The 54,167-nt window shown below is 60.8% G+C and carries 58 protein-coding genes and 3 pseudogenes (1 of these 61 running past the window's edge); 26 read left to right on the top strand and 35 right to left on the bottom strand.

Annotated elements, in window-relative coordinates:
• From ASG68_RS06935 to ASG68_RS06925, 3 genes are all read left to right on the top strand, one after another.
• Positions 1–34, top strand: the 3' portion of a protein-coding gene (locus ASG68_RS06935; RefSeq protein WP_062578632.1) for a hypothetical protein. 290 nt of this gene lie to the left of the window's left edge; 34 of the gene's 324 nt are visible here — the last part of the coding sequence; the start codon falls outside the window, past its left edge; its stop codon occupies positions 32–34.
• A 72-nt stretch (positions 35–106) separates the two neighbouring features.
• Positions 107–430, top strand: coding sequence for a hypothetical protein (locus ASG68_RS06930; protein ID WP_062578527.1), 324 nt, complete (start codon positions 107–109; stop codon positions 428–430).
• A gap of 5 nt (positions 431–435) precedes the next feature.
• Complete coding sequence (locus ASG68_RS06925; RefSeq protein WP_062578529.1) at positions 436–615, top strand: hypothetical protein; 180 nt, start codon at positions 436–438, stop codon at positions 613–615.
• Between the two features lie 157 nt (positions 616–772).
• Here the strand turns inward: ASG68_RS06925 and ASG68_RS31160 are convergent, their stop codons facing one another.
• The 3 genes from ASG68_RS31160 to ASG68_RS06915 all read right to left on the bottom strand — a co-directional run bounded on the left by ASG68_RS31160 (position 773) and on the right by ASG68_RS06915 (position 2,372).
• Entirely contained in the window at positions 773–943 is a 171-nt protein-coding gene (locus ASG68_RS31160) for a hypothetical protein (protein ID WP_156373696.1), read from the bottom strand.
• 138 nt (positions 944–1,081) lie between these two features.
• Positions 1,082–1,309 (bottom strand): hypothetical protein, encoded by a 228-nt coding sequence (locus ASG68_RS06920; RefSeq protein ID WP_062578530.1) that lies wholly within the window; start codon positions 1,307–1,309, stop codon positions 1,082–1,084.
• A gap of 127 nt (positions 1,310–1,436) precedes the next feature.
• Positions 1,437–2,372, bottom strand: a complete 936-nt coding sequence (locus ASG68_RS06915; RefSeq protein ID WP_062609175.1) for an AraC family transcriptional regulator — start codon at positions 2,370–2,372, stop codon at positions 1,437–1,439.
• 220 nt (positions 2,373–2,592) lie between these two features.
• Here ASG68_RS06915 and ASG68_RS06910 point away from each other — a divergent pair, with 220 nt between their 5' ends.
• The gene (locus ASG68_RS06910) at positions 2,593–3,633 is read left to right on the top strand and encodes an NAD(P)-dependent alcohol dehydrogenase (protein WP_062578534.1); all 1,041 of its coding nucleotides are present in this window, start codon (positions 2,593–2,595) and stop codon (positions 3,631–3,633) included.
• Between the two features lie 83 nt (positions 3,634–3,716).
• On the opposite strand, the gene ASG68_RS06905 is transcribed toward ASG68_RS06910, so the two are convergent.
• The 3 genes from ASG68_RS06905 to ASG68_RS06895 all read right to left on the bottom strand — a co-directional run bounded on the left by ASG68_RS06905 (position 3,717) and on the right by ASG68_RS06895 (position 5,862).
• Positions 3,717–4,079, bottom strand: coding sequence for a hypothetical protein (locus ASG68_RS06905; RefSeq protein ID WP_062602415.1), 363 nt, complete (start codon positions 4,077–4,079; stop codon positions 3,717–3,719).
• 119 nt (positions 4,080–4,198) lie between these two features.
• Positions 4,199–4,663 carry an Lrp/AsnC ligand binding domain-containing protein gene (locus ASG68_RS06900; RefSeq protein WP_062578537.1) on the bottom strand — a complete coding sequence of 155 codons (465 nt, stop codon included), beginning with the start codon at positions 4,661–4,663 and terminating at the stop codon, positions 4,199–4,201.
• Positions 4,664–4,698: 35 nt separating this feature from the next.
• Positions 4,699–5,862 carry a M20 aminoacylase family protein gene (locus ASG68_RS06895; protein WP_062609173.1) on the bottom strand — a complete coding sequence of 388 codons (1,164 nt, stop codon included), beginning with the start codon at positions 5,860–5,862 and terminating at the stop codon, positions 4,699–4,701.
• A gap of 164 nt (positions 5,863–6,026) precedes the next feature.
• Here ASG68_RS06895 and ASG68_RS06890 point away from each other — a divergent pair, with 164 nt between their 5' ends.
• From ASG68_RS06890 to ASG68_RS32175, 3 genes are read left to right on the top strand one after another with little or no spacing between them, the layout of a single operon-like run.
• Complete coding sequence (locus ASG68_RS06890; protein WP_062578541.1) at positions 6,027–7,118, top strand: D-alanyl-D-alanine carboxypeptidase family protein; 1,092 nt, start codon at positions 6,027–6,029, stop codon at positions 7,116–7,118.
• Positions 7,119–7,147: 29 nt separating this feature from the next.
• Complete coding sequence (locus ASG68_RS06885) at positions 7,148–8,329, top strand: CobW family GTP-binding protein (RefSeq protein WP_062578543.1); 1,182 nt, start codon at positions 7,148–7,150, stop codon at positions 8,327–8,329.
• Between the two features lie 21 nt (positions 8,330–8,350).
• Positions 8,351–9,085, top strand: a complete 735-nt coding sequence (locus ASG68_RS32175; protein ID WP_244484126.1) for a DUF930 domain-containing protein — start codon at positions 8,351–8,353, stop codon at positions 9,083–9,085.
• A 5-nt stretch (positions 9,086–9,090) separates the two neighbouring features.
• On the opposite strand, the gene ASG68_RS06875 is transcribed toward ASG68_RS32175, so the two are convergent.
• The 5 genes and pseudogenes from ASG68_RS06875 to ASG68_RS31835 form a co-directional block, all read right to left on the bottom strand.
• Positions 9,091–9,327, bottom strand: coding sequence for a sulfurtransferase TusA family protein (locus ASG68_RS06875; protein WP_062578545.1), 237 nt, complete (start codon positions 9,325–9,327; stop codon positions 9,091–9,093).
• A gap of 275 nt (positions 9,328–9,602) precedes the next feature.
• Positions 9,603–11,036: pseudogene (locus tag ASG68_RS32170) on the bottom strand (L,D-transpeptidase family protein); the annotation flags it as partial.
• Positions 11,037–11,237: 201 nt separating this feature from the next.
• Positions 11,238–12,191 (bottom strand): acetyl-CoA carboxylase carboxyltransferase subunit alpha, encoded by a 954-nt coding sequence (locus ASG68_RS06865; RefSeq protein WP_062578550.1) that lies wholly within the window; start codon positions 12,189–12,191, stop codon positions 11,238–11,240.
• Between the two features lie 77 nt (positions 12,192–12,268).
• Positions 12,269–13,225, bottom strand: a complete 957-nt coding sequence (xerD, locus tag ASG68_RS06860) for a site-specific tyrosine recombinase XerD (RefSeq protein WP_062578553.1) — start codon at positions 13,223–13,225, stop codon at positions 12,269–12,271.
• Positions 13,222–13,371 (bottom strand): hypothetical protein, encoded by a 150-nt coding sequence (locus ASG68_RS31835; RefSeq protein WP_112408269.1) that lies wholly within the window; start codon positions 13,369–13,371, stop codon positions 13,222–13,224. The genes xerD and ASG68_RS31835 overlap by 4 nt, the downstream gene beginning before the upstream one ends.
• Positions 13,372–13,528: 157 nt before the next feature.
• Between ASG68_RS31835 and ASG68_RS06855 the strand changes: the two genes are divergently transcribed.
• The 3 genes from ASG68_RS06855 to ASG68_RS06845 are packed head-to-tail and all read left to right on the top strand — an operon-like array spanning position 13,529 to position 16,573.
• A complete protein-coding gene (locus ASG68_RS06855; protein WP_062578555.1) occupies positions 13,529–14,107 on the top strand; it encodes a shikimate kinase in 579 nt (192 codons plus the stop codon).
• A 4-nt stretch (positions 14,108–14,111) separates the two neighbouring features.
• Positions 14,112–15,245: a 3-dehydroquinate synthase gene (gene aroB / locus ASG68_RS06850; protein WP_062578557.1), complete on the top strand. Its 1,134-nt coding sequence runs from the start codon at positions 14,112–14,114 to the stop codon at positions 15,243–15,245.
• Entirely contained in the window at positions 15,242–16,573 is a 1,332-nt protein-coding gene (locus tag ASG68_RS06845) for an HlyC/CorC family transporter (RefSeq protein WP_062578559.1), read from the top strand. The genes aroB and ASG68_RS06845 overlap by 4 nt, the downstream gene beginning before the upstream one ends.
• 18 nt (positions 16,574–16,591) lie before the next feature.
• Here ASG68_RS06845 and ASG68_RS06840 read toward each other — a convergent pair whose 3' ends face one another.
• On the bottom strand, positions 16,592–18,184 hold the full coding sequence (locus ASG68_RS06840; protein ID WP_062609224.1) for a caspase family protein: 1,593 nt from the start codon (positions 18,182–18,184) through the stop codon (positions 16,592–16,594).
• Positions 18,185–18,401: 217 nt separating this feature from the next.
• Positions 18,402–18,683: a BolA family protein gene (locus ASG68_RS06835; protein WP_062578638.1), complete on the bottom strand. Its 282-nt coding sequence runs from the start codon at positions 18,681–18,683 to the stop codon at positions 18,402–18,404.
• A gap of 151 nt (positions 18,684–18,834) precedes the next feature.
• Between ASG68_RS06835 and ASG68_RS06830 the strand changes: the two genes are divergently transcribed.
• From ASG68_RS06830 to ASG68_RS06815, 4 genes are all read left to right on the top strand, one after another.
• Complete coding sequence (locus ASG68_RS06830; RefSeq protein ID WP_112408409.1) at positions 18,835–19,470, top strand: J domain-containing protein; 636 nt, start codon at positions 18,835–18,837, stop codon at positions 19,468–19,470.
• An 89-nt stretch (positions 19,471–19,559) separates the two neighbouring features.
• Positions 19,560–20,555, top strand: coding sequence for a cobaltochelatase subunit CobS (gene cobS / locus ASG68_RS06825; protein WP_062578563.1), 996 nt, complete (start codon positions 19,560–19,562; stop codon positions 20,553–20,555).
• 3 nt (positions 20,556–20,558) lie between these two features.
• A complete protein-coding gene (cobT, locus tag ASG68_RS06820) occupies positions 20,559–22,457 on the top strand; it encodes a cobaltochelatase subunit CobT (RefSeq protein ID WP_062578565.1) in 1,899 nt (632 codons plus the stop codon).
• A 176-nt stretch (positions 22,458–22,633) separates the two neighbouring features.
• The gene (locus ASG68_RS06815; protein ID WP_062609222.1) at positions 22,634–23,578 is read left to right on the top strand and encodes an esterase-like activity of phytase family protein; all 945 of its coding nucleotides are present in this window, start codon (positions 22,634–22,636) and stop codon (positions 23,576–23,578) included.
• Positions 23,579–23,661: 83 nt separating this feature from the next.
• On the opposite strand, the gene ASG68_RS06810 is transcribed toward ASG68_RS06815, so the two are convergent.
• Together ASG68_RS06810 and rpmB are read right to left on the bottom strand one after the other, a co-directional pair.
• Positions 23,662–24,300 carry a VUT family protein gene (locus ASG68_RS06810; RefSeq protein WP_062578567.1) on the bottom strand — a complete coding sequence of 213 codons (639 nt, stop codon included), beginning with the start codon at positions 24,298–24,300 and terminating at the stop codon, positions 23,662–23,664.
• Between the two features lie 140 nt (positions 24,301–24,440).
• A complete protein-coding gene (rpmB, locus tag ASG68_RS06805; RefSeq protein ID WP_062578570.1) occupies positions 24,441–24,740 on the bottom strand; it encodes a 50S ribosomal protein L28 in 300 nt (99 codons plus the stop codon).
• Positions 24,741–25,094: 354 nt separating this feature from the next.
• On the opposite strand from rpmB, the gene ASG68_RS06800 reads away from it, so the two are divergent.
• Complete coding sequence (locus ASG68_RS06800; protein ID WP_062578572.1) at positions 25,095–25,871, top strand: DUF3108 domain-containing protein; 777 nt, start codon at positions 25,095–25,097, stop codon at positions 25,869–25,871.
• A gap of 27 nt (positions 25,872–25,898) precedes the next feature.
• Positions 25,899–26,789, top strand: a complete 891-nt coding sequence (locus ASG68_RS06795; RefSeq protein WP_062578574.1) for a DMT family transporter — start codon at positions 25,899–25,901, stop codon at positions 26,787–26,789.
• Here the strand turns inward: ASG68_RS06795 and ASG68_RS06790 are convergent.
• Positions 26,774–27,235: a cupin domain-containing protein gene (locus tag ASG68_RS06790; protein ID WP_062578576.1), complete on the bottom strand. Its 462-nt coding sequence runs from the start codon at positions 27,233–27,235 to the stop codon at positions 26,774–26,776. The two genes, ASG68_RS06795 and ASG68_RS06790, sit on opposite strands and share 16 nt — an antisense overlap.
• Positions 27,235–28,005, bottom strand: a complete 771-nt coding sequence (gloB, locus tag ASG68_RS06785; RefSeq protein WP_062578577.1) for a hydroxyacylglutathione hydrolase — start codon at positions 28,003–28,005, stop codon at positions 27,235–27,237. Before gloB ends, ASG68_RS06790 begins: the two co-directional genes overlap by 1 nt.
• A gap of 77 nt (positions 28,006–28,082) precedes the next feature.
• Between gloB and ASG68_RS06780 the strand changes: the two genes are divergently transcribed.
• The 3 genes from ASG68_RS06780 (at position 28,083) to ASG68_RS06770 (ending at position 30,970) form a co-directional block, all read left to right on the top strand.
• The gene (locus ASG68_RS06780) at positions 28,083–28,862 is read left to right on the top strand and encodes a class I SAM-dependent methyltransferase (RefSeq protein ID WP_156373695.1); all 780 of its coding nucleotides are present in this window, start codon (positions 28,083–28,085) and stop codon (positions 28,860–28,862) included.
• Between the two features lie 78 nt (positions 28,863–28,940).
• On the top strand, positions 28,941–30,047 hold the full coding sequence (hisC, locus tag ASG68_RS06775; protein ID WP_062578578.1) for a histidinol-phosphate transaminase: 1,107 nt from the start codon (positions 28,941–28,943) through the stop codon (positions 30,045–30,047).
• Complete coding sequence (locus tag ASG68_RS06770) at positions 30,047–30,970, top strand: prephenate/arogenate dehydrogenase family protein (protein WP_062578579.1); 924 nt, start codon at positions 30,047–30,049, stop codon at positions 30,968–30,970. The genes hisC and ASG68_RS06770 overlap by 1 nt, the downstream gene beginning before the upstream one ends.
• A gap of 15 nt (positions 30,971–30,985) precedes the next feature.
• Here the strand turns inward: ASG68_RS06770 and ASG68_RS06765 are convergent, their stop codons facing one another.
• Positions 30,986–32,026, bottom strand: coding sequence for a DUF2125 domain-containing protein (locus tag ASG68_RS06765; RefSeq protein WP_062578580.1), 1,041 nt, complete (start codon positions 32,024–32,026; stop codon positions 30,986–30,988).
• Positions 32,027–32,214: 188 nt separating this feature from the next.
• On the opposite strand from ASG68_RS06765, the gene ASG68_RS06760 reads away from it, so the two are divergent.
• Positions 32,215–32,760, top strand: coding sequence for a gamma-glutamylcyclotransferase (locus ASG68_RS06760; protein WP_062578582.1), 546 nt, complete (start codon positions 32,215–32,217; stop codon positions 32,758–32,760).
• Here ASG68_RS06760 and ASG68_RS06755 read toward each other — a convergent pair.
• From ASG68_RS06755 to ftsE, 4 genes are all read right to left on the bottom strand, one after another.
• Positions 32,751–33,536: a lysophospholipid acyltransferase family protein gene (locus ASG68_RS06755; RefSeq protein WP_062578584.1), complete on the bottom strand. Its 786-nt coding sequence runs from the start codon at positions 33,534–33,536 to the stop codon at positions 32,751–32,753. The genes ASG68_RS06760 and ASG68_RS06755 overlap by 10 nt on opposite strands.
• Before the next feature lie 106 nt (positions 33,537–33,642).
• On the bottom strand, positions 33,643–34,320 hold the full coding sequence (locus ASG68_RS06750; protein ID WP_062578586.1) for a YdcF family protein: 678 nt from the start codon (positions 34,318–34,320) through the stop codon (positions 33,643–33,645).
• A gap of 91 nt (positions 34,321–34,411) precedes the next feature.
• Positions 34,412–35,422 (bottom strand): cell division protein FtsX, encoded by a 1,011-nt coding sequence (locus ASG68_RS06745; protein WP_062602411.1) that lies wholly within the window; start codon positions 35,420–35,422, stop codon positions 34,412–34,414.
• Positions 35,415–36,074, bottom strand: coding sequence for a cell division ATP-binding protein FtsE (ftsE, locus tag ASG68_RS06740; RefSeq protein ID WP_062578592.1), 660 nt, complete (start codon positions 36,072–36,074; stop codon positions 35,415–35,417). The genes ASG68_RS06745 and ftsE overlap by 8 nt, the downstream gene beginning before the upstream one ends.
• A 276-nt stretch (positions 36,075–36,350) precedes the next feature.
• Here ftsE and ASG68_RS06735 point away from each other — a divergent pair, with 276 nt between their 5' ends.
• The 3 genes from ASG68_RS06735 to ASG68_RS06725 all read left to right on the top strand — a co-directional run bounded on the left by ASG68_RS06735 (position 36,351) and on the right by ASG68_RS06725 (position 38,176).
• Complete coding sequence (locus tag ASG68_RS06735; protein ID WP_062578594.1) at positions 36,351–37,016, top strand: hypothetical protein; 666 nt, start codon at positions 36,351–36,353, stop codon at positions 37,014–37,016.
• Positions 37,017–37,084: 68 nt separating this feature from the next.
• Positions 37,085–37,627 carry a hypoxanthine phosphoribosyltransferase gene (hpt, locus tag ASG68_RS06730; protein WP_062578596.1) on the top strand — a complete coding sequence of 181 codons (543 nt, stop codon included), beginning with the start codon at positions 37,085–37,087 and terminating at the stop codon, positions 37,625–37,627.
• A gap of 189 nt (positions 37,628–37,816) precedes the next feature.
• Positions 37,817–38,176, top strand: a complete 360-nt coding sequence (locus ASG68_RS06725; protein WP_062578598.1) for a response regulator — start codon at positions 37,817–37,819, stop codon at positions 38,174–38,176.
• Positions 38,177–38,198: 22 nt separating this feature from the next.
• Here the strand turns inward: ASG68_RS06725 and ASG68_RS31150 are convergent, their stop codons facing one another.
• The gene (locus ASG68_RS31150) at positions 38,199–38,363 is read right to left on the bottom strand and encodes a hypothetical protein (protein ID WP_156373693.1); all 165 of its coding nucleotides are present in this window, start codon (positions 38,361–38,363) and stop codon (positions 38,199–38,201) included.
• Between the two features lie 741 nt (positions 38,364–39,104).
• Here ASG68_RS31150 and ASG68_RS06720 point away from each other — a divergent pair.
• A complete protein-coding gene (locus tag ASG68_RS06720) occupies positions 39,105–39,923 on the top strand; it encodes an outer membrane protein (RefSeq protein WP_062578600.1) in 819 nt (272 codons plus the stop codon).
• 95 nt (positions 39,924–40,018) lie between these two features.
• On the opposite strand, the gene ASG68_RS06715 is transcribed toward ASG68_RS06720, so the two are convergent.
• From ASG68_RS06715 to lptM, 3 genes are all read right to left on the bottom strand, one after another.
• Positions 40,019–42,649, bottom strand: a complete 2,631-nt coding sequence (locus tag ASG68_RS06715) for a TIGR02302 family protein (protein ID WP_062578602.1) — start codon at positions 42,647–42,649, stop codon at positions 40,019–40,021.
• 140 nt (positions 42,650–42,789) lie between these two features.
• On the bottom strand, positions 42,790–44,058 hold the full coding sequence (gene lysA, locus ASG68_RS06710) for a diaminopimelate decarboxylase (protein ID WP_062578604.1): 1,269 nt from the start codon (positions 44,056–44,058) through the stop codon (positions 42,790–42,792).
• A gap of 12 nt (positions 44,059–44,070) precedes the next feature.
• Positions 44,071–44,262: an LPS translocon maturation chaperone LptM gene (gene lptM, locus ASG68_RS06705; protein WP_062578607.1), complete on the bottom strand. Its 192-nt coding sequence runs from the start codon at positions 44,260–44,262 to the stop codon at positions 44,071–44,073.
• A 345-nt stretch (positions 44,263–44,607) separates the two neighbouring features.
• Here lptM and ASG68_RS06700 point away from each other — a divergent pair, with 345 nt between their 5' ends.
• Positions 44,608–45,243 carry a tetratricopeptide repeat protein gene (locus tag ASG68_RS06700; protein ID WP_062578608.1) on the top strand — a complete coding sequence of 212 codons (636 nt, stop codon included), beginning with the start codon at positions 44,608–44,610 and terminating at the stop codon, positions 45,241–45,243.
• 7 nt (positions 45,244–45,250) lie between these two features.
• On the opposite strand, the gene argH is transcribed toward ASG68_RS06700, so the two are convergent.
• Positions 45,251–46,654, bottom strand: coding sequence for an argininosuccinate lyase (gene argH / locus ASG68_RS06695; protein ID WP_062578611.1), 1,404 nt, complete (start codon positions 46,652–46,654; stop codon positions 45,251–45,253).
• A gap of 42 nt (positions 46,655–46,696) precedes the next feature.
• Between argH and tlpA the strand changes: the two genes are divergently transcribed.
• Positions 46,697–47,368 carry a thiol:disulfide interchange protein TlpA gene (gene tlpA / locus ASG68_RS06690; RefSeq protein ID WP_062578643.1) on the top strand — a complete coding sequence of 224 codons (672 nt, stop codon included), beginning with the start codon at positions 46,697–46,699 and terminating at the stop codon, positions 47,366–47,368.
• Positions 47,369–47,374: 6 nt separating this feature from the next.
• Here the strand turns inward: tlpA and ASG68_RS06685 are convergent, their stop codons facing one another.
• The 8 genes and pseudogenes from ASG68_RS06685 to ASG68_RS06655 all read right to left on the bottom strand — a co-directional run.
• On the bottom strand, positions 47,375–48,397 hold the full coding sequence (locus ASG68_RS06685; protein WP_062578613.1) for a sulfate/molybdate ABC transporter ATP-binding protein: 1,023 nt from the start codon (positions 48,395–48,397) through the stop codon (positions 47,375–47,377).
• Positions 48,394–49,278, bottom strand: a complete 885-nt coding sequence (gene cysW / locus ASG68_RS06680; protein WP_062578615.1) for a sulfate ABC transporter permease subunit CysW — start codon at positions 49,276–49,278, stop codon at positions 48,394–48,396. The genes ASG68_RS06685 and cysW overlap by 4 nt, the downstream gene beginning before the upstream one ends.
• A gap of 1 nt (position 49,279) precedes the next feature.
• Positions 49,280–50,101, bottom strand: coding sequence for a sulfate ABC transporter permease subunit CysT (cysT, locus tag ASG68_RS06675; RefSeq protein ID WP_062578645.1), 822 nt, complete (start codon positions 50,099–50,101; stop codon positions 49,280–49,282).
• 77 nt (positions 50,102–50,178) lie between these two features.
• Entirely contained in the window at positions 50,179–51,165 is a 987-nt protein-coding gene (gene cysP / locus ASG68_RS06670; protein WP_062578617.1) for a thiosulfate ABC transporter substrate-binding protein CysP, read from the bottom strand.
• Between the two features lie 203 nt (positions 51,166–51,368).
• A complete protein-coding gene (locus ASG68_RS06665) occupies positions 51,369–52,241 on the bottom strand; it encodes a 3-hydroxybutyryl-CoA dehydrogenase (protein ID WP_062578619.1) in 873 nt (290 codons plus the stop codon).
• Between the two features lie 230 nt (positions 52,242–52,471).
• Positions 52,472–52,963, bottom strand: a pseudogene (locus tag ASG68_RS32015) (electron transfer flavoprotein subunit alpha/FixB family protein); the annotation flags it as partial.
• A gap of 1 nt (position 52,964) precedes the next feature.
• Positions 52,965–53,495 (bottom strand): annotated as a pseudogene (locus ASG68_RS32010) (electron transfer flavoprotein subunit alpha/FixB family protein); the annotation flags it as partial.
• Between the two features lie 150 nt (positions 53,496–53,645).
• Positions 53,646–54,167 (bottom strand): electron transfer flavoprotein subunit beta/FixA family protein (locus ASG68_RS06655; RefSeq protein WP_062578647.1); only part of this gene is annotated, 522 nt, incomplete at its 5' end.

Raw genomic sequence — 54,167 nt, 5'->3', positions numbered from 1 at the left:
TTACCGGCGGTGGTTTCCCAAACACGAGACGTAGGCCACCCTCCTGTCTTCGGGAACATCTTCGGCCCTTTGTGCGTTGCATTGCAACCAACAAAGGAGAACCGACATGGCTGACGCCACGACCAGCAAGGATATCGAATCTCTACGCGCCGAAGTTTCGCGGCTGACGAAGATCGTCACGGCGCAGGGGGCGCAGGCCTTTTCGGATGTACGCCATAGCGCGGCCAATGTGGTCGATGCCGCAACCCCGGCCGCCAGACGCGCCGCGGAGGTCGCCAAGGCGGAAGGAAGCGCGATTGCCCAATCGGCGCGGGAACACCCGGCTGCAACCGGCAGCGTGCTGCTTCTCGCTACGGCCATCGGTGTCGGGATCGGCTATCTGCTCGGCGCGGCCTCGCAGCCCGAACCGCCCCGCCGACGCTACTGGTGATCTCAATGACGGAAATCCGGCTGAAACCACGACAGAAACGCGGCGACCCCTATACGCTTGAGCAATTCCAGGAAAAGTACGGGCTGGCGGACGAGGAGGCTAAGACGTTGCACGAGCGTTTCGGCCCATCCTCGATCGAGCTTGATCTTCTCATGCTGGCAAAAGGCAAGCCGCCGGTAAAATAATGGGAACCAAGTCGTCGCTCGCGCATTTATTTTGTATCGAAGCGAAAGCCCCCTCAGCGCTTCGATCGCACCGACGCTATTGCCCCCATACGCGTCGGTCTAAAAAGCCAAGATCTCTCGCCGAGATTTTGGCTTTTTCTTTTGGGCGTGGATGGTGTCAGGTGACTACGAGATAGATCACCGTGCCCCAGAACATCAGGCCAAGGGCAGCAGCGATGGCCAGTGCTTTGAAGCGCAGGGTCGGCGAAAAGGGGCGCTTGGGGGCTCCGAGTTCGCGGTGATCTTCCGCGAAGGCTGAATAGGCATTTCTCGAACGGTTTCGCGTCATGCGATCCTCCCATGAATTGCAGGGAGGATACCGGCTTCCGGTTAAGTTGCGGTCGTGAAAAACCTTAAAATTTGAACGATCCGAGCGATCCCGGGACGGTTTCATCTGAATCAATCGATGACTGCGCCGTTTTTCTGCTCAGGAATGCAGGATCTTCTCAATCATCGTGGTGAGGTCCCCGCGTATGCCGCCGAGTTCGTAGCGTCCGGTTTCCTCCACCTGCCGGCAAACGAAATTCACGCGCGCTTCGTCGTAATCGAGTGCCTTGAGCAATGTTTCCCGCAAGCCGACCGCTGTCAGCAATGTGGGCTCACGCAGCAACTGTCCCTGCCGCCATGAACTCATTTTGACCGTCACTGGCATCATGGTGGTGATTCTCCCCGTTCCCCGGCGCTTATCGCCAAAGAACGGTTCACCGTCGATCCCGAGGATTAGCGATGCCTTTTGCTCGGGAAAGCAGGGGATTTCGCGCAGTCGATGCTTGTCCCGACCGTCAGCCTTCGCTCAGAATCTCCATTCCACCGGTGAGCCGATCCATCAGGCTGCGGCGGGCGCGGGCGACATCACGCAGTGGCGGCTCGCCGAATTGGCGGGCATATTCGCGGCTGAACTGCGATTGGCTTTCATAACCCACCTGATGACCGGCCGAGCCTGCATCAAGCATGTCCTCCAGCATCAGCCGCCGCGCTTCCTGCAGCCGCAACTGTTTCTGGTACTGCATCGGGCTCATGGCGGTAATCGCCTTGAAATGATGATGCAGCGAGGAGACGCTCATGCTCACCCGGTTTGCCAGTTCCTCGATCTTCAGCGGCATCGCATAATGTTCCTTCAGCCAGACGCAGGCGCGGCTGATCTGGTGCGATTGGCTCTCGGTAACGGCCATCTGGCGCAGGCGCCCGCTCTGCGGCCCGGTCAGCAGGCGATAGATCATTTCCTGCTCGATCAGCGGCAGAAGTGCTGGAATATCGTTCGGCCGTTCCAACAGGCGCAGCAGCCGGATCGCGCTGTCCTCTAGTTCGGGCGTCACTGTGCTGACCGCCATGCCGCGTGCCGACGGCGTGCTGTTGCCAGCGGGCACATGGTCCAGCATGCCGGCGATCCGGTTCGTGTCGATCTGGAAGGTGATGCTGAGATAGGGCTTTTCCTCCGAGGCCTCGACGATCTGGGTGGTAACCGGCAGGTCGATCGAGGTCAGAAGATAATCCGTCCCGCTGTACCGCAGCACATCATTGCCCAGTACCACCTGTTTCGCCCCCTGTGCAATCAGCGCCAGGCTGGGCTTGTAGGCTCCGCAGGCCTTCATGCCGATGGCTGACCGCCGGTGGACACTCAAGCTTGGTATATCCGTTGGGTGATCGCCATCCTCCGTGGCGTAACGGGCAATGAGATCGACCAGTTCCTGACTGCGATAGGTTCTTGAATTTGTCATAATCGGAAGCCTTTCCAGTCATTTAGAATTTGTCTTGCGGTTCCGGAGTTAGGTATCGGATGCTGCTTTGCAAAATGCAATTTATCCCATTTGCAGGATTGTACAAAAATCTTGCAGGATTGCTCTAACGCCTTTTTCGGGACCATTGCATAGTGCGCTCGGGGCGAAGCCAATCGTGCTTCCCGTCAAACCCCGTTTCACAGAATTAAAGGAGTGACCCATGGCCCTGGCAAGAGGATATGCGGCGACGGATGCGTCGAAACCGCTTCAACCCTTCAGTTTCGAGCGGCGTGAACCCAATGAAGACGATATCGTCATCGACATCAAGTTTTCCGGCATCTGCCATTCCGACATTCATCAGGCCCGCAATGAGTGGGGTAACTCGATTTACCCGATGGTGCCGGGCCACGAGATCGCCGGCATCGTGACGGCTGTCGGCTCCAAGGTGACGAAGTTCAAGGTCGGCGATCGTGCCGGCGTCGGATGCTTCGTCAACAGCTGCACCAAATGCGCCACCCGCGATCTCGACCTCGAGCATTACATGCCTGGCCTGATCGGCACATACAATGCCTATGAGGCGGACGGCGTGACCCCGACCTATGGCGGCTATTCCGACAGCATCGTCGTCAAGGAAGGCTATGCCCTGTCGATCCCTGAAAACCTGCCGCTCGATGCCTCCGCGCCGCTGCTCTGCGCCGGCATCACGCTCTATTCGCCCCTGATGCACTGGAAGGCCGTCCCCGGCAAGAAAGTCGCCATCGTCGGCATGGGCGGTCTCGGCCATATGGGCGTCAAGCTTGCCCATGCGATGGGTGCCGATGTCACCGTGCTCAGCCAGTCGCTGTCGAAGAAGGAAGACGGCCTTAAGCTCGGTGCCGATCACTACTACGCCACCAGCGACGCGGAAACATTCAAGACGCTCGCCGGCACATTCGACCTGATCCTGTGCACAGTCTCGGCCGAGATCGACTGGAATGCCTATCTCGGCCTGCTCAAGGTCGATGGCACACTGGTCCTGCTCGGTATCCCGGAAAATGCCGTGCCAGTCCATGCCTTCTCGCTGGTCCCGGGCCGCAAGAACATTTCTGGTTCGATGATCGGCTCGATCAAGGAAACCCAGGAAATGCTGGATTTCTGCGGCAAGCACAACATCGTCTCGGAAATCGAGCTGATCCGCATGGACCAGGTCAACGAAGCCTATGAACGCGTCCTCAAGAGCGACGTCCGCTATCGCTTCGTCATCGATATGGCGACGCTGTAAGCCAAAAGACCAATGGCCCTCCCTCGGGAAACCGGGGGAGGGTATCGCTGTGGAGCTGTTCCATCAAACTGATCCGGAAAGGATCAGTTGGCTTCCGTCAGCACTTCCGTGCCAGAGCCATTCTTGCCGGTAATGGTCCATTTGCCATCCAGCGTGCCATCGCCGTTCACCTTGTAGACAACAAGGCCGATGGCATTGCCGAGAATGTAGGAGGCCGCGAAGGCATCGCCGTTCAGCATGCAGACACCGGATGATTTCGAGCCGCCCGTATTCCATTCGATGACGCAGGTCGTATCGCTCGCCAGCGTGATCTGCACCGTACCCTTGTACGGTGATCCATCCAGGTTCGTGCCTTCAAGCGTATAGTTCCCGGCATTGACGGTCTGAGCGCTTGCTGTCGAGATGGCCGCGAGCGAAAGCGCGGCAGCGATGATGAATTTCCGCATTCAACCCCTCCCCAAAAGCTCGATCTTCGAGCTGCGGTCGCAGCCTAAGCGGAATCCGGGAGGTTTTAAAGGACCATTGAATATATAGCCCAATTTTGGTGCGTCAGCATTTCCGGCGGTCAGATCAACGGCAGCGGACCGTCGTTTTTGATCTCTTCCATCACCGCATAGGTCCGGGTTTCCTTGACGCCGGGCAGCGTCCACAGCACGTGGCCGAGGAAGTTGCGATAGGCGGCCATGTCCTCGAAGCGGGTCTTGACGAGATAATCGAAACCGCCGGCCACCATATGGCATTCGAGCACGGCCGGCGCCTGCTTGATGGCGGCAGCGAACTTGTCGAAGACCTCGGCCGTCGTCTTGTCGAGCATAACCTCGATGAAGACGAGCAGACCGAAGCCCAGCTTGTGGGGATCGAGCCGCGCACCGAAGCCGGAGACGTAGCCTTCTTTCAAAAGCCGGCGCAGCCGTTCGCTGGTCGCGGTTGGCGAAAGGCCGATGCGGTCGGCCAGTTCCAGATTGGTGATCCGGCCATCGGCCTGGAGAATGTTGAGGATCCGCCGGTCGATCTTGTCTATCTCGTGCATGGCGCGATCCTCATGTTTTCAGTCGGTCTGCGCGATCAGGCGGCCAAGCGCGTTTCGGCGAGCTTCACCCAGTAGGAAATGCCATGCGGGATCGCCTCGTCGTTGAAGTCATAGGCCGGGTTGTGCAGGCCGGCGGAATCGCCGTTGCCGATGAAGATGAAGGCGCCGGGACGGGCGAGCAGCATGTAGGAAAAGTCCTCGCCGCCCATCATCGGGTCGAGTTCGCCCGAAACCTGGTTCTTGCCGGCAATCTCGGCGGCCGCCTCCAGCGCATAGACCGTTTCCTGACGGTGATTGACGGTCACCGGATAGTTGCGGCCGTAATGGACCTTGACCTTGGCGCCATAGGCGGAGGCAAGGCTCTCGGCGATCTGCTTGATGCGCTGTTCGGCAAGATCGCGCACTTCCGGCATCAGCGTGCGCACGGTGCCGGCGAGTACGGCCTGTTCCGGAATGATGTTATGGGCAAAGCCGGCATTGAACTTCGTCACCGACACGACGACGGAGGCCAGCGGGTCGACGGTGCGCGAGGCGATGGTCTGCAGCGCATTGACGATCTGCGAGCCGATGACGATCGGGTCCACCGTCTTGTGCGGCTGGGCCGCATGACCGCCGCGGCCATCGATGGTGATGTTGAATTCGTCGGTCGAGGCCATGATCGGGCCGGGGCGCGTGCCGAACTGGCCGAGCGGCATGCCCGGCATGTTGTGCATGCCGTAGACTTCGGCGATGGTGAAGCGCTCCATCATGCCGTCCCTGACCATCTCATTGCCGCCGCCACCGCCTTCTTCGGCCGGCTGGAAGATCACCGCCACCGCGCCTTTGAAATTACGGGTTTCCGAAAGATATTTTGCTGCGCCGAGTAGCATGGCGGTGTGGCCGTCATGGCCACAGGCATGCATCTTGCCTGATGTCTTCGAGGCCCAAGGCTTGCCGCTGGTTTCGGTCATCGGCAGGGCGTCCATGTCGGCGCGCAGGCCGATCGTGCGGCCTTCGCCGAGATTGCCCTTGATCAGCCCGACGACGCCGGTACGACCCAGGCCCGTCACGATTTCGTCAACGCCGAATTCCCGCAGTTTCTTTTCGACGAAAGCTGCCGTATTTTCGACGGCGAACAGCAGTTCCGGGTTCGTGTGGATATGGCGGCGCCATTCGGTCACTTCGTTTTGAAGTTCGGCTGCGCGGTTCAAGATGGGCATCGTTCGTTCCTGTCGGTCCATTGCGGGCATGGGGTACGGGATTTTTGGCATCGACCTGTAAGAATGGTCTTTGCCATCACCTCGCCATATAGGTTAAATAGCCGGACGATACGAGGCAATTCCCGAAATTTCGAGGTTTGATTGTGGTGACAACTGGAAATCGTATGGCCGGCAAGGCGAAGCTGTTGGCTGTTCTGGCAGGTGCGGGTGTGTCGCTTCTGGCCGCCGTGCTGCCGGCCGCTGCCAACCCGAAACTGGTTGTCGATGTCAATTCGCTCAAGGTTTTCGAGCAGCAGGAAATCTATCAGAAATGGTATCCGGCCTCGCTCACCAAGCTGATGACCGCTTACACGACGTTCCGGGCGCTGAAATCCGGCCAGTTGACGCTGGAATCGCCGGTGGTGATGTCGAAGAACGCGGCCGGCGAACCGCCGAGCAAGATGTTCTACAAGCCTGGTCAGGCGCTGACGCTCGACAGCGCACTGAAGATGATGCTGATCAAGTCGGCCAACGATATTGCAGTCGCGATCGGCGAGACTGTTTCGGGCTCCGAACCGGCCTTCGTCGCACAGATGAATGCCGAGGCCCGCCGCATCGGCATGTCGTCCTCGCATTTCATCAATCCGAACGGCCTGCCCGGTCCCGGCCAGTATACGACGGCCCGCGACCTGGCCGTTCTGGCGATCACCATCAAGCGCGAATTTCCACAATACGCGCCCTATTTCGCCTATGAGGGCTTTACCACCGGCAAGAAGAATTACCCCAATCTCAACATGCTGATCGGCCGCTTCGATGGCGCCGATGGCATGAAGACGGGCTTCATCTGCGCCTCCGGCTTCAACCAGGTTTCCTCGGCCACCCGTGGCGGCCGCAGCGTCGTATCGATCGTTCTCGGTGCCGATAGCCTTGGCGGTCGCGCGGATGAATCGGCCCGTCTGCTGCAGCTTGGCCTGACGTCGAGCGGCGGCGGCAAGCCCGGCCTCGGCCAGATCGCGCCCTATGGCGAGGGGCGCGAGGTCGTCATGGATGTCAGCAAGGAAATCTGCAATCCGAAGGCGGCCAAGATTCGTGCGGAAAACCGGGATGAAGTCGGCCGCCAAAAGCTCCAGTCGCCCTATATCCACGAGATCAACCGGCCGCTGAATCTTGTTGCCGCGGGCCTTATCCCCGGCGCCGTCAAGGGCAAGGGCGGCGATGGTCAGGTGCAGGGCGAAGTCGCTGATGTGCCGATCCCGACACCGCGCCCCGTTTTCTAAAATCCCCGCATAATCCGATCGGATAATCCATGAGCCTTGTTCTCAATGCCGTGCCGGTTTCGATCCTCACCGGCTTCCTCGGTGCTGGAAAGACCTCGCTTCTCAATCGGCTGCTGAAGGATCCGGACCTTACCGATACCGCCGTGATCATCAACGAATTCGGCGATGTCTCGCTCGATCATCTTTTGGTCGAGGCCTCCAGTGACGGCATCATCGAGCTATCGGACGGCTGCCTCTGCTGCACCGTGCGCGGCGAACTCGTCGATACGCTGGCCGACTTGATGGACCGGATGCAGACAGGCAAGATCAAGCCGCTGAAGCGCGTCGTCATCGAAACCACCGGTCTTGCCGATCCGGCCCCCGTGCTGCAGTCGGTCATGGGAAATCCCATCATCGCCCAGAGTTATCGGCTCGATGGCGTGGTCACCGTCGTCGATGCGGTCAACGGACTGTCGACGCTCGATCATCATGAGGAAGCCGTCAAGCAGGTCGCCATGGCCGACCGGCTGGTGATCAGCAAGCTGTCGCTGGCGACGCCGGATGCCGTCATCAATCTCAAGGCGCGCTTGCGAGACCTCAATCCCCGCGCGCCGATGATCGATGGTGATCTTCCGGAAGCCGGCAAGGCCGAACTCTTCCATTGCGGCCTCTATGATCCCGCCACCAAGATCGCCGATGTCGGCCGCTGGCTGCAGGACGAGGCGGTGGCTGATCACGACCATGCGGATCATCACCACGACCACGATTGCGGTCACGAGCATTATGATCACGACCACGATCATCATGGACATGATGACCACCACCATCGTCATCATCACGACGCCAACCGCCATGGCGCAGACATCCGGTCCTTCAGCATTGTCCATGACCGGCCGATCGATCCGATGGCACTGGAAATGTTCATCGACCTGCTGCGCTCGGCCCATGGCGAGAAGCTGCTCAGGATGAAGGCTATCGTGTCCATGTCGGATAATCCTGACAGGCCGCTGATCCTGCACGGGGTGCAAACCGTTTTTCACGCACCGCAGCGCATGGCGGTCTGGCCGGACCCCGCCGATCGCCGCACGCGCATGGTGCTGATCACCAAGGACCTGCCGGAAGCCTTCGTGCGTGACCTGTTCGACGCCTTCACCGGCAAGCCACGCATTGACCGGCCGGACCGGCAGGCGCTGGAGGACAATCCGCTGGCCGTGCCGGGCCTCAGGATGTAGCCGACGGAAACAGGGGCGGAGATGGCTTTCGCAGCGGGTGAGGGGATCGGCATCAGGCCGGTGCATCCGGGAGAGCCCAACTCGCGCTGGAGCTTGGGTGCGTCCCTCGTCGTTCATGTCCTGCTTGGACTGGCGCTGTTGCTGGTCGTCGCGCCGCCACCGCTGTTGCTATCCCCGGAAAACAGCGTCACTGTTGATGTCGTGACGCCACAGGAATTCGATGCGGTACGCGAAGAGCTCCAAGCGGCGACACCGGTACTGAAATCCGCGGACCTGCCATCCGACCGCCAGCCCGAGACAAAATCACCCGAGTTTATAAAGCTGACAACGGATCGGCCTGCTAGTGCGACGGCTGCCGGCATGATCCACGCAACGCACTTGATGGCGGCTTCCGTGCTTGCCGATCCGCGCAGCGCCAAGGCGGCGAAGGCAATGAAGACGCTGGTCGTATCTGAACGCATCGTTCAACTCTGCAATATCGAAGCGATGGAACAGATCCATGCGTGGAAGCCCACCTTGAAGCCGGACTTCCTGGTTGCCTATGCAATGGCGGAGACGAGACAGGCGGGAAACAGGGTGGAGGCGGACGGTGCTGCGTTCCGCAGCAAGCAACATTGGTACAATGTGTCTTTCACCTGCGAGGCCAGACAGGATCTGGCCGGTGTCGCCCAATTTGCGTTCCAGGTAGGCGATGAGATTCCGAAGGATGCATGGCGCGACCACAATCTGGCGGCCGATGATGGCGAGGCCGATTAGACGGTTCAGTCTTTCCGGCGGATGACGAAGCGGTGCCCGCCGGTAAAGGTTTCCGACCGTTCCAGCGTGTGGCCGTCCTCATTGCAGAAATGCGGAATGTCGATCACAGCCAAGGGATCGGTGGTCTCGACGGTGATCAGCGTACCCGGCGCGAGCGTGAGCATGCGCTTACGCGTCCGGAGCACAGGCAAGGGGCATTTCAGCCCCTTGAGGTCATAGATCAGGCTGGTCTCGTCGGGCATCAATTGCCCCAGATTTTCCAGAAGGGACGCTTCTTCGGCTGCTCGGCAACGACTTGCTCCGCAGGGGAGCTTTCCGTTGCCGCAGTGTCCTGCCCGGCAGCGGCCGGCTTTACCGCTGTTTCAGTCTTGGCCTTAGCAGCTGCCTGCGGCTGTTGTTGCATGGTCTTTGCGACAGGCTTCTGCTCGGCATTCTGCTGCTCGGCGGCGGGGTTCACGGGCGCTGTGGCAACCGCCGTCACAGTCTGCGATGTCTCGCTCTTGGAAAACAGGCTTCCCCAAAAGCCTTTTTTCGCGGGTGCTGCCTGTTCTACAGGTGTCTGCTGGAGCGCTGCGGCATCCTGTGCCGCCGCGTCAGAGGGTTTCACGGCGGCTGTTTCCGTGGCTGCGGCCTTGGTCTTGGCGGCATTCTCCGGTGTCTGGGCAACCGCTCCGGCAGCATTTTGGCCTGTGGGGCTCAGCTCCGATGGAGTTGCGGGCTCGAGTCGCTGGGCTTGCGAACCATTCTTGGCGAACAGGCTCCAGAAGCCGGTCTTCGTCGTGGTCAATTCTTCGGTCGAGGCCTGCTCGACCGGGCGTGGCAGCGGGTTCTGCGCCGGAACCGGAATGCTCTTTCCGCCGCGCGTGCTCTTTTCGAGTTCCGCGGTCTGCAGTTCGATCGCCTTCTTGGCTTCGGCCAGTTCAGCGCGACGGGCTTCGAGTTTCGCGAGATCCTCGGCCTTCATCAGTTTGCCGGCGTCGATGGAACGGCCGGTCGGCGCGTAGGCGAGTTCCTTGCCGACGCGATCCTTGGCGACGATTGCCTTGCGCTCGCCTTCGCTCGGCTCATACCACACCATACCCTCGTACTTCTTCAGCGCTTTGGTGTAATCGTCGTCATATTTCTTGTTGTAGTTCGCCAGAGCAACCTGCATCGTCGATGGCGTTGACATGGCGGGGCATTGTCCGCCGGGGCTGAACTTGCCGTCGGTCTGCTGGTTGAAGACATACTTCTTCTCGCAGATGTTGACTTCCGGCGGCCGCTTGGTGATTTCGAACTGGTCGTAGCCGGTCTTCAGCATCTTCCAGAATTCGATATGCGGGCTGTTCTTGTGACGCGCCATGTTCTCGGCCGTCATGCGGAAGGGCAGGGCCTGCAACTGGATCGACTGCTGGCCACCCTTGTAAGCGTCGCGCGCCAGGGCAAAGATTTCCTGCATCTGCTCGTCGGTCATCGAATAGCAGCCGGACGACGAGCAGGCGCCGTGGATCATCAGGTTCGTACCGTGACGGCCATTGGCCGCGTCATAGCGGTTCGGGAAGCCTGTGTTGATGGCGAGATAGTAGCTGGAATTCGGGTTCATCTGCCCGGGATTGATTGGATAGAAGCCTTCCGGCGCCTGCCGGTCGCCTTCCTTCACCTTCGGGCCAAGCTTGCCGGACCAGGCGCAGATCTTGTATTCGCGCAGCTTGGCAAAGCGATTGGTGGCGTCTGCCTTCCAGATTTCGAGCGCACCTTCTTCCTTGAAGATGCGGATCATGATCGGCGAGGTCTTCGGCATGTTCGCCGACTGCATGTTCGCAACGATGCGACCGGAAAGCTCGTAAGTCGTCTTGTTCTTGACGCTCTTGATGTTGACCTCGGCCTTGTCGAAGGTATCGAGCGTCTCGTTCGTGCAGCCTGCAAGCAGGGCGGCGACGGCAGCGGTAACGACAAGGTTTTTCAGACGCATCAGCGAAAGCCCATTATGAATACAATCAGACGCTTCGATTCCTGAAGGCGGAGCACCGGAATCAATACGTCCTTATACTTCACAAAATATTAACCTTGCAGAGCCGCCTTGCCCCAATCGTTCCAGAGCGCAGGAATATGGCCAAGGTTGGACGCCAAGCCGAGTTTGCCGCGTCCAGCCCGCCGAATCCATGAAATTTGATTAAAGCTGACGGCCTATGCTCAGATATTTCTGCCGGCGATCGGAACGCAGCTGTTCGCCCGTGCGGCCGGAAAGCTCCTTCAGCGCATCTGCAATCACGGTTCCGGTCTTCTCGATGACCGCATCCGGGTCACGATGGGCGCCGCCGACCGGTTCGGCGATGATGCCGTCGATGATTCCGAGGGATTTCAGGTCTTCGGCGGTGATCTTCATGTTGGTCGCGGCTTCCTTGGCACGTGTCGAGTCGCGCCAGAGGATGGATGCCGCGCCTTCCGGCGAGATGACGCTGTAGATCGCGTGCTCCAGCATGTAGACGCGGCTGCCGGTGGCAATGGCGATCGCGCCGCCCGAGCCGCCTTCGCCGATGACGACGGACACGATCGGAACCTTCATGTTGAGGCACATTTCCGTCGAGCGGGCGATGGCTTCCGCCTGGCCGCGTTCTTCCGCGCCGATACCCGGATAGGCGCCGGCCGTATCTATCAGCGTGATCAGGGGCAGGCCGAAGCGATCGGCCATTTCCATGACGCGGATAGCCTTGCGATAACCTTCCGGACGAGCGCTGCCGAAATTGTGCTTGATGCGCGACTTGGTGTCGTTGCCCTTTTCCTGGCCGATGACGGCGACCGGCGTGCCGCGGAAGCGGGCGAGACCGGCCTGAATCGCTTCGTCATTGGCAAACTTGCGGTCGCCGGCAAGCGGGGTGAATTCCGTGAACAGGCTCGCGGCATATTCCTGGAAATGCGGACGCTGCGGATGGCGCGCGACCTGCGTCTTCTGCCAGGGATTCAGCTTGGAATAGATTTCGGCCATCGCCTCGCGGGCGCGCACTTCCAGGCGCTCGACCTCGTCAGCGGTGTCGATGCTCTCGTCTTCGCTGGCAATTTTCTTCAGCTCATGAATCTTGCCTTCGAGATCGGAGATGGGTTTTTCGAAATCGAGATAATTGTGCATGTGATGCGTTTCCGATCATATTGCGCCAGTGTCCGCGGACAGGGTGATCCAAGTCTACGCGAAGGGTTCTGGCGCTCCTAATCCTGTTTTTTCGCCTGTTTGGCAAGAGGGTGGTGGTTTTGGACCAACTGATGCAGCCGCTCTTCCAGTACATGGGTATAGATTTGTGTCGTTGAAATGTCCGAATGTCCGAGAAGTTCCTGCACCGCGCGCAGGTCCGCTCCATTCGCCAGAAGGTGGCTGGCAAAGGCATGGCGCAGCACATGCGGAGAGATTGCCGCCACGCGAATGCCCGCACGGGCGGCGAGCGACTTGAGATCGCGGGCAAAGACCTGGCGCGGAAGGTAGCCGGCCTTGCCGACGGATGGAAACAGCCAGGGGCTTTCGGTGGGCGGTGTCTTCCGGGCCGCATTGTCGCGCGCCATCGCCTCGCCATAGGCCTGCATCGCCCGGACCGCCGCATGCGACAAAGGCACCAGCCGCTCCTTGTTTCCCTTGCCCTTGATGACGAGGAAGCGTCCGTTCTGGGCAAGCACGGAAGCGGGCAGCGAGACGAGTTCGCTCACGCGCATGCCCGTTGCATAAAGAAGCTCGATCAGCGCATGCATGCGCAGCCGCGCTACAGGATCGTCGCCGCCTGCCGCCGCTTCCTGCTCCGCCTGGCCGATCAGCTTCGACACATCGTCGATACTCAGGATTTTCGGCAGCGTCCGCGCCTTTTTCGGAGCATCGAGAATGCCGGTCGGATCGTCCGTGCGCAGGCCTTCAGCATAGAGGAACTTGTAGAATTGCCTGAGCGCCGAAAGGCGGCGGGCCTGCGAGGATGCCTTGAAACCCTGTTGCGCCAGATGGGCGAGATAAGCGCGCAGATCGTCGGAGCCTGCCTCGGTCGGCTTGATGCCGCGCTGCTTGAGGAACGAATAGGCGTCTTCCAGGTCGCGTTCGTACGATAAGAGCGTGTTGTTGGCCGCGCCGCGTTCGGCGCTCATCATCTCCAGGAAGGATTCCATGTGGGCGGCGGAAAGGTCGATCATGGCGTCTTGTTGACCCGCTCGGAGGGGATGCGGATGGTGACGTCACGCTCGACCGGATCGACGAACGTCACCAGTGCCACCATGGTTCCATAGATCACCCCGACGATGAGGGCGCAGATGAACAGGAACCGGAACAGGGTGGGCATTTTCAAATCCTCGACTGGCCGTCACTATGACCACGGCCGTTTGCAAGTGCAAGAACGGCGGATTTGCGGCGGGCTTCCATGTCTCATCTATAGGCCATCTCTTGACGCTTCCCGTCGATTTGTCGATACCGGAGGAGAATGGGGAAATTGAAACTGCATGAGCGACGTGATCGAACCGGTTTCCGAGGTGCTGATCGAGCAGGCGAAGGCCGCACTGGGGCGACGGAACCTCGTTTTCGTTGGGTTGATGGGCGCCGGTAAATCGGCAATCGGCCGGCTGACGGCAGCGGCACTCGGTGTTCCCTTCGTCGATTCCGACCATGAGATTGAACGCGTTTCCCGCATGACGATCAGCGAACTCTTTGCCGCCTACGGCGAAGAAGAATTTCGCGCGCTGGAAGCGCGGGTAATCAAACGCCTGCTGCATTCCGGTCCGCGCGTCGTTTCCACCGGCGGCGGCGCCTATATCAACGAGCGCACACGCAAGCATATCAAGCGCCACGGCCTGTCCGTCTGGCTCAATGCCGAGCTCGATGTTCTGTGGGAACGTGTCAACAAGCGCGACACGCGACCGTTGCTGAAAACCGAGAACCCCAGGCAGACGCTCGAAAACCTCATGCACGCTCGCTATCCGGTCTATGCGGAAGCGGATCTCACCGTGCTTTCCCGTGATGTCAAGAAAGAGGTGATGGTGGAAGAGGTTCTTGCCGCTCTCGCCACGATTTCGAAGAAGTGAAGCCATGACCAGTGCCAGCCTGTCCGCCTCCCAGAAAACCGTCCGGGTTGATCTGGGTGATCGCTCCTATGACATCCTGATTGGCCCGGGGCTGATTGCCACGGCCGCCGCCGAGATTGCCGGCCGGCTGAAGGGTCGCCGGATGGCTGTCATCACCGACGAGAATGTCGCGCCGCTTTATCTCGAGCCGCTGATGGCTAGCCTCAAGGCGAGGGAGATCGATGCCGTCTCGCTTATCCTGCCCGCCGGCGAAAAGACCAAGAGCTTCGAGCATCTGATCCCGACGGTGGAGGCGATCCTCGGCGCGCGTATCGAGCGCAATGATGCGGTGATCGCGCTCGGTGGCGGAGTCATCGGCGACCTGACAGGCTTTGCGGCAGGCATCGCCCGGCGCGGCTCGCGCTTCATCCAGATCCCGACTTCGCTGCTGGCCCAGGTGGATTCCTCCGTTGGCGGCAAGACCGGCATCAACTCGCCGCACGGCAAGAACCTGATCGGCGTTTTCCATCAGCCTGATCTGGTGCTGGCCGATACGGATGTGCTGGACACATTGAGCCCGCGTGAGTTCAAGGCTGGCTATGCCGAGGTCGCGAAATATGGGCTGATCGACAAACCGGACTTTTTCGAATGGCTGGAAAAGAACTGGCAGGCCGTGTTTGCCGGCGGGGACGCCCGCATCGAGGCGATTGCCGTCAGCTGCCAGGCCAAGGCCGATGTCGTCGCCGCCGACGAGCGCGAGAACGGCCGCCGCGCTCTTCTCAATCTCGGCCACACCTTCGGTCATGCGCTGGAAGCCGCTACGCAGTACGATGGTGCGCGGCTGGTGCACGGTGAAGGCGTGTCGATCGGCATGGTATTGGCACACCAGTTCTCGGCGCGGATGAACCTCGCAAGCCCGGATGATGCGACGCGGGTCGAGGCGCATCTGAAGACCGTCGGCCTGCCGACGCGGATGAACGATATTCCGGGCGGATTGCCGCCGGCTGAAAAGCTGATGGATGCGATCGCCCAGGACAAGAAGGTCAAGGGCGGCAAGCTGACCTTCATCCTGACGCGTGGCATCGGCCAGTCTTTCGTTGCCGATGATGTGCCTGCTTCGGAAGTTCTGTCCTTTCTCAAGGAGAAGCACCCGGCATGACGGTGGAGAGCGTTCTCGGCTTTCTGGCGCAAGAATGGCCGGTGCTGGTCATCATTCTGGTGCTGCTCGTCTGCTCCGCCTTCTTCTCCACGGCCGAAACCGCTCTCGTCAATGCCTCGCAGGCGCGCATGCATGCACTGGAAGCCAATGGTGACGATCGCGCGCGCCTCGTCACGGAACTGAACACCCGCCAGGATCGGTTGATCGGCACGCTGCTGCTCGGCAAGAACATCGTCAACATTCTTGCCGCGACGCTTGCCGCAGAACTGTTCATCCCCACCTTTGGCTGGTGGGGCGTGTTCTATGCGACCCTGACAATGACATTTCTTCTGGTCATTTTCGCGGATGTCCTGCCGAAGAGTTGGGCCGTTGCCTCGCCGGATCGGTTGGCCCGTGGTCTGGCCCCCTTCGCCGGTTTCTTCGTTGTTGTGATCGGACCGATTTCAAGTCTCGTCAACCGGCTTGTTCGCTTCATCCTCGGCTGGTTCGGCTATGAATTCTCCAAGGAAAAGCCGATGCTGACGGCGCATGAGGAACTGCGCGGCGCCGTCGATTTCCTGCATCGCGAAGGCGCCGTGGTCAAAGCCGATCGTGACCTGCTCGGCGGCGTGCTCGATCTCGGCGAACTCGAAGTCTCCGATATCATGGTCCACCGCACATCGATGCGCGGCATCAATGCGGACGACCCGTCGGAGGTCAATGTTCGCGCCGTGCTCGAAAGTCCCTATACCCGCATGCCGGTCTGGCGCGGCGCGACCGACAATATTGTCGGCGTCGTGCATGCCAAGGATCTTCTGCGAGCCCTGGCGGAACCGGACGTCCAGCCTGAAAATCTCGATATCAGCCGGATCACGCAAAAGCCCTGGTTCGTGCCGGACACGACCAATCTCAAGGACCAACTCAACGCCTTCCTGCGCCGCAAGGCCCATTTCGCCATTGTCGTGGATGAGTATGGCGAGGTGCAGGGACTGGTGACGCTGGAGGACATTCTCGAGGAGATCGTCGGCGATATCGCCGATGAGCACGATCTCGAAATCCAGGGCGTGCGCCAGGAGGCCGATGGCTCGATCGTGGTCGATGGCAGCGTGCCGATCCGCGATCTCAACCGTGCGCTGGACTGGAACCTGCCGGACGAGGAGGCAACTACGGTCGCCGGCCTTGTCATCCATGAATCGAAGACCATTCCGGAAGAGCGTCAGGCTTTCACCTTTTACGGCAAGCGCTTCATCGTCATGAAGCGTGTGAAGAACCGCATCACGCGGCTGAGGATCAGGCCGGCGGACGAAACGACACTGCCTCCGCCCCCGAAAAAGGGCGAAGGCAGTTGATGAAGGCCGGTGGCTGCGTCAGCGGCTGCCGATAATGCCGCCCAGCGCACCGCCGAGCAGGCCGCCGGCGAAGGCTGCACCGGCAGGATCCATGCCGCCGCCATTGTTGCGTTCGACGCGTCCCTCAAGAACCGGCTCATCGTTGTTCTGATAGCGCTGTTTCTTGACCCGTTGCTGGCTGGCTGCCTTCTGGCGTGCCTGCGCCTTGCGCAGGGATGCTGCCATGGCTGCAGCTTTGTCGGCTTCATACTGTGCCCGAACCTGCGGCATCATCGGATCCGTCTGGACGACGAGGAAGAGATGCTGCTGCTGGGTCAGGTAGGATGTCTCCATCAGGCCGTTCTGCTTCTGCCAGGCGGTGATCGCAAGGCGGGATTTCGCGCCCAATGCACCGTCCGCGCCGCCGGTCACATGACCGAGTGCACCCAACCGCAGCTGAAGGTCGATCCGGCCTTCCTTGTCGAGATTGAGTGCCATTTCCGTTTCCGGCGTGCCGACACTGTTCTTCACGTCATCCGGCATGGCAACAGCCGTGCGAACCTGTGAGGCAGAGGCCGATGCTTCACCAACTGGTGCCACCGAAGCGACCTCTGTCGTTGCTTCGACCTTCAACTGGTCGAGGTTGAGCTTCGCCAGCGTGGCAAAATTACCCTCCGGATATTTCTTGAGGTAAAGCTCGTAGTGCGCGACAGTGTTGCGCTTGGAGGCTTCTTCCCAGAGCTTCTGTTCCACCGTCCAGTTGACGTCGTTACCGCCGGTCGTGGCGACCTGCGCGGGCTGCGTGACCGTGTTCTGCTGGATGGCGATGCCACGATCGGGGGCATCGCCGCCCATGAACACTTCGCGGGACAGGGAGGCATTGTGCCAGGGATGCTGGGTGCCGCCGGTTGCTTCCGACACATCTGCACGAACCCGGGTCAACGCACTCTGGATTTCCAGGCCGGGCGTCGTCAGGTGCTTGGCAAGCGCTGTCGTATAGGGGCTGTTGGCGCCTTTGCCGTCCAGCGCCACGGCACCGGGGTCGGTCGAATAGGCGATCAGAAGCCCGCCGGAGCTGGACGACTGTGCGTTCGTCTGGACCGGTGCCAGGCCGCCAGCTGCTGCCGAGCGGCTTGCGGGCAGGGCCTTTGCAAGGGAGCGCGCCAGCGGGTTGTCGCGGCAGGCATCGAGGATGACGACGCTGACGGCCGGATCCGGCGGCAAGGCGGCGAGCAGTTTGTCGACCTGGATGGTGCGGGTCTTCAATTGCGCCGCCGTTTCCAGCTGGCCATCGACAGGAACGATATAATTCTGTCCATCGACCTGCAGGCCGTGGCCGGCATAATAGATGACAGCGATATCGGCGTCGTAGGCGGCCTCGGTGAACTTGTCGACCAGATTGGCCATGCCGTTCTTGTCGAGGTCTTCACCTTCGAGCACCGTGAAGCCCGCCGTGCGGAATGTCTCCGCCATCAGCTTGGCGTCATTCTTGGGATTGGGCAGCTCGACCGCGTGCTGATACGCGCTGTTGCCCATGACCAGCGCGACTTTCTTGGGCGTCGCTGCCGATGCTTCGTTGAATGATAGAAACGCGGTGACCAGCACCGCAAAAAGCCCAAACCTCCTGAGCATCTCCGTGACCCCAAAAAACAAGGCGGCCTGGCAACCCGTGGCCGGCTGCGCCTGAAAAGATGAAAATGTCTGCAAGTCTTAAATATTCGACGGATCGTGTAATCCGTTTATTCTCCGCCCGTCATAATTGTAGTTGCAGCGTTGAAAACCGTCAATTCTGCAACCCACAAATACTGATGGGTTTAGTCTGTCAGTGGCAGATTATTACCACTGTTGTTCACCAGCGGGTTGTTTCCCCGGGAACTGCCGGTTCGACGGCCAGTGCGTGCAGACCTGCTTCGAACTCCGCTTTCAGCAGGTCGTTGATGGCGCGGTGGCGGGCGACACGGCTCATGCCGGCAAAGGCTCTGGAAACGATGCGGATGCGCATGTGCGTTTCGCCGTTTCCGTCGATGTCCGGATGGTGGCCGGCATGCAGATGGCTCTCGTTGATCACCATCAGGCGCTCCGGGGAAAAGGCCGCGTTGAGTTTTGTTTCGATGCGGCTTTGAAGCGACATGTTTTGGCCCTGTTTGTCTGGCTTTTCCATCGGTTTCAATCAATGAACCGAGCCCATCGCGGATGGTGTTTTGCGTGGTGCAAAATAGCCCCACAAAGCCTGCAACATTCCGATTTGTCAATTCTTGTTGTGGCGTCCGCCACGCCCCATAATTAGCGCCATGAAACTTGATTCAAAATATTTCGACGGGATCCGGACGCGCCGCAGGCCGACCCAGAAACCCGAGCCGATGGCACCCAAATGTCAGTGGGACGGGTGCGAGGAAAATGCTGTCCATCGCGCGCCGGTGGGCCGCAACGCGGAAAACGAGTTCTTCATGTTCTGCTTCGAGCACGTGAAGGAATACAACAAGGGCTACAACTACTTTTCGGGACTTTCCGATAGCGAGATCGCGCGCTACCAGAAGGAAGCGATCACCGGCCATCGTCCGACCTGGACGGTGGGCGTCAACAAGAATGCCAAGAATGCGCCGCAGCAGTCGCAGCAGCGCTCGGGTTCCGCCGGAGCCCAGGCCCGCATGCGCGACCCCTTCGGCTTTGTCGAGCAGGCGCGTGCCCGCGCGCCCCGCCAGGAGCCGAGGCAGCGCAAACTCAAGACATTGGAGGCGAAAGCCTTCGAGACACTGGGTGTGCATGCCAATGCGACAGCCGCCGATATCAAGTCGGCCTACAAGGAGCTTGTAAAAAAGCATCACCCGGATGCAAATGGCGGAGACAGGGGATCGGAAGAGCGTTTTCGCGCCGTGATCCAGGCATATCAATTGTTAAAACAGGCTGGCTTCTGCTAGGAACCCGTTTTATTACGGTCACACATTTATAAAGGCATAGACGGGATGCCCGCCGAGAGGCGCAAGAGGGCTTCCGTGCTGGAGACATGATGAGCAAGGTAGACCTCGATATTTCCAACCTTCCCGATACGACAGTTTCCGTCCGCGACGTCTTCGGCATCGATACCGATCTGCGCGTCCCGGCTTATTCCAAGGCTGACGCCTATGTGCCGGATGCGGACCCTGACTATCTCTTCGATCGCGAAACCACGCTCGCCATTCTCGCAGGCTTCGCCCACAATCGCCGCGTCATGGTTTCAGGTTATCACGGGACGGGTAAGTCGACCCATATCGAGCAGGTCGCAGCCCGCCTCAACTGGCCATGCGTCCGCGTCAACCTCGACAGCCATGTCAGCCGTATCGATCTCGTCGGCAAGGATGCGATCGTCGTCAAGGACGGCATGCAGGTTACCGAATTCAAGGACGGCATCCTGCCCTGGGCCTACCAGCACAATGTTGCGCTCGTCTTCGACGAATACGATGCCGGGCGTCCGGACGTCATGTTCGTCATCCAGCGCGTGCTGGAATCGTCGGGCCGCCTGACGCTGCTTGACCAGAGCCGCGTCATCCGCCCGCACCCGGCTTTCCGTCTGTTCGCAACGGCCAACACGGTTGGCCTTGGCGATACGACCGGCCTCTACCACGGCACGCAGCAGATCAACCAGGCCCAGATGGACCGCTGGTCGATCGTCACGACGCTGAACTATCTGCCGCATGAAAACGAAGTCGATATCGTCGCCGCCAAGGTTAAGGGCTTCACGGAATCGCGCGGCCGCGACACCGTGTCGAAGATGGTCCGCGTTGCCGACCTGACGCGCGCCGCCTTCATCAATGGCGACCTGTCGACGGTCATGAGCCCGCGTACGGTCATCACTTGGGCCGAAAACGCTTATATCTTCGGCGATATCGCCTTTGCCTTCCGCGTCACCTTCCTCAACAAGTGCGACGAACTGGAGCGTGCTCTGGTGGCTGAACACTATCAGCGCGCCTTCGGTGTCGAGCTGAAGGAAAGTGCCGCCAACATCGTGCTCGAAACCACGGCCTGATCCATGGCAGGCCGGGGCGACAATTCGAAAGCAAGGCCTGCCGGGATCGTCGATGTCGAGCCGTTCCGCCGGGCGCTGACCGGCTGTATCCGTTCGATCGCCGGCGATTCCGAAATCGAGGTGACCTTCGCCAACGAGCGTCCGGGCCTGACCGGCGAGCGCATGCGGCTGCCGGAAATCTCCAAGCGCCCGACGCGCCACGAGCTTTCGGTGACCCGCGGGCTCGGCGATTCCATGGCGCTGCGCAAGGCCTGCCACGATGCCCGCATCCACGCCACCATGTCGCCGCAGGGTGCGGAGGCGCGGGTGATGTTCGATGCGGTCGAGCAGGCGCGTGTCGAAGCCATCGGCGCGTTGCGCATGAGCGGTGTCGCCGACAATCTGAACTCGATGCTTCATGAGAAGTATGCGCGGGCGAATTTCGGCAATATCGACCGGCAGTCCGATGCTCCGCTGGAAGAAGCGCTGGCGCTCATTGTGCGTGAAAAGCTGACCGGCCAAAAGCCGCCGGCATCGGCCGGCAAGGTTCTCGATCTCTGGCGCGATTTCATCGAGGAAAAAGCCGCCAAAGACATGCAGAATCTGTCGGCAGCCGTCAACGACCAGCAGGCCTTCGCCCGCGTCGTGCGTGACATGCTGACCTCGATGGAAGTCGCCGAAAAGTACGGCGATGACGAGGTCGAGCCCGACGATCAGGAAAGCCAGACCGACGAAGACCAGCCGCGCAGCCAGGAAGAGGAAGAAAATAGCTCCGACGAGGATGCTGGCGCTGACGCTGCCCCTGCCGACGAAAACGAATCCGCCCAGGAGCAGATGGAAGAAGGCGAGATGGACGGCGCCGAGATTTCCGACGAGGAAATGTCGGATGACGGTGAGGACGACAGCGAGACCCCCGGCGAGGTCAAGCGGCCCCATCATCCCTTCGACGATTTCAACGAGAAGGTCGATTACGGCGTCTTCACCGAGGAATTCGACGAGACCATCACGGCGGAAGAGCTTTGCGACGAGGTTGAACTCGACCGCCTGCGCGCCTTCCTCGACAAGCAACTGGCGCATTTGCAGGGCGCAGTCGGCCGTCTGGCCAACCGGTTGCAGCGCCGGCTGATGGCGCAGCAGAATCGCTCGTGGGAATTCGATCTGGAAGAGGGCTATCTCGATTCGGCGCGGCTGACGCGCATGATCATCGATCCGATGCAGCCGCTCTCCTTCAAGCGTGAGAAGGATACCAACTTCCGCGATACGGTGGTGACGCTGTTGATCGACAATTCCGGCTCGATGCGCGGCCGCCCGATCACCGTTGCCGCCACCTGCGCCGATATCCTGGCGCGTACGCTGGAGCGCTGCGGCGTCAAGGTCGAGATCCTCGGCTTCACCACCAAGGCCTGGAAGGGCGGGCAGGCGCGCGAGCGCTGGCTTGCTAGCGGCAAGCCGCAGACGCCGGGCCGCCTCAACGACCTGCGCCACATCATCTACAAGTCGGCCGACGCCCCCTGGCGCCGGGCGCGCCGCAACCTCGGCCTGATGATGCGCGAAGGCCTGCTCAAGGAAAACATCGACGGCGAGGCGCTGATCTGGGCACATAACCGCCTGCTGGGTCGCTCCGAGCAGCGGCGCATCCTGATGATGATCTCGGATGGCGCGCCCGTCGATGATTCGACGCTGTCGGTCAATCCGGGCAATTACCTGGAGCGGCACCTGCGCGCCGTCATCGAGCAGATCGAGACGAAGTCGCCGGTGGAACTGTTGGCCATCGGTATCGGCCACGATGTGACGCGCTATTATCGCCGCGCCGTGACGATCGTCGATGCCGACGAACTGGCGGGCGCGATGACCGAGCAACTGGCTTCTTTGTTCGACGACGCTGGCTCGCGTCGGGGCGCGGCACGGCGCCGGGCTGGCTGAAGGATTTTTGGACCGGGGCGGCGTCAGCTGCCCCGATTCCGCTTTGATGATGTTATTTCCCTTTTCACGGTCCGGCGGTCTGCCGTTCCATTCACGCCGGCCCGCCGGAAGGACTGCGTTTGAAAGCAACACCGATTCTCGCCTCTGTGCTGCTGCTGTCGGCATCCCTGCCTGCCATGGCAGCATCGCCGCCGCATCAGGAAACTGTCCGTGTCAAGAGCCGACAGATCGAGAGCTTCAGATTCTCGTCGAATCAGAAGCAGTTTGGAAAGCTGGAATTTGTCGGAGGCATCGAGATGTCGTCGAGCAATCCGCTGCTCGGGGCAATCTCGTCGATCCGCTTCAGGCCGGATCGCAAATCCTTCTTGGCTGTGATGGACACCGGCCACTGGGTGGAGGGAGCGGTCGAGCGCGACGGTAAGGGCCGGCTGGCGGGCATCACCGATCTGACGATTACGTCGATGATCGACCAGCAGGGCCGATCGGAACAGATCAAGAAGCGGATGGACTGCGAGGGCTTGGCGTTGCGTGACGGGCAGGTGCTGGCCTCCTATGAACGGAACCATCGTGTCGACGTTTATCCCGATCCGGGCTTCGCGCAATCAAAGCCCACCGCTACGCTGCCGGTGCTCATTCCTCTGAAGGAGCTGCGCAGCAATCGAGGGCTTGAGACCGTCGCGGTTTCGCCCAAGGAAAGCCCACTTGCCGGCGGCGTCGTGGTCGTGTCGGAGTTGAGCTTTGACAAGGCGGATCATATCCTCGCCGCCGTTCTCGACGGTCCGCGCAAGGGCACCTTCAGCGTCAAGCAGACCGATCCCTTCGCCATCACCGACGGCGCTTTCCTGCCGAATGGCGACCTGTTGCTGCTGGAGCGGCGTTTCTCCTTTGCCGAAGGTATCGGCATGCAGATCCGTCGCTTCAAGGCCGATGATATCAAGCCGGGCGCCGTCATCGACGGCGAGGTCCTGCTGAATGCCGACATGGGCTACCAGATCGACAACATGGAAGGCCTCGACGTCGTCGCCCAACCAAACGGCGACATCCACGTCATCGTCGTCTCCGACGACAACCACTCGATCCTCGAGCGCAACTTGATGCTGGAATTCAAGCTGGTGGAGTGAAGCATCACTCAACTTTTGGCGAGACGAAAAAGGGGGAGCAAGCATACGGCTTGCCCCCCTTTTTTAATTCAAGTGAATTCAGATCAGGCGCTGGCTTTCACGCCCGGCATTGGCCGAATGACGCTCATCAGCGCACCATAGGGCAACAGCATTACCAGGCCGACGATGATCTTGACGGTGAGGTCGCCGAGTGCCCAGGAAATCCAGCGCGGGGCTTCCGCTGCCATGACGCCGAGGATCGGAGCGCTTTCCAGCGCAAAGCCGTCATTCGGGCCGAAGAAGACGAAGAACGGCGCGAAGGCGACGGAGAAGAAGATCGCCGTATCCAGAAGCGAGCCGAACAGCGAGCCGATCAGCGGCGCGCGCCACCAGCTCTGTGCCCGGAGCTTGTTGAACACCGAGATATCGAGGAACTGACCGAGCAGGAAGGCCGAGCCGGACGCAATCGCGATGCGCGGCGTGGCGACGAGGATCGACAGCAGGATCGCCACGGCGAAACCGGCGATGACCACCTTGCGGGCGACGCTTGGGCCGAACTGGCGGTTGCTGAGGTCGGTGACCAGGAAAGCGATGGGATAGCTGAAGGCGCCCCAGGTCAGCAGGTCGCCCAATTGCATGCCGGCGATTGAGCCGGGCAGGGGGTACTGGACGAGGACATTGGAGGCGACGACCACGGCGGTCATCAGCGCGACATAAAGAAGAAACGTACGGTTCATCAGCATTTTTTTATCCTGGGGTATGCCACCAGTTGGAGGGATCGGGTTCGCGGAATCTCCGCGAACGGTTTTGTGATACGCACACGAGAAAAAGGCTTGCCGGTTGCCCAGGCAAGCCTTTCAAATCTCAGCGGTCAAGGTGCCGATTAGGCGGCGACAGCCGTTTCAGCGGTCTTCTTGACGATCTGGCGACGCAGCAGACGAGCGCGCATCGACAGCTCGACTTCGTCAGCCTTGATGAGGAATGCGTCGAGACCACCGCGATGTTCGACCGAGCGGAGCGCTGCAGCCGAAACGCGCAGACGGTAACGCTGGCCGAGAACGTCGGAGATCAACGTAACCTGGCACAGGTTCGGAAGGAACTTGCGCTTGGTCTTGTTGTTTGCGTGGCTTACATTGTTGCCCGACTGGACGCCCTTGCCGGTCAATTCACAACTACGGGACATGATGCACCTATTTTTTCTTTTCGCCTTCGGTCCATGCGTTTGCGGGCCATGAGCCCAGGCCGCATTCCGTTGGCCATGATTGGAAAGTTGCGGTTCTATAGTCAGGGAGAGCCGCGCAGTCAAGCCAAACCTTCATTTTCAGGGAAAACTCTTGGATGGCATGGGCGTTTTCAGGCCGGATACGGTGTTCCTGTCTGATTTGAACAATGCCTATACATCTTGTGGGCAAGCAATTCCACTTTGTTTCACATTGGTTTAAGGCTTGTGGCAAAAGCGGGCCGCGAGGCGCAGAAATGCCGCAAACCCGCCGTATCGCTGGCTTCCGCTTGGAAGAATAAAAAAGGGCTTTCTGGAATGAACCTGCGCATCGGCGTCTCGGCGCTTCTGGCTTTTGCGATGGCGACGTTTTCCACAGGCGTGGCCGGTGCCGTCGAGGTCACGCACAACACGGACTACAGCATTGCTCTCGCCGGGCTGCCGATCGCGAAAGCGTCGTTCCATACCGAGTTGAAGGCCAATCGCTACACGATATCAGGCACGATGAACTCGGCGGGCCTTGCCGATCTCTTCGCGGAAACCTCCGGCCAGACATCCGTTTCCGGCACCGTCGGCCGCGACCGCCTGAGCGCATCGGAATACAAGGTGCGCTACAAGACCGGCAAGCGCGGCAGGGCCATCGACGTCCAGTTCCGCAATGGCGATGTGACCTCGGCTTCGATGAAGCCGGCGCGCAAGATTCCGAAGAACTGGATCCCGGTGACCAAGGCCGACATGCGCAATGTCGTCGATCCCTTGTCGGGACTGATCTTCCCGGCGGATACGCGGGTCTGCCCGAAGAGCGTTCCCGTTTTCGACGGCGAATCGCGCATGGATCTGAAGCTGTCGGCCAAGGGCACCAAGCCCTTCAAGACCGAGGGCTTCCAGGGCGATGTCATCGTCTGTGGTATCAAGTTCGTGCCGAAATCCGGCTATCGCAAGGGCCGTGACGACGTCGATTATCTGCGCAAGCTGGAAACGATGGAGATCTGGTTTGCCAAGGCCGAGTCGGTCAACGTATATGCTCCGGTCTATGTTCGGATCCCGACCAGCTACGGCGCCGTGACCATCTGGGCCACGCGCTTCGGTAGTTGACGGTCAGTCATTGCCGGGGGCAGGGGTATGAATGTCAAGGCAACGCTGATCGGTTTTTCGGCGATTCTCATGTGGTCGCTGCTGGCTTTGTTTACCGCCGCGTCCGGCACCGTGCCGCCGTTCCAGCTGTCGGCCATCTGCTTTTCCATCGGCAGCATCCCCGGCATCGTCGTGCTGCTCTTGAAGCCGGAACGGCTGGCCTTGCTGCGGCAACCGGCCAAGGTCTGGATCGTCGGCATTGCCGGCCTGTTCGGCTACCATTTCCTCTATTTCACCGCATTGCGAAATGCGCCTGCCGTCGAAGCCGGACTGATCGCCTATCTCTGGCCGTTGCTGATCGTCGTCGGTTCGGCATTGCTGCCGGGCGAGCGGCTGCGCTGGTACCATCTCGCCGGTGCCGTCCTCGGCCTTGCCGGCACGATCCTGATTGTCGCCCGCAACGGCGTTGAGTTCGATGATGCCTATGCGCTGGGCTATGGCGCCGCGCTCGCCTGCGCCTTCACCTGGTCGGGCTATTCTTTACTGACCCGCCGGTTCGATGCCGTTTCGACCGATGTCGTCACCGGCTTTTGCCTGGCGACGGCCGTTCTCTCCTTCCTCTGCCATCTCGGCCTGGAAACAACCGTCTGGCCGGAGACGGCGACGCAATGGATCGCTGTTGCCGGGCTTGGCCTGCTGCCGGTCGGGGCGGCCTTCTATGCCTGGGATTTCGGCGTCAAGAACGGCAATATCCAGTTGCTCGGCGTCGCGAGCTACGCCGCGCCGGTGCTCTCGACACTGATCCTGATCGCCTTCGGCTTTGCCGAGCCATCCTGGCGTATCGCGCTCGCCTGCCTGTTCGTCACCGGCGGCGCTGTGCTCGCGGCCAAGGATGTCATCTTCCGTAATCGGTCCGCCGCGACTCAGCCTGCTGAATGATCTGAGATTTCCGGCGGCTGCCAGCCGGCCGGCGCCATCTCGAAGGCCGAGAAGTCGAAACCGGGCGAAACGGTACAGCCGACCAGAGACCAGCTTCCAAGCGAGGTCGCCGACTGCCACCAATCTGCGGGCACGATGGCTTGTGGTTGTTCGCCCAGCAGGATGTTCGATCCGAGTGTGATGCTCGTACCGGGTTTGCGGTCTTCGGCGATGCTCAGCGCCAGCGGTGCGCCGGCATAGAAATGCCAGACCTCGACGGCGTCGCGCACGCGGTGCCAGTGCGAGCGCTCACCCCGCTCAAGGAGATAGTAGATCGCCGTTGAATGGCCGCGCGGGCCGCCGGCCTCGTCCTTGAAAGTCTGGATGTACCAGCCGCCTTCCGGATGCCGCTCCATCTTCAGCGTTTCGATGATGGCCTGGGCCGAAAGGGGCAATTGAACGTCCATTAGAAATTGTCCTTCCGCTTGCGAATCTCGGCGAACACCTCGGCGTCCGTGGCATCCTGCATGTTCAGGTGCTGACGGATGCCGGCATCCTGTGCCCGCAGGAAGGGGTTGGTGCGCTTCTCCAGCCCGAGCGTGGTCGGTGCGGTAAAGCCGCCCTTGGCCCGCAGAGCCTCGATCTCGGCGGTGCGGCTTTTCAGCTCCGCGTTGTCGGGATCGACGGTCACTGCGAATCGGGCATTCGACAATGTGTACTCATGGCCGAAATAGACCACCGTGTCGTCCGGCAGTGCCATCAATTTCGTCAGCGAGGCCCACATCTGCGCCGGCGTACCTTCGAACAGGCGCCCGCATCCAAGCGCGAACAGTGTATCGGCGGAAAATAAAAGCTTGTCATCGGGGAAATGGAAACAGATATGCCCTGCCGTATGGCCGGGGGTCTCGTAGACATGCACCCTGTGTCCCGCGAACTCGAAATCACCGCCATCGCCGATCGTCATGTCGAGGCCGGGAATCTTGGCGGCCTCGTTTTCGGGCCCGATGATCGTCGCCTCGAACCGGGTCTTCAGCGCCAGATTGGCTTCGACATGATCCTGATGGTGATGCGTCGTCAGGATATGGGTCAGCGTCCAGCCGCGGCGCTTCAGCGCACCGAGGATCGGCTGTTCCTCGGGCGCGTCGATCGAGGCGGTGGCGCCACTGTCGGGATCATGGATGAGCACACCGAAATTGTCGGTGCGGCATGGAAACAGTTCGATTTCGAGTTTGGCCATTATGGGAATTCCTGCGGCGGGGCGGTTATCGCGAATGTAGTGACCGCTGTCTTGAAGTCCACCCGTACAAAGCTAACATGATGGGCATGCACGCAGATATTGTCGATCTCCGCCAGTTCTATCATTCCCGCCTCGGACGCTTCGCCGAGCAGTCGATCAGCATGGCGCTGTCGTCGCTCTGGGCAAGGCTGCCGGAAGAGCGGCTGGTCGGCCTCGGCTATGCTGTGCCCTATCTCGAACGTTTCCGGACCGATACTGAGCGCACTTTCGCCTTCATGCCGGCTGGGCAGGGGGCGGTGAACTGGCCGGTGGCGGAACTATCCTCGACTGCGCTGGTTTTCGACGAGGAATTGCCGCTGCCCGATTCGTCGGTCGACCGGGTGCTGATGGTGCATTCGCTGGAGTTTGCCGAAAACCCGCGCGAGACGATGAAGGAACTCTGGCGGGTACTGGCGCCGGGTGGCCGGCTTGTTATCGTTGTGCCGAACCGGCGTGGCGTCTGGGCGCGCATGGAACATACGCCCTTCGGTTCCGGCCGGCCCTATTCGCGCGGGCAACTGACCGCGCTTTTGCGCGAAACCAACTTCACCCCGGGCGCTTCCGCCGATGCCCTGTTCTTCCCTCCCTCCAAGCTCAAGATGATCCTCAAGCTGCGCCGTGCTTTCGAGCGGGTCGGCCGTTCGCTCTGGCCGATGTTTTCCGGTGTGATCATCGTCGAAGCCCAGAAACGGCTTTATCAGGGCCTGCCGGTTGCCGCCCGCGCCTCCCGCCGCGTCTTCGTTCCGGTGCTGGCGCCACGCGGCGTGCCGACCACGCGGGAAAAGCCTTTGACGCAAGCCCATCGAATCGATTTGTGATCCCGCGCGACACTCGACAAAAACCGTCCGCACCGGTATTGGCAGAACGTCATTTTCCCGCCGTTGAAAGCTGATCCTATGAGCGCAGACCTGCAGAACCCCACGCCACGCCCCGGTATTCTCGACATTGCCGCTTACGTGCCGGGCAAGGAGCATGCGCCGGGTGTTGCCAAGGTCTATAAGCTGTCCTCCAACGAGACCCCGCTGGGGCCGAGCCCGAAGGCGATTGAGGCCTTCCAGAAGGCGGCCGCGAAGCTCGAAATCTATCCGGACGGCCAGGCAATCGAACTGCGCGAGGCGATCGCCTCCGTCTACGGCCTGAACATCGCCAACCTGATGTGCGGCAATGGCTCCGACGAACTGCTGGGCCTGCTCTGCCACGTCTATCTCGGCCCCGGCGATGAGGCCATCATCACCGAGCATGGCTTCCTCGTCTACAAGATCCAGATCATGGGCGCCGGTGCGACGCCGGTCACCGTGCCTGAAACCGATTGCCATGTGACGGTCGACGCGATCCTCGCCGCCGTGACGCCGAAGACGAAGATGGTGTTCCTCGCCAATCCCGGCAATCCGACAGGCACCTATGTCCCCGTGGATGAGGTGCGCCGCCTGCAGGCCGGCTTGCCCAGGAACGTCATTCTGGTTCTCGACGCGGCCTATGCGGAATATGTCCGCCGCAACGATTACGAAGCGGGCCTTGAACTCGTCTCGTCCAACCAGAACGTCGTGATGACCCGGACATTCTCGAAGATCCACGGTCTGGCCGCCCTGCGCGTCGGCTGGATGTATGCACCGCTCGCCATCATCGATGCGCTGAACCGTGTCCGTGGCCCGTTCAACATGAACGCGCCGGCGATCGCTGCTGGTGCAGCCGCCATCCGCGACCAGGCCTTCGCGGCAACGGCCGTCGAATACAACCTCACCTGGCTTGGGAAGGTTACGGGCGCCTTGTCCTCGCTTGATCTTCGTGTCACGCCGTCGGTCACCAATTTCGTGCTGATCCACTTCCCGGATATCGATGGCAAGCGGGCTGCGGATGCCGACGAGTTCCTGACCAGCCGTGGTTATATCCTGCGCGCCGTGCGGGGGTACGGTTTCCCGAATGCACTGCGCATGACCATCGGCTCGGCCGAGGCCAATGAGGGCGTCATCGCCGCGCTGACAGAGTTTATGGGCCGCGCGTGATGGCAAAACAGTTTGAAACCATCGCGCTGATCGGCATCGGCCTGATCGGCTCGTCGATTGCACGCGAGATCAAGGACAAGGGCCTTGCTGGCTCGGTTACCGTCTCGACGCGCAGCGAAGCCACGTTGAAGCGGGCGCAGGAACTGAACCTTGGCGATCGCTACACGACATCGGCATCCGATGCCGTCAAGGATGCGGACCTGGTGATCGTCTCGGTTCCAGTCGGAGCGTCCGGCGCGGTTGCCGCCGAAATCGCCGCCAGCCTGAAGCCCGGCGCTGTTGTCACCGATGTCGGCTCGACCAAGGGCTCCGTCATCGCCCAGATGAAGCCGCATATGCCAGAAGGCGTGCACTTCATCCCCGGCCACCCGATCGCCGGCACGGAATATTCCGGCCCGGATGCAGGCTTCATCGGCCTGTTCAAGGGCCGCTGGTGCATCCTGACGCCGCTGCCGGAAACGGACGAGACGGCCAAGGCGAAGCTTCGGACCTTCTGGGAAACGCTGGGTTCGATGGTCGACGACATGGACCCCGAGCATCACGACAAGGTTCTGGCAATCGTCTCTCACCTGCCGCATATCATCGCCTACAATATCGTCGGCACTGCCGATGATCTGGAAGCCGTGACCGAATCCGAAGTCATCAAATATTCCGCATCGGGTTTCCGCGATTTCACCCGTCTGGCGGCATCGGACCCGACCATGTGGCGCGACGTCTGCCTACACAACAAGGACGCGATCCTGGAAATGCTGGCGCGCTTCTCGGAAGATCTCGCCTATCTGCAACGGGCGATCCGCTGGGGCGATGGCGACAAACTGTTCGACCTCTTCACCCGCACCCGCGCCATCCGCCGCTCGATCGTCCAGGCCGGCCAGGACACCGACATGGCCGATTTCGGCCGCCATGCGATGGACCAGAAGTAGGGGCCTATCCAGTCCTCACAACTGCGGCAGCACCCCGATCGGGAAGAACGCCAGGAAGGCCACACCGTCTCGCACGTTGAGTTTCACGGTCGCTTCGTTCTTGCCGTCGGCCAGCGCCGTCAGCATGTTGGCGATATTGTTGATCATGGCGGTGTCGTCCTTGTCGGTGAAGACCTTGACGAGGTTCTGCCGCCAGCCCTCGATGTTCTGCATCGTCACGCTGAATTCACCGGAGATCAGGCCTTGATCGTTGATGCTGAACGGGCCGGAGGCGGTGGTGACCATGCCGTTGCCGAGATCGAGCGTCAGATTGCGCATTTCGCCCTTGGCTCCGTGCAGGGCGCCGGGCTTCAGGCCGCCGTCATTCATCAGGGCAGCACGCCCGACAAGGGTCAGGTCGGCGCTGCCGTTGACGGGCGGCAAAAGGCTCGGACCGCCGTCGATCTTCGTGTCGAAGCCATCGATGCTTGCGGCCGCATCGAGGTCGTCACCGTTCTGGCGCAGATGCACTTCGCCGTGATCGGCGGTAAAGGCAAGCCTGTGGGTGTCGCCGGGGATGGCGTCTTCTTCGATGGCCGGCACGACGGCAGTGCCGGTGAGCTTGTCATAGGTCAGCGAGGTTCGGTCGAGGCCGGACAAGGTCGCCAGCAGACTGGCATGCAACAGGTCCCAGTCCGCCGAAAACGAGATGCCGGGTGAGAAACGCACTTCAGCCGGCCCGTCGAGTTCGATGACGGCATGGCCCGGCCGGTAGACCTGGGCTGCCGATCGCAGCGCGCCGAAGGTCGCGGATGCGCCTCGTGCGGTGTCGTCCAGCCTCACGGTATCGCAGAACAGGCCGATGCGGAACGGGAAGCCGCGGATGTCCATGTCGGTGCATTCCGCCGTGCTGCCGGTGTTGCCTTGGGTCAGATAGGTGGCAAGCCGGCTTTCGATCCGGTTTGCGGCAAAGAACCAGAGGCCGGAATAGAGCAGGATGAACAGCAGGACGCCGATACCAAGCCGCCTGATTTTCCGGGCTCCGGTCGTGGGGGCGGCGAGTTCCGTGGCCGTCATGACATGCTCCAGGTGTCGTTCGTCTCTGACGCTGCGGCACCAGGACTGGGTCTGAAATTCCGGGCGATCCGGCAGGCAGCCACCAGGAATTCGATTCCGATTGCGCGGCTTCTGCGCTAGAAAGCTCAGGAGTGCTTACGAGCCGATCCACGCGCAATCATTCGCCGCGCATGGATGACGGGATGTGAATGGCAGTGGATATGGACGATTTTTGGGTCTTTGGCTACGGGTCGCTGATGTGGAACCCCGGCTTTGCCTTCGAAGACAAGATGATGGGAAGGACCTTCGGCTACCGGCGTTCGCTCTGCGTCCGCTCTTGGGTACATCGGGGAACGCAGGAAAGGCCGGGTCTCGTGCTCGGCCTTGATCGGGGCGGCTCCTGCCGCGGCATGGCCTTCAAGGTTCCCGCCCGGGACAAAGATGCCGTCGTCGAATATCTGCGTGAACGCGAACTGGTGACGCAGGTCTACAAGGAACGCACCATGCCCGTCGTGTTGGCCGATGGCCGCCGTGTCCCGGCGCTCGCCTACATCATCGACCGCGCTCACCCGCAATATGCCGGCACATTGAGCGTGGAGGAAGCCGCAGCGACGGTCGTCGTGTCCCACGGCAAGTCAGGCGCCAACACGGATTACGTCATCAACACGGTCGCCCATCTCAAGGAAATGGGCATCCGCGATCCCTGGCTGGAAGACGTGGTCGCGCTGATCGGCCCCGCCCAACTTCAGGCCTGAACGCCGAGTTCCTTCAACCGCTCGACGGCCGTCGGCGGCAGCGGCACATGCGGGTTAGCCTTGACCGTCTCTACCAGCAACTGGTCGCTGGCGGTTTCCATGACCTCGACCAGCGTCTTCAGGAAGAGATCGGGATCGAGACCCGGCGCGATCGGCGGCAGGATGCGCACCTTGAAATGGCCGGGATAGCGCTTGAACTTGCGGCGCGGCCAGAACAGGCCGGGATGCATCACGACAGGCACCACCGGCATGTTGAGGTCACGGTAGAGCCGTGCGATGCCATACTTGTATTCAGGCGGGGCGCCGGGCGGCCGACGCGTGCCCTCCGGATAGATGATCAGCTGGCGGCCGCCGGCCATTTCCTGCTTGGTCCGCTCCATCACGGCGGCCATCACCTTGCCGCGCGCTCCACGATCGACCGGAACCATGCGCTGCTTCTGGACATACCAGCCAAACAAAGGGATCCAGACGAGTTCACGCTTGAGGATGTAAAACGGGTCCTCCAGCCAAGGCAGCAGCGCATAGACATCCCAGAACGATTGGTGCTTCGGCGCGAAGATGTAGCCGCCCTTGGGAATATTCTCCAATCCCTCGATCTCGAAGGTCGTGCCGACAATGACCTTGAACAGCCAGTTATTGCTGCGCGCCCAGTTCTTCGGAACGAACCATGACGTCTTGCGGGACACGAGGAAATAGAACGGTGTCATGACGATCATCTGAAGGATCAGATTGATGTAGAAGACGGTATTGAACAGGACGGAACGCAGGATGATCATCGGCGGGCTTTCGCGGCGAAACAGGTCATCCGCTGCCCTACACGAATATTCCGAAGGAAAACAGTCTGGCGGGTGAGATTGCGGCCTGCTTGCCGCATGAAACGACTCAGGTCTTTTCGTTTCTGAGCCCGCTTGCGGTATGGGCGCCCAGCGCGTCGCGCGCCATGGCGATCGTCAGTTTCAGATATTCCGACAAGATCGTCTTCAGCACCATCGGATTGCGCAGCCAGTTGGTGCTTTTCAGGTCGGAATTGACGACGGGATAGGCGATGAAGTCGATGCCCGGGTTGGCGCGGCGCAGTTCCAGCAGACTGCGCGGCATGTGGTAATTGTTGGTGACGACGAGGATGCTCCTGTAGCCGTTATCGCGGATCCAGTTGGCGGTCTCGTTGGCATTGCCGATCGTGTCCATCGCATCATGGCCGATATCGACGCAGCATTTGAAAAGATCGGCCGAACTCTGGGTGTTGCGGCGGATCTGTCCGCCGGTGGTCGATGGATGCACGCCGGAGATCAGCAACCGCTTGCCGGCCCCAGTCTTCAGGAGATCGACGGCCTGATCAATACGCTGGAAGCCCCCAGTCAGCACGACAATCGCATCGGCCTTCGGATTGGCGGGCGGTTGCAGCGAGGCGACGGTATCGGCGAAATAGAGGAAGCCGGCGGCAGCACAGCCTGCAACGAGAAGAAGCATATAGAAGGTCAGCCGCACGAGCCGGCGGCGAAAGCTGATATGCCTCCGCACCCACGCGCCCCGCTGCCGCATGTCACCGCCCTCGGTCATTCCTGCTCCGAATGCTCTGCCAGCCAATCTGATTCCGGCATAGAGGCAGATTGCGGCGAGGGATGGGTGCGAGGCAAAGCAATCATGGCGGTCAGCTCTGGTTGCCGTCGATGCGGGCAGGGTCCGAGCGGATCAGGTCGATCTCGTAGATCGTCCGCATCACCGTGAACCGTGCCGTCAGCGTCGTCAGGAGCGCAATTACGACCATGATGGCTGCAATGCCGAGATAGCCGGTATAGCCGATGGAGAAGCTGCCGAACATCGCAGTGGTCTGGTCGCTTTCCGGTGTCGCCAGCGATCGCGACTGCCAGAAGCTCGCGAGCGCAAAGCACAGTGCTGCGAGGACACCGCCGGCGCCGGCGCCCTTGAGACTGATTTTCAGGAAATGCTTCTGGAATTCAGAGGCGACGAAGCTCGCTTCCGCACCGACGAAATGCAGCACCTCGACGATGTGGCGATTGCCCGACAGCGTGCCGCGCGTGGCGAAGATCACGGTCAGCACCATCGCCGAGAACACAAGGATGAGCACGCCGGTGCCGATCAGTGCCGTCGTGTGCGCCATGGCCACCAGTCGGTCGACCCAGGTGCGGTGATCATCGAGATAGGCTTGCGGAATGGCTTCGGTCAGCGCCTTGCGCATCGAGACAAAATCCGGCGGGTTCTGCTCGTCGATGGTGATGATCACGAGACGCGGGACCGGCAGGTCGTCGATATCGAGGCCTTCGCCCAGCCATGGCTCCAAAAGCCGCGACGTCGCGGCCTTGTCGACGATCGTGCCATCCGTCGTGCCGTCGAAGGTGATCGCCAGGTCGCGCGCGTCGGCGAGCGCCTTTTCCATGTCGAGCTTTTCATCCGGTTTGATCTGTATGGTGATCTCGCGGGAAATCTGGCTCTGCCAGCTTTGTGCGGTCGAACGCACCATGCTGACCGCACCGAGCGTCAGGCAGGCGAGGAAGGCCATGATGGCGATCACCAGCATCAGCGCGTTGCCGGAGACATTGCCGGGCGGTACGATCGGCGCGGTCGGGCGCACACGCAGGGGCGCCTTGCGCTCCTGCGGCGCTGCCGGCTGCGAGCGATCGGTGACGCGGGCTTCACTCATAGATGTCAAGCCGCCCCTGTGACAGGATCATCCGCCGCGCCTCGACCTGATCCATCAGCGACAGGTCGTGGGTGGCGATGACGACGGCGGTGCCGAGCCGGTTGAGTTCCAGAAACAGATTGAGCAGCCGGCGCGCCATCGGCGGATCGACATTGCCGGTCGGCTCGTCGGCCAGCAGGATTTCCGGCCGGTCGATCAGCGCGCGGGCAATTGCGGCACGCTGTTTCTCGCCGCCCGAAAGCACCGGTGGCAGCACGTTGATACGCTCCCCGAGCCCGACCCAGCCGAGCAGTTCCAGAACGTCGGAGCGATAGGAGGATTCCTCCTTGCCGCGCACACGCAGTGGCAGCGCGACGTTCTCGTAGGTCGTCAGGTGATCGAGCAGGCGAAAATCCTGGAAGACGATGCCGACCCGGCGGCGCAGCATCGGAAACTCGTCGCGCGGGATGGTCGAGATGTTGCGGTCGAACATGCGGATCAAGCCGCGCGTCGGCTGCAGTGACAGGAACAAGAGCCGCAGCAGCGTCGTCTTGCCGGCCCCGGAAGGGCCGGTCAGGAACTGGAACGATTTCTTGGGAATGTCGAAGGTCAGGTCCCGGAGAATTTCCGGACCCATTCCATAGCGCAATCCGACATTTTCAAAATGAATCAACGGGGTCAGTGTCCAGCTTCTCGTCAGGCATGCCTGCCACGATTTCGCGGCGGGCTGATGGCTGCGCCGCGCGACGCAACGCAGCACCGCTGTTACAGCGTCAACATGGTTAAACAGTGGTTAATTTTCCATGAAAACACGCCGGTTCGCGAGCGCCATTTTCGAAGCATTAACCATTTAGGTTTACGTCTGGGAAAGGTTTGGTTCAATGCCCGAATCTAGCCTGTCGAGGCTTGCGGGCATTCTGGCGCGGCTGTGCTGCGAGAGGAGAGACCCATGAACGCTTCCCGCCCCAATGGTGCCACCCGCCGAATGGATTTCCTGCCGCCGGATCGCGCGGCACGTTCGGCGCCTGCGCGGACAGGCACGCGTGCCATCGAGATCATCGACGCGGAATTTGAGACGGTATCTGTCGCCAACCGGCGTGGAAGCTATCCCGTTTTCAATGACAATAGCAGGGCAAAACCACGCCCGGGCGCCCGGATGGCTGCCACTGCCGCTCCCGAAGGCGGCCTGCTCTCCCGCTTCGAACGCCTTCTGCAGGCGGCGTCGCCGAAAGCCTTCGCCGTGCTCGTCACATGTCTGTGTGCTCCGGTTTTCCTCCTCGCTCTGGGAATGCCGCAACACAACACGGCCGTCGCCTCGTCGCCCGCGCTCTCGATCAACAGCGTCACCACGGCGCTGAAAGATGCGAATGGCATGAAGATTCTCTCGGTCTACGGCGCTGTCGAAAACAACACGAACGCGCCGAAGGCCGTGCCGACCATTCTCGTCGATGTCATCGCCAATGGTCATCGCAGGACCGCGACGCGAATCATGGCCGAACAGCCGGCTCTGGCGCCGGGCGAGAGCCGTCCCTTCTCCACGCGCCTCCTACACACAGGTGGAAAACTGCCGGAGGTGGCGGTTTCCTTTGGCGGAGCGGGTGATTCGGCGCCCTGACTGTGCTAAGCGGCTAGTTTCCGGAGGCATCAAACGCAGTCTCCCCTGAAATTCGTGGAGACATCCCTATGCCCGTCGTTCGTGGAAAAAACATCGACCCCCTCTATACTGCCGAGGTTATCTCGGAGCGGAACATCGCCATGGCGGAAGAGATCGCCAAGGGGCCGCTGAACGATCTGCTGGTCATCGCGGTGCTCAAGGGCTCGTTCATCTTCGCCGCCGACCTCATCCGCGCCATGCATTCTGTCGGCCTTGCGCCGGAGGTCGAGTTCATAACGCTGTCGAGCTACGGCACCGGCACGGTCTCGCAGGGCGTCAAGATCATCAAGGATATCGACAGCGACGTGCATGGACGCGACGTCCTGCTGATCGACGATATCCTCGAATCCGGCCGCACCTTGCGTTTCGCCAAGGAACTGATGCTGGAACGTGGCGCGAAATCCGTGACCATCGCCGTCCTGCTCGACAAGAAGGTCAAGCGCCAGACGGAACTCGAGGCGGATTATGTCGGCTTCGAATGCCCGGATTATTTCGTCGTCGGCTACGGCATGGACGTCGCCTATGCCTTCCGCGAGCTGCCTTTCGTCGGCATCGTCACCGGCGACGCCTGATTGCCCTGTTCCGGAATGGTGCGGTTTGGGTGCTGTCGGGCTGTGGACAGCGCCTGATCTGGCAATTCGCGTTTACGGAATACAAAGGATCGTCTGGTTTTTTGGGGCCTGCAGCGGCGTGCTGTGAGTCGCGGACAGTCCTTGGAGAGTGGTTGTCCCGGCGGAGTTTTTGCCGAACCGGAGGCCATGATGGCGAAGATCCTGATTACCGAAGATGAAGACAGCTTGCGCCGCTTCGTGGCCCGTGCCCTGCAACTGGACGGCCATCAGACCGTCGAGGCCGCCGATGGTGCCGAAGGCCTTGCCTGCCTTCAGGACGAACCCTTCGACCTGCTTCTTTCGGATATCCGCATGCCCGTCATGGACGGCATCGAACTGGCCCTCCAGGCCTCTTCCGCCTTTCCGGCCCTGAAAATCCTGCTGATGACCGGCTACGCCGAACAGCGCGAACGCGCCGACAATCTGACCGGCAAGGTCATCGACGTCGTCTCAAAGCCGTTTTCACTGCCGGATATTCGCAAGGCGGTCGCGGTAGCGCTGGCGGCTTGAGCACGGATCAAGGAACGCTGGATCACCCCAAAAACCATCCCAACACTGCCGACCAGAATGCGCCCGCCAGCAGTAACACGAAAATCAAAGCCTTGAGCCGAAGTGACGGCGAAAAATCTCGCTCTGCGCCAAACCGACGATGATCTTCTGAAAATCTTGAATAAATATCTTCATCGTCTTTTGTCATTGGATCCTCCCGGTTTCTACTATGGACATCAAACGGGCGCCGAACAAGAATTTGCTCATAGAATAATCAAACGCCGTTAATTCGGGCGATTATACTCGTATGCGGGTGAGTCCCTAAAACACAGGGTTAAGGTAACCTTGGGTTACATGGCGCGAATACTGCAAGTTCATCGGTTGCGTTCGGAGATCGACCGGCAAGAAAAAATACCGGTGAAACCGGACGCGGCACTCGATCAGATATTTTCAGCGTAGTCTTGCAAATAAGCGGTCCGCTCTGTCATCAGATCGCAGCGACATGATGGCGAAAGTATTCTTGTAAATACTTCAGAATAGATTTTACATATTTGCTCAGAATTCAACGATAAGCAAATTTTGACGCGGACTGCCCAAGACCAGGGAACCGGCAGCCTCATCTTGTATCCCGCAACACTCCAGATATATTTTCTCTGTTTCTTGCAATCTATGTGCACTGTATTGAGTCGGATTTTATCGACGGTTGCGTTTGTGTGTCGATGTGGATCGCTTCTGGCACCTTTAGCCGGTCGTCGAGACCCGGGTCGCCGGGTGCCGTGGCCTGCCAGCGTCCTCAGTTGTTCCCAACAGTATTTACCAACCTTAACTTAAAAAGTAAATGTTTGTGGTTAATCCTGTCTTAATCTTTCTTTTTCATAATCCACTCCAGCTGATTTATTGAACCCGGCGATATCGTCAGACAAGCAACGGAAAGTTTTGGAGTAAAGCCATGAAGACTATAGTAATTGCCTCTGTCGCGGCCCTCTTCGGCGCTACTGTCACCTCCGCAGCAGATTTATACGAGCAGCCGGTGGAGCCAATCGCCGAACCGGTCCAGGTCGCATCGGCCGGCGGTTGGTACCTGCGCGGTGATGTCGGTTACGCTTTCACTAATCTTCGGGGAGCGCATTTCTACGAGGGGCCTGGCCGTTTCTCCCGTGATTTCGACGATGTGGATCTTGACGATACCTGGAGCCTCGGCGCCGGCGTCGGCTATCAGATCAACGAGTATCTGCGCAGCGATATCACACTCGACTATCTCGGCAGCGCCGATTTTGAAAGCTCGGTGACTGGTGGCTGCGGCGTGGCTGCCGACTGCACATCAAATGATGCCGCAGAGCTTACGGCATGGAGTCTGATGGCCAACACCTATGTCGACATCGGTAAATACGGCTTGTTCACGCCCTATGTCGGCGCGGGTATCGGCGGTACGCAGGTTCGCTGGGACAATCTCAGAGGCACCGCTTGCGAAGTCGGCGATTCAAGCAATTGCGATCCTTCCATCGAATATGAAGGCCGCAGCAAGTGGCGGTTCACATATGGCCTGATGGCCGGCACTGCCATCGACCTGACCTGCAACACCAAGGCTGATGTCGGATACCGCTTCCGGCATGTTCTGGGTGGCAACATGTTCGGGTCTGCGGCAAACAGTGGTCCCGGTTCGGACGAAGGGCTCTATCTTCACGAAGCCCGCGCCGGTATCCGCTATTCCTTCGGCGGATGCCAGGAGGCCTATCTTCCGTCGAGCGATGCGGCAATCATCAAATAAAGCATCCGAGGCTTGAACGAAAAAACTCAAGGCTTTTGGCTTGAGACCTGATCAATTGAGATGGCGAGGGAAGCTTTTCCCTTGCCTTTCTCTTTTCACCTTATATCCAGCAACCGCTCCAGATACTGCTTCTCCGTCTCCGGTGACGTGTTCGTCCCCAATCTCCGGCGGATTTCGTCGAGAATCTCTCGCGCCCGTTGGGTGTCGATCTCGTCGGGCACCTTGACCTGATCGCCGAAATCCGGCCCGGCGTTCTGCTGGCGGCGGCCGAGCGGGTCGCGGCCGTTCTGGCCGTATTGCGGCACGCCCTGACCCTGGCCGGGGCCTTGTCCCTGGCTCTGCATCTGCTGCATCATGTCCTGCGCGCCTTCGCGCAGCGCCTGCAGCGCGCGGCCCTGGCTGCCGACAGCCTGTTCGCCTTGGCCCTTGCCGAGCGCACCGGCGGCGCCCTTCATCTCGCGGCCGGCCTCGCCAAAGCCCTTGCCGGGCTTGATGCCCATGCCTTCCAGACCCTTCTGCAGTTCGCCGAGCTGCTTGCCAAGCTGTTCCTGCTGGGCCTGCATGTCCTTCAGCGCCTGTTTCAGTTCCTCGGCGGTCATGTTGTCCATCGGGTTCTGCTGGGCGTTTTCGTCGCGCTGCTGGCCGGGCTCCTGCGGCATTTCCTGGTCGAACAGTTCCTGATCCTCTCCATCCAGCGGATCGCCGCGCTGCATGCGGTCGCGCAGGGCCTGGTCAAATTTGAACGTCTCGTCCATCAGCCGCTGCTGCTCCTGCATCAGTTGGCCGAGCTTGTCCATCTGCTTGCGCATCTCGCTGTTTTCCTGGCCCTGCTGCTGTTGCTGCTGCATGCGGCCGGCCTGGAGATTGTTCATCATGCGCTGCATTTCCGAGAGAAGCTGACGCGCCTGATCCTTGGAGCCGGACTTCGCCAGGTTCTCGATCTGGTTCATCATCTTTTCCAGATCCTGCTGGCGCAGGACATTGTTCTGGTTCGGGTTCGCGGCCATTTGCGGGTTCTTGGCCGCCTGCCTTGCCAGCGCCTCCATGTATTCCTTCATGGCATCGCGCAGTTCCTGCATCAGCTTGGCGATCTCCTCGTCGGAGGCGTTGCGCTCCAGCGCTTCGGAAAGCTTCTGCTGGGCATCGCGCAGCCGCTTGTCGGCCAGCGCCATGTCGCCATCCTCGATGCCGAGTGCGATTTCCCAGAGATAGCTTGCGGTATCGCGCAGCATGTCCTCGTTGCGCGACAGCGCCATGCGGGCGCGGGCCGATTGCAAAAGCAGGAAATGTGTGAGGTTCGGGATGGTCTCGTCGGGCCGCACCATCAGCGCGTCGTTGAGATCGATCGCGCGTGGCAGATCGTTCGCGTTCAGCGCAAACACCTGCCGCTGTTCGGCCACCGCTCCGGCCAGCGGCTCGAAGAACTGGCGCGCGGGCAGGATCATGTCCTGCGGCACGCTGCGTCCTTCCTGTCCGGCAGCGTCGCGGGCAACGAGGGTGACGCGAACGCGCTTGCCGGAAAGCGGATGTTCCGAGAGGTTGCGGCTCGTGAGCCCCTTCGCCTCGCGCGCATTGCGCTTGGGCAGGTCGAGGCGATATTCCGGCAGCGGATAGAGCGGCCGTGCATCCGCCGCCGGCTTGTCGAGCGGGGTGATCTCGGCCCAGGCGTCCTGAATGCCGTAATCGTCCTTGGCGATGAAGCTGATCTCCAGCGCGGCGGCCACAGTCGGGTGCGGCACGCCGTCGAAGGCGATATCGGGCACGCTGTCGGGAATGATGGTGAAAGCCCATTTTTCACCCGCGACGGAAAGCGTGCCGTCCCTTGTGATCTTCAGGAGATGCGTCTGGCTGCCGGGCTTGGCCGGATCCGCGGCCACCGGCTCTGCGGCCTCCTTGCCGGCATCGGCATCCTTCGGTTGCGTCGCAATGACGAGCGATTCCGCCGCGCCGTCTTCCAGATAGGTAACCGGCGTGTTTTCGCCGCCGCTGGTGATGCGCACGGTCAGTTCGCTGAATTGCGGAATGCGCAGCGGCTCGGCGCTGGCGGCCATCGGTTCCGTTCCCTGCCGCCCGGTGAGGAACACCGGTGCCCGGCCGGTATAGGCCGGCGGCGTCACCCAGGCATCGATGCGCGTATCGGGCGTCGTGACCACGGGCTGCGGCGGATGAAAGGCATCGGAAAGCATCCCGGCCTTGTTGGAATAGGAATAGGCGAAGGCGAGGCAGGCGAGAAGCACGGGGAAGGCGCGAAGGCCATGGCTGTCGGTACGGGCAATATCCGGGCGTGGCGGGCCGGCCTCCAGCGTACCGATCATCCGCGCCATGCGCGCCTGATGTTCCTGCCAGAGCGCCTGGCCGAAGGCGCCGCTGGTGGCCGGTTCGTCGTCCTGCACACGGATCGCCTGATGCGGCAGGTTGTTGCGCTCCTCCAGCATCCGGTCGGCTTCCGTGATGCCGGGCACGCGGACACGCAGCAGCGGAACGAGCAGGACGAGGAAAGCAGCACCAAAGACGATGAGGGCAGCGATATGCAGCCAGGTCGGCGCGATGCGGAAGAAGCCGAACCATGCGGCGGATACGAAGAAAAGAACAGTTGCGACCAGCGGCAGCGCGCGCGGCACGGCGCGCTCGGTCACCAGCACGATGCGGGCAAGCGTCCGCTTGATCGCAAGGCTTCCTGCAAAGCCTGCCGCTTCCTTCGAAGCCTCGCGCCGGATTTCCGTCATCCGTTCCCTTTCAGCGGTTCACTCGCTGCAAAGGATAACACTCTTTGTGGCGAAGACGAGGGCGACAACGCAAACGTGATCGATTTCGACTGTTGCGAATGCGCTTTCAACAGGAACGACTGACGGAACCGGGCTCGTTGTTATTCCAGCCAGTCCGGCACCGAATCCAGCCCGATCAGCTCTTCATAGGTCTTGCGCGGGCGAATCACATGGAAGCGGTCACCCTTGACCAGCACTTCCGGCACCAGCAGGCGGGTATTGTAAGTGCCGGCCTGCACCGCGCCATAGGCGCCGGCCGTGCCGACGGAAATCAGGTCCCCGGGCTTCGGCATCGCCATTTCCCGGTCGAGCGCCAGGTAGTCGCCCGTTTCGCAGACCGGGCCGACGATGTCAGCCTTGATGCGTGGCGCGTTGGCGGCGGAGATGCGCACCGGCTGGATCTCGTGATAAGCCTCGTACAGTGTCGGGCGGATCAGGTCGTTCATGGCGCCATCGACGATGACGAAGGTCTTGGAGCCGCCATCCTTCACATAGATGACCTCGGTCACCATGATGCCGGCATTGCCGACGATCAGGCGGCCGGGCTCCATGACGATCTTGCAGCCGAGTTCGCGCAACTGGTCCTTGACGATTCCTGCATAGGCGTCCGGCAGGGGCGGGGGGCTGTTGTCCAGCTTGTAGGGCACACCGAGACCGCCGCCGACATCGACGTGATCGATCGTGTGGCCATCTGCCCGCAGCGTATCGACCAGCTCGCGCAGCAGCTTGAACGCATCGGCAAATGGCTGCAGCTCGGTGATCTGGCTGCCGATATGCATGTCGATGCCGGTCACCTGAATGCCGGGCAGAGTGGCCGCATGGGCATAGACGGCGAGGGCGCGCTCATAGGCGATGCCGAACTTGTTTTCCTTCTTGCCGGTCGAAATCTTTGCATGCGTCTTCGCATCGACATCGGGATTGATGCGGAAGGAAACATGCGCTTGTCTGCCCAGACGCACGGCCCGCGCATTCAGGATTTCGAGTTCCGGCTCGGATTCGACATTGAAGCAGTAGATGCCGGCTTCCAGTCCGAGATCCATTTCGGCCGGCGTCTTGCCGACGCCGGAGAACATGATCTTCTCGGCCGGAATGCCCGCCGCCAGCGCGCGGCGCAGTTCTCCGCCGGATACCACGTCGACACCGGCACCGAGCCGGCCGAGCGTCTTCAGGACGGCCTGGTTCGAATTGGCCTTCATCGCATAGCAGACCATCGCGTCGATATCGGAGAAGGCCTTCGAGAACACCGTATAGTGCCGCTCCAGCGTTGCGGTGGAGTAGCAGTAAAAGGGCGTGCCGACCGCCTTGGCGATGTCGATGACGGAGACGTCTTCCGCAAACAGGATGCCGTCGCGATATTCGAAGTGGTTCAAGGGAGTGCTCTGTTACAGGAGGGGATCGAGGAGGAAGGGCTTGCCCGGCGCTTCATCCTTCTGTTCGACGGCACCCGGTGCCGCCTTGGTGTTAATCGGCGCGGTCGAGCCCGGACGGTCAAGGTCGCCCTTACGGCCGCAGCCGGACAGGGTCAGCGCGACAAGGGCAAGGACGGAAAGCGGCAGTATCAGCGGTCGGCTCATGGCATTCCTCGAAAAACTTCGAGCTACTTAGCGGATATGTTGATCCTTGTGCACCCTGATTCTTCATCGTTTGGGACAATCATATGATGAGAACGTGGTCGCAGCGGCAGTTTACAAATTTCTGAAGCTGCATGCTTCGATGCGAATTTCGCGGCACCTTAAGCTCGAAGTTGGAGCAATGCGTAACCCGGTGGGCGGAAGTAGTAGGACGTATTACAACGCATGATCTGCGGCGGATCGTTACCCTATCCCTGATTTTCAACTCAAAGTTTATCCAAATCTTCAATTCGAGTTTAATTGGAGAGGGCTAGATGTTTCGTCACGCCCCAAGCAAGGAGATGCCTGATGGTCGAGACATATACAGTCGAGAATGCTCTAACCGTCTATAAGCAGGGCGATTTTGCGAGGGCTGCGAATGTGTTCGAGGTCCTCGCTCAGCGTGGCGAGCCATTTGCGCAGTTCAGCTTGGGCTACATGTTTCGGAAAGGTGAGGGCGTCTCACAAGACGATGCGAAAGCTGCCGAATGGTATCGAAAAGCAGCCACGCAAGGTCATCCGGCTGCCCAACGCAATATGGCCTACATGTATGAGCATGGCTACGGTGTCTCGCAAGATCTGGATGAGGCTATAGCCTGGTACAATCGAGCTGCTGCGTCGGGAGACCCACAATCGGGAGCAATTGCCGACATATTTAGCCGAAGCAAATCCATCGTTGTGTTGCTTGCAAATCTCGGCGACGGCGACTTCTCAATTCATCCGCAGATGGCAAGCAGGCCAGAAGGTATGGCCTTGACGCTGCTCGGTACACCAAATCAGGCCGTTTTCGAACAGCTTGCCAAGATCGGATGGGCTCAGAAGGCTACCAGTCAACCGGAAGCATTATCGACGCTAGGTGGCCAGACATTCGAACTCACGGCGGAAGGCCGGCAGGCATTGCAAAGAATTCTGCCGGCGGTCGCTCGAAAAAGGCTTGCTGCGTAAAGGGCATTCAGTTCCGTGTGCGCCACCAGGCGATCTGCTTGCGCACCTCGTTCGGTGCCGTGCCGCCAAAGCTCTGGCGGCTGGCGACGGAGGCTTCGACGGTCAGAACGTCGAAAATCTTCTCGGTGATGGCCGGGTTCAGCGCCTGCAATTCTTCCAGCGTCAATTCCGACAGTTCGCAGCCCTTCTTTTCGGCCAGCGCCACCGCATGGCCGGTGACATGGTGGGCATCGCGGAAGGGCAGGCCGGCCTCGCGCACCAGCCAGTCGGCCAGATCGGTCGCGGTGGAATAGCCGGAACCGGCGGCCGCCTTCATCCTGTCGGCGCGGATGGTCATGTCGCGCACCATGCCGGTCATGGCGGCAATCGCCAGTTCCAGGCTCTCGGCTGAGTCGAACACCTGTTCCTTGTCTTCCTGCATGTCCTTGGAATAGGCAAGCGGCAGGCCCTTCATGACGGTCAGCAGCGCGATCAGCGAACCGTTGATGCGGCCGGTCTTGGCGCGCACCAGTTCGGCGGCATCGGGGTTCTTCTTCTGCGGCATGATCGAGGAGCCGGTGGAAAAGGCATCCGACAGGCGCACGAAGCCGAACTGCGGCGTCGACCAGATGACGATCTCTTCCGCCAGACGTGACAGATGTACGGCGCAGATCGAGGCCATCGCCAGGAATTCCAGCGCGAAGTCACGGTCTGAGACGGTGTCGATCGAGTTGCGGGTCGGCCCGGCAAAGCCGAGCGCCTTGGCGGTCATGTGACGGTCGATCGGGAAGCCGGTGCCGGCGAGCGCGGCAGCGCCGATCGGGCTTTCATCCATGTGCTCGATGGCGTGGCGCACGCGCGAACGGTCGCGGCCGAACATCTCGACATAGGCCATGCAATGATGGCCGAAGGTGACGGGCTGGGCGGTCTGCAGATGGGTGAAGCCCGGCATCACCGTTTCTGCATGTTCTTCCGCGCGGTCGAGGAAGGCCGTAATCAGCGCCGTCAGCATCTTCTCGGTCTTCTGCAGCTCTTCCTTCACCCAGAGGCGGAAGTCGAGCGCCACCTGGTCGTTGCGGGAGCGGGCAGTGTGCAGGCGGCCGGCGGCCGGGCCGATCAGGACGGCGAGGCGCGCTTCGACATTCATGTGAATGTCTTCGAGACGGCGAGAGAATTCGAACTGGCCGCTTTCGATCTCTGACAGGATCGTGGTCAATCCGTGAACGATCTTGTCTTTATCGTCGGCGGAAATGATGCCTTGATGCGCCAGCATGGTCGCATGCGCTATTGAGCCGCGGATGTCCTGGGCGAAAAGCTTCTTGTCGAAGCCGATCGAGGCATTTATCTCCTCCATGATCGCCGCCGGTCCCTGAGCGAAGCGTCCGCCCCACATCTGGTTGGAGCTTTTGGTTTCGGAAGTGCCGTCAGCCATGAAGAATGCCCGCCTCGGAGAATGACCCGTTTGGAAAATGAAGTGACAGACCAGAAGAAAAGCTTTCCCCCTGGCAAATTCGTGGCGATCGCCGCCCTTCTCGGGCTGATCGCCGGTGCGGCAGTCGTATACGTCAGGGAAAGCGGGTCTGGCAATGGTGCCGCCGTCGAAACCGCCGACGCAAAGGCCTGCGAGGCCGCGAAAAACAGGGTCGCGGCCATCACGCCCTTCCTGAAGGGGCAGGTCGCGTCGATGGCGCCGGTCAGCGAGCCTTATCCGGTCGCAGGCCTGAACTTCAAGGGCAAGGACGGCAAGGATCTGACGCTTGCCGATTTCGGCGGCAAGACCGTGCTTCTCAACCTCTGGGCCACATGGTGCGTACCCTGCCGCGAAGAGATGCCGGCGCTCAATGCCCTGCAGCAATCGTCGGGCAGCGACACGTTCGAAGTCGTTGCGGTCAATATCGACACCGGTGACGACGAGAAGCCGAAGGCCTTCCTCGATGAGACCAAGGTTCACGATCTTGGCTTCTACCGGGATGCCTCGATGGGTGTCTTCAACACGCTGAAGAAGGAAGGCCTTGCCATCGGCCTTCCCGTCACCCTGCTGATGGACGACAAGGGCTGCCTGCTGTCCTCGATGAACGGCCCCGCCGCCTGGAACAGCGAAGACGCCAAGGCGCTGATCAAGGCGGCAACCACGCCTGGAAACTGACCGGCCTCAGCCGATCGGGTAGACCCTTTGCCGTGCGATGCCAAGATGACCATCGGCATCGAGCGTGCCGGAAAATTCCGGCGCAACGTCAAATTCGATGGTTTCCCCGCCAGCCGTCGTGGCCAGCACGCGGCGGGAATCCGGACGGTCAATGATCTGGGTGATGCGCGCGGGTACGCCCGGACCATCCGGCTGCCAGGAGACATCACGCGGACGAAACAGGATTTCCGCCGGCCCATCGGCGACCGCCGGTGCGTCGAACACTTCACCCGCGACCTCGGCCTTGCCGCCGGAAACCGTTGCCGAAAGCCGGTTGGTATCACCCAGGAATTTCATCACGAAGGCGTCAGCCGGATTGCGGCAAACCTCTTCCGGCGTACCGTTCTGCACGATCTTGCCGCCATTCAGAATGACGACGCGGTCGGCGAGGTCGAGTGCTTCTTCCTGGTCATGGGTCACGAACAGCGTGGTGATCCCCAATGTCTTGTGGATCTCGCGCAGCCAGCGCCTCAGATCGCGGCGGACATTGGCGTCGAGTGCGCCGAAGGGTTCGTCGAGCAGCAGGACTTTCGGGTCGACGGCCAGCGCACGGGCGAGGGCAACGCGCTGCCGCTGGCCGCCGGAAATCTGTGCCGGAAAGCGGTCGGACAGGCCCTTGAGCTGGACCAGCGTCAGCAGTTCCTCGACACGCGCCTTGATCTCTGCCGCTGTGCGCCGGGTCTTCGAGACCTTCATGCCGAAGGCGATGTTTTCACCGATCGTCATGTGTGGAAAGAGCGCATAATGCTGGAACACGAAGCCGACACCGCGATCGCGCACTGGAATATCCGTGGCATCCTGTGCGCCGAAATGAATGCTGCCGCTGTCGACGAACTCAAGGCCCGCCACCATGCGCAGGATCGTCGTCTTGCCGGAGCCGGACGGGCCGAGCAGCGCGACAAGTTCGCCGCTTTCGATATCGAGCGACACATCGCGCACGGCGCGGAATGTGTTGAAGGTCTTGACGACGTTGTTGAGGCGAATTTTCACTTTGGGGCCTCCGTATGGGATGAGACGAATCCGGGCCGGCTGATGCGGCCCGCGCCCTGCCGCTCGAGCAGGACCTTGGCAATCAGGGTGACGATGGCGAGCACCGCGAGGATCGACGCGGCAGCAAAGGCGCCGACGGCGTTGTAGTCGTGGTAGAGCAGTTCGATATGCAGTGGCAGGGTGTTGGTTTCGCCGCGGATATTGCCGGAGACGACCGAGACCGCGCCGAATTCACCCATGACGCGCGAATTGCACAGGATGACCCCGTAAAGCAGCGCCCATTTGATATTGGGCAAGGTTACCGAAAAGAAGGTCCGCCAGCCGCTGGCGCCGAGCGATGTTGCCGCCTCTTCGAGGTCGCGGCCCTGCGCCTGCATCAGCGGAATGAGTTCGCGGGCGACGAAGGGCGCGGTGACGAACATGCTGGCGAGCACGATGCCGGGCAGAGCGAACATGATCTTCACATCGGCGGATTGCAGCGTCGGGCCGAACAGGCCCTGCAGACCGTAGACGAAGAGATAGGCGACACCGGCGACGATCGGCGACACCGAGAACGGGATTTCGATCACGATCAGCAGTATTCTGCGGCCGGGGAAATCGAATTTGGTGATCGCCCAGGCCGCGGCGATGCCAAAGGCGGTGTTGATTGGAACCGCGATCAGCGCCGTCAGCGCGGTCAGGCCGATTGCGCTCAGCGTATCCTCGTCCGCGATGGCGGCGCCAAAGAAGGCGATCCCCTTGGAGAAGGCTTCGTATCCGATGACGGCTAGCGGTGCCACGATGATGATCAGCGCGAGGATGACGACGATGCCGATCAGCGCGAAACGGAAAAGCGGGGCGTCGCCGACGCGCGGCGCTGTGTTGGGTCTGCGTGCCGCCATCTCAACCCCTTTCGGAATAGCGCAGGGCGCGGGCCTGCAACAGATTGGTGATGGCCAGCATCAGGAAGGCGGCCAGCAGCATGACGGATGCGATCGCCGCGGACGCCGGATAGTCGTATTCCTCAAGCCGGATGAAGGCGAGAAGGGCGGTGATCTCCGTCTCGAAGGGCTGGTTTCCGGCGATGAAAATGATGGCGCCGAATTCACCGAGGCTTCGAGCGAAGGAGAGGGATACCCCAGCCAGCAACGCGGGCGCCAGAAGCGGCAGGATGACGCGCGTGAAGATCGAGAGATCGCTGCCTCCGAGCGTCTGGCCGGCCTCTTCCAGAGCCGGGTCCAGTTCCTCGAGAACCGGCTGCACGGTGCGCACGATGAAGGGAAGGCTGGTGAAGGCGATGGCGATCATGATGCCGAGCGGTGTATAGGCGACCTTGATGCCGATCCCGCCCAGGGCCGCGCCGAACCAGCCATTGCTGGCAAACAGCGTCGTCAGCGCGATCCCGGCAACAGCCGTCGGTAGGGCGAAGGGCAGATCGACGACCGCGTCCAGCAATCGGCGTCCGGGAAAACGGTAACGCACCAGCACCCAAGCCAGCGCCATGCCGAAAATGAGGTTGAAGAGCGTGGCACCGAGCGCGCAGAGAACGGTAACGCTGTAGCTCGCCACCGCCCGATCGGAGGAGACGATGCGCCAATAGTCCTCCGGCCCGAGGCTCGCCGCCTTGAAGATCAGCGCGCCCAGCGGCAGCACGATGATGATCGATACGTAGACAAGGGTCAGCCCCAGCGACAGCGGCAGTCCCGGCAATATACGCCGTCTCACATCCAAACCCTTCCACAAACGCCAAATCGGCGAGTGTCGAGCACTCGCCGATTCAGTATGATTATTCAGAGAGCCTGTTAACGGCTGCCGTAGAGGCTGTCGAGGATCGCGCCTTCGGCGAAGTGTTCCTTGGAGATATTTTTCCAGCCGCCGAAAACGTCATCGACATTGACCAGGCGAATTTCCGGGAACTGATCCTTGAATTCGGCGGCGACCGTCGGATCGTTGACGCGATGACCGAATTCTGCGGCGATCTTCTGGCCTTCCGGCGTGTAGAGGAAATCGAGATAGGATTTTGCCAGGTCACGGGTACCGCGCTTGTCGACCACCTTGTCGACGATCGCGACGGGGAATTCCGACAGCAGGCTGACGGATGGGACGACGCTTGTGAACTTGTCCTCGCCATACTGCTTGGCAATGCCGCGCGTTTCCGCTTCGAAGGTGATCAGCACGTCACCGATCTCGCGCTCGACAAAGGTCGTGGTCGATGCGCGGCCGCCGGTGTCGAAGACCGGGACGTTGTCGAACAGCTTGGCGATGAATTCCTTCACCTTGGCGTCGTCGTTCTTGAACGCTTCCTTGGCATAGGCGGTGGCTGCCAGATAGGTGTAGCGCGCATTGCCCGACGTCTTCGGATTGGGGAATATGACCTTCACGTCGTCACGGACGAGATCGCCCCAGTCCTTGATGTTCTTCGGGTTTCCGGCGCGAACGAGGAAGGACGGGAAGGAATAGAACGGCGAGGCGCTGTTCGGGAAATCCTTCTGCCAGTCTTCGGAGACGAAGCCGTGCTTGGCGAGGAAGTCGATGTCGGTGACCTGGTTGAAGGTCACGACGTCAGCCTCCAGTCCTTCCGTGATCGCGCGCGCCTGCTTGGATGTGCCGGCATGCGACTGGTCCACCGTGACGCCGGGATGCTGCTTGATGAAGGCTTCGTTTTCGGCGGCGAACAGTTCGCGCGAAACGTCATAGGATGCGTTGAGGAGCTTGGTTTCCTGGGCCTGAGCGGCGAGAGGGGCGGCAAGTGCGAGAACGGCAGCGCCGATCAGCAGAAGTTTTTTCATGAGGGTGAGGCTCCCGTGGGTTCGTAAATTCGATCACGAAGCTACAGACCGGATCGGGGAAATCCGAGGTACCGGGATTTACGGGCGATGACGGCAGGAAAATAAAATTGCGCCAAATCGCCTTCGTGCGGAATTGAACAGCATTTGGTGGCGACGAAAGCCTGCGATATCAATATGATAGAAGTTTAATATACCCGTCGTCTTTAGCGAGTGGGGACCGGGACTTCGCCGCGATAGTCATAGAAGCCGCGACCGGACTTGCGACCGAGCCAGCCGGCTTCGACATATTTGACGAGAAGCGGGCAGGGGCGGTACTTCGAATCCGCCAGCCCGTCATGCAGCACCTGCATGATCGACAGGCAGGTATCGAGGCCGATGAAATCGGCCAGCTGCAGCGGGCCCATCGGGTGGTTGGCACCGAGCTTCATGGCGGTATCGATGGCATCGACGCTGCCGACGCCTTCATAAAGAGTATAGATCGCCTCGTTGATCATCGGCAGCAGGATGCGGTTGACGATGAAAGCGGGGAAGTCTTCGGCGACCGTCACCGTCTTGTCGAGCGTCGCGACAAATTCCTTGGCGGTGGCAAAGGTACCTTCCTCGGTGGCGATGCCACGCACCAGTTCAACCAGCTTCATGATCGGCACGGGGTTCATGAAGTGGATGCCCATGAAGCGTTCCGGCCGGTCGGTCGCGGATGCAAGCCGCGTGATCGACAGGGAAGACGTGTTCGTGGAAAGGATCGCGTCCGCCTTCAGGACAGGACAGACCTGCCCGTAAATCTTGCGCTTGACGCTCTCATCCTCGGTCGCGGCCTCGATGACGAGGTCGGCTTGGCTGAGGTCATTGAGATCGGCAGAGCCCTTGATCAGCGACAGGGCCTTCTTGCGCTCTTCGTCGGTCAGTTTGCCGGACGAAACCTGACGCGCCATGTTGCCGTTGATCGTGGCAAGACCGGCTTCGACGCGATCGGCGGAAATGTCGTATATATGCACCTTGTAGCCGGCCGCGGCCGATACTTGGGCAATGCCACAGCCCATCTGTCCAGCGCCAACAATTCCGACATTCTTGATCATCGAGCAGTTTTTCCATCATCAATGCGGAGAGCGGTGGCGCTTCCGTTCAGGCAAAAGCCGTATGCCCTTCGAGGGCAACATCGTCGGATGCCAGTGATAAAGACAACGCAGCGAATTTTCCAGCCTTTATTCGCACCTGCGATGGTCGCATTGACCGGAAAAATCGTGGTCCGAAAATGAAAACGGCCGCGTCTGTGCGCGGCCGTTTCGTGGATGTTGTCAAGAAAGGCTTAGAGCGCCTTCTGCAGTTCCGGCAGGACGTCGAAGAGATCGCCGACGAGGCCGTAGTCTGCGACCTGGAAGATCGGGGCTTCCTCGTCCTTGTTGATGGCGACGATGACCTTCGAGTCCTTCATGCCGGCCAGATGCTGGATGGCGCCGGAGATGCCGATGTAGAGTTGCGGTGCCACCACCTTGCCGGTCTGGCCGACCTGCCAGTCGTTCGGCGCATAGCCGGCATCGACGGCGGCACGGCTTGCACCGACGGCGGCGCCGAGCTTGTCGGCGACCGGCAGGATGACCTCCTGGAACTTCTCCGATGAGCCGAGTGCCCGGCCACCCGAGATGATGATCTTGGCCGAGGTCAGTTCCGGACGATCCGACGAGGACAGCGCGTCCTTGACGTGGCTCGACAGGCCCGGGTTCGCTGCGGCCGCGATGGTCTCGACCGAGGCCGAACCGCCTTCGGAGGCGGATGCGAACGAGGCGGTGCGGACCGTGATNATGGCTCGACAGGCCCGGGTTCGCTGCGGCCGCGATGGTCTCGACCGAGGCCGAACCGCCTTCGGAGGCGGATGCGAACGAGGCGGTGCGGACCGTGATAACCTTCTTTGCCTCAGACGTCTGGACCGTCTGGATGGCATTGCCGGCATAGATCGGACGCTTGAACGTATCGGCCGAAACCACTTCTGTAATTTCCGAGATCTGGGCAATGTCGAGAAGCGCTGCTACGCGCGGCAAAACGTTCTTGCCGACCGAGGTCGCGGCCGACAGGATCGTGTCGTAGGAATCGGCAAGCGAGACGATCAGCGCTGCCAGCGGTTCGGCCAGGTTGTTGGCAAGATCGTCGCTCTCGGCCAGCAGAACCTTGGAGATGCCGGAAAGTTTTGCCGCCGCATCGGCCACAGCCTTGGCACCCTTGCCGGCCACCAGCACATGCACGTCGCCACCGATCTTGGAAGCCGCCGTCAGCGCCTTGGCGGTCTGGTCGGAGAGCGTTGCATTGTCGTGATCAGCGAGAAGAAGAATGGTCATGGGTATGATCCTCGAAAAATGTTGGTTCCCGAAATCTGTCAGGCCCTGCCGAAAATGGTGTGGCGCGAGAACCGGAGCGGAGCGGACTAAACGTCCGTGAGCACCGGAAGCGCAGCGACACGCCGTTTGCAGGCGGCCTCACAGGTTTCCTCAGAGCACGCCGGCTTCGTTCTTGAGCTTGTCAACCAGTTCGGCGACGGTCTTGACCTTGATGCCGGCCTTGCGGCCACCCGGCTCCTCGGTCTTCAACACCTTCAGGCGCGGGCTCGTCTCGACGCCGAAATCGGCCGGCGTCTTCTTGTCGAGCGGCTTCTTCTTCGCCTTCATGATGTTCGGAAGCGACGCATAACGCGGCTCGTTCAGGCGCAGGTCCGTCGTCACCACCGCCGGCAGCTTGATCTCGATCGTCTGCAGGCCGCCATCGACCTCGCGCGTCACGACTGCCTTGTCAGACCCCAGTTCGACCTTCGAGGCAAACGTGCCCTGTGCCCAGCCCAACAGCGCCGACAGCATCTGGCCGGTCTGGTTGCTATCGTCATCGATCGCCTGCTTGCCGACGATGATCAGGCCGGGCTGCTCGGCCTCGGCCACACCCTTGATAATCTTGGCAACGGCGAGCGGCTCGACCGCATCGTCCGTCTCGACCAGGATCGCCCGGTCGGCACCCATGGC

Source organism: Rhizobium sp. Leaf453, assembly GCF_001425605.1.
Classification (GTDB): Bacteria; Pseudomonadota; Alphaproteobacteria; order Rhizobiales; family Rhizobiaceae; genus Pararhizobium.
This window is presented reverse-complemented; position numbering and strand designations above follow the sequence as displayed.

What these genes read in the sequence shown, in the direction of transcription:
- ASG68_RS06930 (WP_062578527.1), top strand. Translation starts at nt 107, where the DNA reads ATGGCTGACGCCACGACCAGCAAGGATATCGAATCTCTACGCGCCGAA.
- ASG68_RS06925 (WP_062578529.1), top strand. Translation starts at nt 436, where the DNA reads ATGACGGAAATCCGGCTGAAACCACGACAGAAACGCGGCGACCCCTAT.
- ASG68_RS31160 (WP_156373696.1), bottom strand. Translation starts at nt 943, where the DNA reads ATGACGCGAAACCGTTCGAGAAATGCCTATTCAGCCTTCGCGGAAGAT.
- ASG68_RS06920 (WP_062578530.1), bottom strand. Translation starts at nt 1,309, where the DNA reads ATGATGCCAGTGACGGTCAAAATGAGTTCATGGCGGCAGGGACAGTTG.
- ASG68_RS06915 (WP_062609175.1), bottom strand. Translation starts at nt 2,372, where the DNA reads ATGACAAATTCAAGAACCTATCGCAGTCAGGAACTGGTCGATCTCATT.
- ASG68_RS06910 (WP_062578534.1), top strand. Translation starts at nt 2,593, where the DNA reads ATGGCCCTGGCAAGAGGATATGCGGCGACGGATGCGTCGAAACCGCTT.
- ASG68_RS06905 (WP_062602415.1), bottom strand. Translation starts at nt 4,079, where the DNA reads ATGCGGAAATTCATCATCGCTGCCGCGCTTTCGCTCGCGGCCATCTCG.
- ASG68_RS06900 (WP_062578537.1), bottom strand. Translation starts at nt 4,663, where the DNA reads ATGCACGAGATAGACAAGATCGACCGGCGGATCCTCAACATTCTCCAG.
- ASG68_RS06895 (WP_062609173.1), bottom strand. Translation starts at nt 5,862, where the DNA reads ATGCCCATCTTGAACCGCGCAGCCGAACTTCAAAACGAAGTGACCGAA.
- ASG68_RS06890 (WP_062578541.1), top strand. Translation starts at nt 6,027, where the DNA reads ATGGCCGGCAAGGCGAAGCTGTTGGCTGTTCTGGCAGGTGCGGGTGTG.
- ASG68_RS06885 (WP_062578543.1), top strand. Translation starts at nt 7,148, where the DNA reads ATGAGCCTTGTTCTCAATGCCGTGCCGGTTTCGATCCTCACCGGCTTC.
- ASG68_RS32175 (WP_244484126.1), top strand. Translation starts at nt 8,351, where the DNA reads ATGGCTTTCGCAGCGGGTGAGGGGATCGGCATCAGGCCGGTGCATCCG.
- ASG68_RS06875 (WP_062578545.1), bottom strand. Translation starts at nt 9,327, where the DNA reads ATGCCCGACGAGACCAGCCTGATCTATGACCTCAAGGGGCTGAAATGC.
- ASG68_RS06865 (WP_062578550.1), bottom strand. Translation starts at nt 12,191, where the DNA reads ATGCACAATTATCTCGATTTCGAAAAACCCATCTCCGATCTCGAAGGC.
- xerD (WP_062578553.1), bottom strand. Translation starts at nt 13,225, where the DNA reads ATGATCGACCTTTCCGCCGCCCACATGGAATCCTTCCTGGAGATGATG.
- ASG68_RS31835 (WP_112408269.1), bottom strand. Translation starts at nt 13,371, where the DNA reads ATGCCCACCCTGTTCCGGTTCCTGTTCATCTGCGCCCTCATCGTCGGG.
- ASG68_RS06855 (WP_062578555.1), top strand. Translation starts at nt 13,529, where the DNA reads ATGAGCGACGTGATCGAACCGGTTTCCGAGGTGCTGATCGAGCAGGCG.
- aroB (WP_062578557.1), top strand. Translation starts at nt 14,112, where the DNA reads ATGACCAGTGCCAGCCTGTCCGCCTCCCAGAAAACCGTCCGGGTTGAT.
- ASG68_RS06845 (WP_062578559.1), top strand. Translation starts at nt 15,242, where the DNA reads ATGACGGTGGAGAGCGTTCTCGGCTTTCTGGCGCAAGAATGGCCGGTG.
- ASG68_RS06840 (WP_062609224.1), bottom strand. Translation starts at nt 18,184, where the DNA reads ATGCTCAGGAGGTTTGGGCTTTTTGCGGTGCTGGTCACCGCGTTTCTA.
- ASG68_RS06835 (WP_062578638.1), bottom strand. Translation starts at nt 18,683, where the DNA reads ATGTCGCTTCAAAGCCGCATCGAAACAAAACTCAACGCGGCCTTTTCC.
- cobS (WP_062578563.1), top strand. Translation starts at nt 19,560, where the DNA reads ATGAGCAAGGTAGACCTCGATATTTCCAACCTTCCCGATACGACAGTT.
- cobT (WP_062578565.1), top strand. Translation starts at nt 20,559, where the DNA reads ATGGCAGGCCGGGGCGACAATTCGAAAGCAAGGCCTGCCGGGATCGTC.
- ASG68_RS06815 (WP_062609222.1), top strand. Translation starts at nt 22,634, where the DNA reads ATGGCAGCATCGCCGCCGCATCAGGAAACTGTCCGTGTCAAGAGCCGA.
- ASG68_RS06810 (WP_062578567.1), bottom strand. Translation starts at nt 24,300, where the DNA reads ATGCTGATGAACCGTACGTTTCTTCTTTATGTCGCGCTGATGACCGCC.
- rpmB (WP_062578570.1), bottom strand. Translation starts at nt 24,740, where the DNA reads ATGTCCCGTAGTTGTGAATTGACCGGCAAGGGCGTCCAGTCGGGCAAC.
- ASG68_RS06800 (WP_062578572.1), top strand. Translation starts at nt 25,095, where the DNA reads ATGAACCTGCGCATCGGCGTCTCGGCGCTTCTGGCTTTTGCGATGGCG.
- ASG68_RS06795 (WP_062578574.1), top strand. Translation starts at nt 25,899, where the DNA reads ATGAATGTCAAGGCAACGCTGATCGGTTTTTCGGCGATTCTCATGTGG.
- ASG68_RS06790 (WP_062578576.1), bottom strand. Translation starts at nt 27,235, where the DNA reads ATGGACGTTCAATTGCCCCTTTCGGCCCAGGCCATCATCGAAACGCTG.
- gloB (WP_062578577.1), bottom strand. Translation starts at nt 28,005, where the DNA reads ATGGCCAAACTCGAAATCGAACTGTTTCCATGCCGCACCGACAATTTC.
- ASG68_RS06780 (WP_156373695.1), top strand. Translation starts at nt 28,083, where the DNA reads ATGATGGGCATGCACGCAGATATTGTCGATCTCCGCCAGTTCTATCAT.
- hisC (WP_062578578.1), top strand. Translation starts at nt 28,941, where the DNA reads ATGAGCGCAGACCTGCAGAACCCCACGCCACGCCCCGGTATTCTCGAC.
- ASG68_RS06770 (WP_062578579.1), top strand. Translation starts at nt 30,047, where the DNA reads ATGGCAAAACAGTTTGAAACCATCGCGCTGATCGGCATCGGCCTGATC.
- ASG68_RS06765 (WP_062578580.1), bottom strand. Translation starts at nt 32,026, where the DNA reads ATGACGGCCACGGAACTCGCCGCCCCCACGACCGGAGCCCGGAAAATC.
- ASG68_RS06760 (WP_062578582.1), top strand. Translation starts at nt 32,215, where the DNA reads ATGGCAGTGGATATGGACGATTTTTGGGTCTTTGGCTACGGGTCGCTG.
- ASG68_RS06755 (WP_062578584.1), bottom strand. Translation starts at nt 33,536, where the DNA reads ATGATCATCCTGCGTTCCGTCCTGTTCAATACCGTCTTCTACATCAAT.
- ASG68_RS06750 (WP_062578586.1), bottom strand. Translation starts at nt 34,320, where the DNA reads ATGACCGAGGGCGGTGACATGCGGCAGCGGGGCGCGTGGGTGCGGAGG.
- ASG68_RS06745 (WP_062602411.1), bottom strand. Translation starts at nt 35,422, where the DNA reads ATGAGTGAAGCCCGCGTCACCGATCGCTCGCAGCCGGCAGCGCCGCAG.
- ASG68_RS06735 (WP_062578594.1), top strand. Translation starts at nt 36,351, where the DNA reads ATGAACGCTTCCCGCCCCAATGGTGCCACCCGCCGAATGGATTTCCTG.
- hpt (WP_062578596.1), top strand. Translation starts at nt 37,085, where the DNA reads ATGCCCGTCGTTCGTGGAAAAAACATCGACCCCCTCTATACTGCCGAG.
- ASG68_RS06725 (WP_062578598.1), top strand. Translation starts at nt 37,817, where the DNA reads ATGGCGAAGATCCTGATTACCGAAGATGAAGACAGCTTGCGCCGCTTC.
- ASG68_RS31150 (WP_156373693.1), bottom strand. Translation starts at nt 38,363, where the DNA reads ATGACAAAAGACGATGAAGATATTTATTCAAGATTTTCAGAAGATCAT.
- ASG68_RS06720 (WP_062578600.1), top strand. Translation starts at nt 39,105, where the DNA reads ATGAAGACTATAGTAATTGCCTCTGTCGCGGCCCTCTTCGGCGCTACT.
- ASG68_RS06715 (WP_062578602.1), bottom strand. Translation starts at nt 42,649, where the DNA reads ATGACGGAAATCCGGCGCGAGGCTTCGAAGGAAGCGGCAGGCTTTGCA.
- lptM (WP_062578607.1), bottom strand. Translation starts at nt 44,262, where the DNA reads ATGAGCCGACCGCTGATACTGCCGCTTTCCGTCCTTGCCCTTGTCGCG.
- ASG68_RS06700 (WP_062578608.1), top strand. Translation starts at nt 44,608, where the DNA reads ATGGTCGAGACATATACAGTCGAGAATGCTCTAACCGTCTATAAGCAG.
- argH (WP_062578611.1), bottom strand. Translation starts at nt 46,654, where the DNA reads ATGGCTGACGGCACTTCCGAAACCAAAAGCTCCAACCAGATGTGGGGC.
- cysW (WP_062578615.1), bottom strand. Translation starts at nt 49,278, where the DNA reads ATGGCGGCACGCAGACCCAACACAGCGCCGCGCGTCGGCGACGCCCCG.
- cysP (WP_062578617.1), bottom strand. Translation starts at nt 51,165, where the DNA reads ATGAAAAAACTTCTGCTGATCGGCGCTGCCGTTCTCGCACTTGCCGCC.
- ASG68_RS06665 (WP_062578619.1), bottom strand. Translation starts at nt 52,241, where the DNA reads ATGATCAAGAATGTCGGAATTGTTGGCGCTGGACAGATGGGCTGTGGC.